Consider the following 57,671-nt stretch of genomic DNA (forward strand, 5'->3'; position numbering starts at 1 on the left):
CATCGACCACGGGCAGACGCTTTACGTTCTGCACCTCCATCAGCCGTGCCGCCTCCACCACGGTCCATTCCGGGTGAGCACAGACCGCCGGAGCGGACATGAGTTCGTCGGCGGTGCACCCCTCGGCCCGGGCCCGCTCCCACGCCTCGAGGTGGGGCAACGGTGTCCGGCCGGAGAGATCGGACCGGTCAGCCGCCTTCCGCAGCAAGTCGGCCTCCGAGACGATCCCGGCCGGCCTGCCGAGGCCGTCGAGAACCGGCACGGCACTCACCGCGTTGTCGGCCAGGATCTGCGCGATGTCCTTGAACGGCGTGTCGAGCTGCACACTCACGACCTGCCTCGTCATGAGCTCACCTATCGTGCGGTGCTCCATCTCCGGCTCCTTTCCCCGTGGCGGTCGACGCCTTGCCCCCACTTCTCCAGCGTGGCCGGAGCACGGACGCTCCCGGCATGAGCCACTCGGCCCCATCGGCCGGCCGGCAGGCCCGAAGGATCCGAGTGGCCTGCGGCAAGGGACCTATGGCCCCTGACGCGATCGCAGCGGCCCCACCACTCTGAAGAAGCCCGCCGATCCACCGTCCGCGCCGTACGGGAGGCCCCGGTGTTCATCCAGACCCTCGACGACACGCTGGTGAAGACCCTCGTCGCCGACGCCATCACCGCGCCGTCCATGCACAATGCCCAGCCCTGGTACTTCGGCTACGCCCGCCACAGCCGTACGTTCACCCTTTCCGCCGACCTCGAGCGCGCCATGCCGCACGCCGACCCCACGACCCGTGGCCTGCACCTGGGCTGCGGAGCCGCGCTGCTGAACCTGCGAGTGGCCGCGTCCCACGCCGGCCATCGCACCTCGACGACCCTCCTTCCGGACCCGCATGTCCCAGCGCTCCTGGCCGCCGTGCGGCTGGACGACCCTCACGCGCACACGGACGAGTCCCTCGCCGGCCTGCATGGCGCCCTTCGCAACCGCCACACCAGCCGCTCCCCCTTCACGGAACGCCAGATCCCGGGAAACATCCGCGCCGCGCTCTCCGATGCCGCGGCCCGAGAAGGGGCGCAGCTGAGCTTCCTGGCCACCCCGCACCGCGAGACCGTGCTGGATCTGATCATGCACGCCGAGGGCTACAACCGGATGGACGACGGCCGCGACGCCGAACAGCGCCGCTGGACCCACGACACCGCTGCCGAACCAGCCGTCGACGACGGCATCCCGGACTACGCCTTCGGGCCCCGCAAAAGCACCGGCTCGGCCCCCCTCAGGGACTTCGCCGGCCGGGGCATCGTCTCCGACCGCGCCTACGCCGACTTCGAGAAGAGCCCCCAACTGGCCTCGCTCAGCACCCTGGGCGACACCCCGGCCGACTGGCTACGCGCCGGCCAGGCACTGGAGCGTGTCCTTCTCCTGGCCACCCTCCAGGGACTCGCCGGCTCCTTCGCGACGCAGCCCGTCGAATGGCCGGACCTGCGCTGGATACTGCGCGACCCGCAGTCCGGCAGGGGCCATGTGCACATGATCCTGCGCCTGGGGTACGGCCCACAGGGGCCCAGGACCCCGCGACGTCCGCTGGACCAGGTGCTCACGATCAAGCCGTGAATGACGGCCGGATGAGGGAGCGAAGGTACGGAGGCCGACGACACCGCGCGACGACATCGCGCGGTGGACTGACCCGGCTTCCCGATGAGTCCAGCTCGTGGCCTGCCGTTACGCCTGGGGACCGTTACGCCTGGGGAACGGTCACCCGCTGCTGCCCTTCCCGTTCGGTGCCGTGCTGGGGAGTTTCTTGATGAGGTCGGCGGGCAGTGCGGTGGGCTCGGTTGCCTCGGCCGCGCTCTCTTCCCTGGCGAGGAAGGAGCCGAGCTCGCCGATGGTGCTCATGAGCGGCGAGGGGAAGACGACGGGCAACTGGATGTCCTTCGGCTCCACCAGGGTGACCTCGATGCCCCGCGCTTCTCGTGCCATGCGAGTCTTCCGTCCGGGTGCCCGGGTCCCAGAGGAAGTCCACCGGGGACTGGGGCGACTCGTAGCGACTGTCGAAGTGCACCCACGCGTTCTCCTGGCGGCTGCCTTCCGCAGTCCCGTGAAAGGCTCTGACCAGGATGTACTCAGAGGATCGCCATCCGAGCGAGGCTCGTGCGGGCCTTCTGCCGGCTCCAGCCCTACCGCCCCCTCGCGGTTCCACCTCATCGCGAGGACCCTTCGTGAGAGAGGCCCAGGAAAGAACCCTGCGTCACTGGTGGGTGGGCCCACAGCTGATTGACGAATCCGAGGACAACACCAAGCGCGCGTTCGAGACCTCCCTGAACAAGCTGGGCCTGGACCACCTCGACCTGTACCTGATGCACCAGCCCTTCGGCGACGTCTACGGCCAGTGGCGCGCCATGGAGGCGCTCGACCGCGAAGGGACGGCCAAGGCGATCGGCGTGGCCAACTTCTACCCCGACCGCCTGATCGACTTGATCGTCAACAACGAGATCCCCCCGGTGGTCGACCAGATCGAGACCCACCCCTTCTTTCAGCGCGCCGACTACCAGGGGCTCATGCGCGAACACGGCGTGCAGATCCAGTCCTGGGGCGGCTTCGCCGAAGGGATGAACAGCCTGTTCACCAACCCGCTGCTGGCCGAGATCGGCAAGGAGCACGGCAAGTCGGTGGCACAGGTCGTGCTGCGTTGGCTCACCCAGCGCGGCGTCATCGCCATCCCCAAGCCCGTGCGCGCCGAGCGCCATGGCCGAGAACATCGACGTCTTCGACTTCCAGCTCACCGACGAGCCGATGGCCCAGATCGCCACCCTCGACACCGGCAGCTCCCTGTTCTTCGACCACCACGATCCCGAGATCGTCACCTGGCTCGCCAAGCGTCGTCTGGACGCCTGACCCGGACCCGCCACCCCAGGGGTGAGCAGTCGCATCGCCGGCCTCTCGCTCCTCCCGCTGCCAGATCCCTCGCGAAGGGCCTGTCCGTGCACCAGCAGGACCGCGCTTCAGCCCACCGCCGCACGATCCTGCGCGTCAGGCTGCTCACCGGAATCACCGCAGAGCGCCTTCTGTCCGACGAACGAGGTGGCGCCCGTGAGCATGCGGGCGTGAGGGCCAAGGCGGCCTTCGTCCTAGTAGCCCTGCTCGGACGCCGGCATCCGCTGCCAAGCGCTCCGCGACCCAGGCCGCGCGCCGAGCAGCACCACCTGCAACGGTGTACCGCCGGGCCTCTACAGCGGCCGGCGCACCGGACGTCCGGGGGCGTGAGCAGACCACCGATGAGGCGTTGGCTCTTCGCAGCGGCGCCGTCGGGCAGGAGGCCGTTGACCGGGGTGGCCGGCAGGCGGTCGCAGCGACCACCGCGTGACCCGTCGGGCGCGGGGCCGGCACACAGTCCGGGGCGGGGCGTCTCCCGGCGAAATCCTTCGGCCGGCGGCTACCACGGCCGCCAGGTGCGCGAGTCGGATGTGCAGTCGCGGTTCCCTCGGGTCGCGTCCCCGACAGGCGTGACTTGGTGGGCCCGGGTCCTCGTGTGGCCGCGCGAGGCTGTGCCGGGTGCATGGGGTGCAAACGCCGCGACGATGCCCTGCTGGAGGGTCCTCCGGACGGACCCTCCAGCAGGGCATCGACTGTCAGTCGTGCATACCGTCACCCAAGAGCGCAGGACTCCCGACCCTGCCCGTGCTGCCGGGAGCTCCCGGGCGGCCCAGGCCTTTGACACATCGCAACGGAGAGACGATGGCCGAGCGTAAGCCGATTGCTCGCAGGGCCGTGAGGCGAACGAGCCGCATCGCAGGGGCCTGCGCGCCGGCTGCGGGGTTCGCCGTCGCGAGCCATGCACCTCCCGCCGAGCCCAGTCCGCCGACGGGGCCTCGTGTGTACGCGACGGAGCCGGCTCCTCCAACCGGGAGCCCGGCCGCGCCGGAGCTGGTCACTTCGGGCAGCGGGGTGGGGAGCTTCGTCTCCGAGCCAGGACTCCACCCCGTGCGGGTCACCGTCACCACCTCGTGAAGGAGGTGTCGTATGGCCGACGCGGCGGAACCACGCGCCGATCCGGGGCGCCGGCCCCACTTGGGAATGCAGGTCGGCGAACTCGACGGCAAGTGGTACGCGAAGTACTGGAACCCGGTGATGGCGCCGCTGCCGCAGCACGTCAGGGAGGCCCTCGCACTCGGTCCGCAGGCGCCCCCGCTGTGCCTGGAATTCGACGCTGCCGGGACGCTGGGCGACGCCGGCCACCACGACCTCGAGAACGGCTACGGCCTCTTCGACGACGGTTCCATGCACACCGCCACGCTGACCCGTATGCCAGGCGTGTCCCCGGCCATGCTGGACTGGTGGTTCTGGTGGCACGCCACGGAGACCCAGCGGTACAAGCTGTGGAATCCGCGAGCCCATGTGTACGCCGCATGGTCAGGAGCCCCGGCGGACCGAGATGCCCCGTACCGCGAGAGATACATCGGCGGCACGTCGTTCGTCGACGAATACGTCGGCAGCGCCCTCGGCGAGCTCGCCATCCGCTTCGTCCGGCCCAGCAGGTTCGGATTCAGCGAGGACGGTCTCGATCCGGCCGAGGCGACCGCGGTCTGCGGTGTGGTCGGACTGTCCCGAGTTCCACTCGACTGGGGCTACTTGATCCATCACGTACGGCGGGTGAAGGACGGCAGCGAGATGCGCTCACGCTTCTGGATGGGCGGAAAATACGTCGCCCCCCGCGAAGGAGCCTCCCTGCCCGGGAAGCTCGAAGCGGCCGCGGAAGGCTTGCGGAAACTCGGAGCGGAGCAAGCCCGTGCCATGGTCGTGCATTGCTCCCAGGAGATGAACCACCTCGCTGCGTTTCTCCCGGGCATCTTCGATGAGTTCACCCGTCGTGCACGGCGCGACGAGCCGTAGAGAGCTGTTCTGCAGCGGGGACCACCGCACGGAGGATCCAAGAGGGAGAGGGCATGGCGCCTCGTATCGAGGGCAGGGTGTTGCGGCGAGGTGACTACCGCTACGAGAGCCTGCGTCGTGAAGCCTGCTGGCACGCAGGAGTGCCGGACCGGTATCCCGAAGTGATCGTGCTGGCGAACCACGAGGACGACGTCGTCGGAGCGGTCGAGCTCGCCAGGCGGGAGGGCCTGCGGATCGCGGTGCGCTCCGGCGGCCACAGCTGGTCCGCCTCGCACCTGCGTGACGGCACGGTGCTGATCGACCTCTCGAACCTGCGACACGTGACGGTCGACCCGGAGGCGATGGCCGGCACCGCGCAGCCCGGCATCAAAGGATCAGAGTTCAGCGCGATGCTCGCGGATCAGAACCTGTTCTTCCCCACGGGGCACTGCTCGGGCGTCTCCCTCGGCGGGTACCTGCTGCAGGGCGGGTTCGCCTGGGCCGGGCGGGACTACGGCCCGGCCTGTATGTCCGTCACCGGGATCGACGCGGTCACTGCCGCCGGCGAGCGGGTCCACGCCGACGAGACGGAGAACCCGGACCTCTTCTGGGCTTCCCGCGGAGCCGGCCCCGGCTTCTTCGCCGTCGTCACCAGGTTCCACGTCACGCTCTATCCGCGCAGGCGCGTCACGATGAACAGCGGCTACTTCTGGCCGGCCTCCGCCGCGTACGACGTCTACGGCTTCGTGCACGAGATCGGCCGCCGGACGCCGACGGAGATCAATCTTCTGTGCAGCCGCGATCCGATGACCGGCGGTGAGCCGCTCATCGCCCTCAACGCGACCGCCTTCACCGACACCGAGGAGGAGGCCAGGGAACAGCTGTCGGTCTACGAGTCCTGTCCCGCACGCGCGCACACGCTGACGACCCGGCTCAACGAGGTGACCGACACCGGAACCTTGAGCCGTTTCGGCACCGACCCGCACTACGACGAGACCAAGCGGTATCTGGCCGACAACATGTGGACCCACGCGCCGTTCGACGACCTGTGGCCCACCTTCCAGGAGATGCTGAAGACCTGGCCACCGGCACCGTCGCACCTGGTGTTGTTCAACTGGGCAGGCCACGAGGGGCAGCCCCCACGCCCGTCGATGGCCTACTCCGTGGAGGACGAGCTGTATTACGCCCTCTATGCGGCCTGGACCGACCCGGCCGACGACAGCACGTACACCCGGTGGGTGACCGACCACATGCGCGCGTGGGAGCCCTGCGCCAGTGGCATCCAGCTGGCCGACGAGAACCTGCTCCACCGCCCGTACCGCTTCGTGACCGACGAGAACCTCCGCCGGCTCGACGACCTCCGGGTCACCTGGGACCCGGACGGGATGTTCGTGTCCTGGCTCGGCCGGCCTGCTGGACGTTCTCCCGCAGCGGAGGGCACGGCCCTCTGACGGACACCTGTGCAGTTCAGGCGGCTACTGGTGGGGCGCGGGCGTTGCCCGGTCAGCTGCCGTGCGCTCTGCGCGTAGACGTTTCCCCTGCAGCGGGGGGCAGCCGGTTCGGCCCACGCCAGCAGGGCTTTCATGATCCTTCATGGGGCTCGTGATCGACGAGAAACCGGGTCTCGATCGTGCCAACGGCATCGGCGGGGGGTCGGGCCAGGCGGTCTGCACGACGACCAGGGAACGCATCGGCGGCCGCCACAGCCCGTACCCCCTCGCATCGGCTCCTGGTGCTCGTCGGCTCGGATACCGCGGTCGTCGTGCCACGGCCCATCACCTGGGTCTCGACGGTCAGCCCTGATTCTGCTTCGGCGACCCGGCCCCTGCGAAGTTCTGAGGGAAGTGGTATCGGTCCGGAGGACATTGCGCAGGTCAGGGCGCTCCGGCAAGGAATTCGAGTCCGCCCAACGGCGGTGGCGGGGGCGGGCGGTCAAGGCGGCTCACCTCGTTTCCCCCCTGCTCAGCTCCACGTTCCGGGCCACATGGTGTGCCAGTTCGTCCTCTCCCGCGACGTGCCCGGGTGGGGCTGCGTATTGGCCTGTTCGGGTGATAGTCGAGTCAAGAGGGTGGTGTTCCGTTGGCCATTTCGGGTTAATGGTGGTGACCGTTTTCCGGTGGGTTGCCCATCTCTCCGGGGAGAGATGGGCAACCCCTGTGGTGCGCGTGTGCGTGGTACATGGCGGCGTGCCCTCTTACTGTCCCGGTGTGCAAGCGGTGATCCGGTTCGCGTATTCCGGCGCCGTGCGACGCGGGCCCCGGTGGGAGTTCTCGGGCGGCCCTCTCAGCTGAGAGAGGTTTGTCATGGAACCGATTACGGGTTGGTGGGGAGCCCCGGCGGTAGCCGGCGGGGTTCGGCCGGTTGTACCGGCCGGTGGATCCGAGGTGGCCGCGGTACGGGGGCTTGCGGTCGCGCCCTTCAGTGCGGCGTTCTCCACGGTGACCATCCCGGCGGGCACGAGCCCGCTGGCGGTGGCGGTGGCGCCGAACGGCAACGTCTATGTCGGCAACGCCAATTCGAGCAACGTGACGGTGATCAGCAGCGCCACGAACACCGTCCTGGCCACCGTCCCCGCCGGCTCAAATCCGGCCATGATTGCGGTGGCACCGAACGGCAACGTCTACGTCACCAACCAAAGCTCGAGCAACGTGACGGTGATCAGCAGCGCCACGAACACGGTCCTGGCCACCGTCCCCGTCGGCGGGGGCCCGTTCGCACTGGCGGTGGCGCCGAACGGCAACGTCTACGTCGCCAACAGCACCTCGAACAACGTGACGGTGATCAGCAGCGTCACGAACACGGTCCTGGCCACCGTCCCTGTCGGCGCGGTCCCGGACGCGGTGGCGGTGGCGGCGAACGGCAACGTCTACGTCGCGAACCGGAACGCGAACACCGTGACGGTGATCAGCAGCGCCACGAACACGGTCCTGACCACCCTCCCCACCGGTGGTTTCCCGGGCGCGGCGGCGGTGGCGCAGAACGGCAACGTCTACATCGCCAACCAGACCTCGAACAACGTGACGGTCATCGACAGCGCCACGAATACCGTCCTCGCCACCGTCCCCGCCGGCACGGTCCCGGGAGTGATTGCGGTGGCGCCCAACGGCAACGTCTACGTCACCAACACCGTGTCGAACAACGTGACGGTGATCGACAGCGCCACGAACACGGTCCTGGCCACCGTCCCCACCGGCGGGGGCCCGTTCGGGGTGGCGGTGGCGCCCACCGGCAACGTCTACGTCGGCAACAGCAATTCCAACAACGTGACGGTGATCAGCAGCGCCACGAACACGGTCCTGGCCACCGTCCCCGTCGGCGCGTTCCCGTTCTCGGTGGCGGCGGCGCCGAACAGCAACGTCTACGTCACCAACGCCAATTCGGCGAACGTGACGGAGATTTCGCCGTTGACGGTGACGACCTCGCCGGCGTCGCCGGTGTGCGGGCAACCGGTGACGTTCACCATTTCCGGGGGGACTCCGAACGGGACAGCGGTGGTGGACTTCGGGGACGCCAGCCCCACGGTCACCGTCCCCCTGGACGCCACCGGGAGCGGGCAGACCACCCACACCTACACCGCCGGTGCGTTCACCGCGAGCGTGAACGGCAACCCCACCTCCGTCACCGTGAGCCCCAACCCCACAACGACGTCGTTGTCGGTGACGCCGAACCCCTCCACCTGCGGGCAGAGCGTGACCGCATGCGCGACCATCACCCCGGCACCAGCCACCACCTCCGTGCCGACCGGCACGGTCACCTTCACCCTCCCCAACGGCCAAACCCAGATGGTCCCCGTCAACGCCTCGGGGCAGGCCTGCTTCACCACCACCGCCCTGACCACCGGCACCCTCACCGCCGCCTACAGCGGTGACAGCTGCTTCACCGGCTCCTCCGCCGGCACCCCCGTCACGGTGAACCCCACCCCCACAAAGCTGACCGCGCAGCCAGGCACGATCCGGCTCCGGCTGACCCCGCTGCCCGAGTTCTACATCCCCAGCCTCAGCGCCACCCTGACGACCACCTCGGGGATGCCGGTGGCCGGTCAGCCGGTGACCTTCACCGCCACCACGCTCTTCGGCCCGGTCAACCTCGGCACCGCCGTCACCGACGCCAACGGCACCGCCACCATCCACAACGCCGTCGTCCCCGTCTTCGCCGTCGCCACCCCCTTCTACACCGCCACCTTCCCCGGCACCGCCTGCTACACCGCCGCCACCGACCACAACATCCTGCTGTTCATCCCCCTCCCGGGCTGACCTCACCGGCTCCGAAACCCCACGTCACCTGGTCTGCTGCGACGGGAGGAACACGCCGCGGCCCAACTGGACGAGCCGGCCGACCGGTCGAGGGGGTTGGCGGCACGCGTGGATTCCAGAGGCGGGGCTCCGGCCGCGAGGGCGGCTCGGCTCCAGCATCGGCACGGTGATCGGCAGACCACGGCGCAGGAAGGGCGGGAGAACAACCTGACTCGGCGTCGCGAGCTGCGCTTGGAGGGTGCCCCAGCGACGGTGATGACGGCAACGACGGCACACAGACGGCGATGACGGCTACGACGGCACACCTCGGCTGCCGAACGGCCACTCCGAGAAGGTGGTTTGACAGCTTTTGACCAGCCGAGGCTAACCGACCGTTTCCCCCAGCGGTCCCGGTGTCGGCAGGCGCACCCTGTCCGTCGTCTTCGGCTCCCCCGACGGGCAGGGCCTAACCCGCTCCATGCGTGCGCACCGTGGTCACCGCAGCGGTGAGTTGAGCCGGCGCGGAGACCGTGGCCTACGGCGTCCCCGATCAGTTCCTCGGTCGCCTCCGCGCCCTTGCGGGCGGCCTGGAGGCGGTCGGTGAGCGAGGTGTGCCCTGCGCGGGTCCCGGCGGCCTTCGCGTCCCGGCTGCAGGAGCCGGCCCTGCGCGCGCACCGGGCGTTGGGGTTCGACGGCGACTCCTACTCGCGCACCGACTTCCGCTGCGACACAGGTGGCGAGCCGATGTGTCTCGAAGTGAACGCACTTCCCGGCCTGACGGCAACGAGCCTGTTGCCGCTCGCGGCGACCGGGGCCGGCTGGACCTACCCCGACCTCATCCAGCGCCTCCTCGACCTCGCGACACGCTGACACGAACTCCGTACGCCCTGCGCACGTGCACCGGCCGCCGAGTGGGCGCCACCGGAAGGCCGAGCCGACGGAGTGCCTCAGAGCACTCGTGCACCCAAAACGCTCGAAGGCCCGTGCCCCTGCGCCTCTGCAGGAGCACGGGCCTTTGCCGTGTGAGGTTCGTGGATCAGACTGCCCAGCGTGGCTCAGGCGGGGACTTCGAACCCCAGCGCGCGCAGCCCGGCTTCTGCTGCCTGCCGGTCTTGCTCGGCACTGCCGCCGGAGACGACCAAACCGCCGGTGACCTCGCCGAGTTCGATGACTGGACAGCCGCCGCCGACGGCCATGAGCCGAGGATGATGGGCGAGAGGGGATGACGGCGTTCCGACACGAGATGGGCAGTCGCGCAGCCGCACGAACAGGTGATGTTCGCGAGAACGGGAGTCAGCTGCCGCAGTCCTCTCCCCTGGCGCATCCGTCTTTCCCGGTCCGGTTGGTGAGGGGGTGTTGAGAGGCGGTCGGTGGTGTGAACAGTGCCTGGACGGTACCGGTGGCCAGCTCTCGCAGCCAGGCGTGGGCGCGGTCATCGTCGTAGCGCTGGTGCCACAGCAGGTACAGGGGTACGTCGGGCAGCGGGAGTGGCGGCGGCATCGTGGTCAGGCCGAGTTGTTCCCGGGCCGTTCGGGTGACCGCGTCGGGGAGGGTGACGACCAGGTCGGTGTCGAGGGCGAGTTGCAGTGCGAAGGCGGCGGTGGGCCCGGCGGCGACGACGTGTCGTTCGAGGCCGCGTGTGGTCAGGGCGTCATCGATCGGGTCGCGCAGGTTTCCGCGCCGCGAAACGGTGACGTGTTCGGCAGCTGCGTAACGCTCAAGGCTCAGCGGGCCTGCGGTGAGCGGGTGGCCCGGGCGGACGGCGACGACCAGCCGGTCGCTGCCGACGAGGCGGTGGCGGATGTGGGGGAGCACCGGAGCGCTGGAGCTCGATTCGAGGTCGATCTCACCCCGGCGCAGCTCGGCGTCGTCTCTCCCGGGTTCGGCGGACAGACGCAGCCGGACGCCGGGGGCCTGCTGGTGGACGGCCGAGGTCAAGGCGGTGCCGCACGCGGCGGTCAGGGCGTCGTGCCAGCGCACGGTGAACACCCGGTCCAGAGCCGCCAGGTCGAGTTCCTGCTGCGCGGACAGAAGTTGGTGGGCCTGCTGCACGAGGGCGTGGACCTCGGCACGCATGGCGAGGGCGCGGGTGGTGGGGACCATGCTGCGGCCGGTGCGGACCAGGATCTGGTCACCGGTGGCTTTGCGGATGCGGCCCAGGGAGCGGCTCATCGCCGGTGAGGTGACGTGGAGGCGTGCTGCCGCGCCGGCGACGCTGCCCTCCTCCAGCAGTGCGTCCAGAGCCGTGAGCAGGTTCAGATCCAGTTGCATGGCAGTAACTCTACAAGTGACAAGCATGCACTTGTTGTTAATGACCAGGCGGCCTACCTTCGAAGTGCGGGGGCGAGACAACCGCCCCGCTTCTACCGATCCCAGGGAGCCCGCCCATGAGCACAGCCATGCCTTTCGCCGCCGGCACGACGCTCCTGTCCGATGTGACAGCTGCGGTGAAGACCGCCGGCGTCACGCTGCGCGACCGCCACACCCCGTACGCCCGGGGTGTGAGTCTGGACGAGGTCGTCGGCGAGATCCACGCCAACGACGAAGCGGTGCTGGACGTGTTGCGGGAATCGCTGCTGCGGGCCCGGCCGGGGGCGCAGTGGGCCGAGGACGAGCTGGCCGGTGGCGCGCTCCCGCCCGGCGAGTGGTGGGTCGTCGACCCTGCCGAGGGCAACATCAACCACGTCCACGGCATGGAGGACTGGGCCGTCACCGCCACCCTGGTCCGCGACAACCAGCCGGTACTCACCGTCGTACACCTGCCGCTGACCGGCGACACCTACACCGCGGTCGCCGGCGGCGGTGCCCGCCTCAACGACCGGCCCCTGACGGTGTCTGCCAAGACCGACCTGGGCGCCGCGCTCATCGGCACTGGTCAGGCCAAGCCCGGCGAGGACGAGCGCACCTTCCGGCGGATCGGTGACTCCGTCACCGCGATGCTCATCAACGGCCTGGTCGTGCGTGTGTCCGTTCCTGCCACGATGCAGCTCATCCACGTCGCCGCCGGACGCATGGACGCGTTCTGGCAGTTCTCCGACGTCCGCTCCGGCCTGGTCGCCGGCGCCCTGCTGGTCTCCGAGGCCGGAGGCACCGTCACCGACCTGGCGGGCGAGCCCTGGAACACCGGCAGCCGCGACTTCCTGGCCGCCGCCCCCGGCATTCACGACGCCGCCCTCAAGGTCCTCTCGCCGATCGCCTGACCGGGAACCTCCGCTCTTCCCCACCCCGATACCGCTAGGAGCAACACCGCATGACCAGCATCGGCATCCTGGGCGCCGGCCGCGTCGGCACCAACCTCGCCGGCCAGCTCTCCGCAGCAGGACACCAAGTCACCCTCGGTGGCCGGAGCCCCGAAGACACCGCCGCCCGCACCGCCGGGCTCGCCCCGCGGATCGCCTTCGCCGACCAGCGCACCACTGCCGGCACCGCGGACATCGTGATCAACGCGACGCCCGGCGACAGCTCCCTGGACCGCCTCACCGACCTGCGCACCGAACTCGCCGGGAAGATCCTCATCGACGTCTCCAACGCCACCCGCGACGACGGTGACGGCCTGCCCGGCGGCTTGTGCTACCCCGGCAGCAGCCTCGCCGAGAAGCTCCAGGCCGCGCTCCCCGACACCCATGTGGTCAAGACCCTCAACACGATGCTGTTCATGGTCATGACCGCCCCCGAAACCCTGACCACCCCACCGACCGCCTATCTCTCGGGCGACGACGAACACGCGAAGAGGACCGTCACCGGCCTGCTCGGCGACCTGGGCTGGCAGCCCGAACGGATCGAGGACCTCGGCGACATCACCACAGCCCGCGCCACCGAGGCCATGATCCTCGTCGTGCCCCACATCCTGCGCCGGCACGGCTTCAAGCCCTTCGCCGTCTCCCTCGCCCGCTGACCCACCAAGACCGCGTTCGGACCGAACCAGGTAGCGGGCTCGCGCGAGGCGGCTGGGTACTGGCAGGGACAGTGCCCAGTCCGCGAAGGGCCGCGCGGGCATCGGCGAGAGTGGCCTGGACGGCCAGCGGTGCCTGTTGCGCGATGAGGTGGGCGAGTGCCGTCGCACGGTCGAACTGTTCGCCTGGGCCGACGACTTCCTGGACGACGCCCATGCGCCACGCTTCTTGAGCGTCGAACCGGTCGCCGGTGAGCAGGTAGCGCATGGCGTTGCCCCAGCCGGCGCGGTGCGGCAGCCTGACCGTGGCACCGCCCAGGGCAACGATGCCGCGGGTGACCTCCTGCTGGCCGAAGAGGGTGTCGGCCGCGGCGACACACAGATCGGCGTTGAGCACGAGTTCCGGACCTGCCGTGAAACAGCGCCCGTGAACGGCGACCACGACGGGCTTCGTGGCCGGCTCCCCGTACATGCCCCAGGGGTCGCGGCCGGTGTCCGGGATGAGTCCCTCGCCGCCGGTCGCCAGACGTGGGGCGAGCGAGGCCAGATCGAGTCCGCCGGTGAAATGAGGGCCATTGCTGCGGCTCTCTATGAGAGTGCATCCTGGCGTGATCAGCATGCCGGATGGCAGGACATTCAATCCCCGCTCGCAGATGGGGAAAATTAGAATCTTTGCCGTTCGGGGATTTGTCACTGCGTAGCGCATTCGAAGCCCCGCCAGTCACGCCTGGCGGGGCTTCCGTATATGGCGTGACCCCTCCTCACCCCTCCTCCGGCTTCACGGTCTTCGGGTTCAGCTTCAGATTGACCACGAGCAACCGGTTCCGCGGCTGGACGCGCACCGTGGCGACATTCTTGAATCGCCGGTAGGCGATGTAGTGCAGCTGCGTCTCCTTCTGCGAAGAGCCGGGAGGAGCGGTGAGCGCCCCGACTCGTCATAAGATAAAAATACTCACCACGTATGCTTCATGACGTGTGAACTCACTCCTTCCTTCGCATGGACAGGTTCAGTTCAATCGATTGAGGCCGCTTCGTAATCGCTTGCGTTCCGCCTTCATCTGACGGCCTGTTGCCTCGCGATGCCGTCGCGGCCGGCTTCTCGGCGCAGGCCAGCTGACCTGCGCGCGAACTGATCGCCCACGAAGGAAAGAAGGCTGTGGCATGTCTGCCCTCATCAACGCGCTCCACCCGAGCACAGGACCAGCCGCCGGCGGCAATACCGTCGCCATCAGCGGCTGTGGGCTCGCCGCTACCAGCGATGTCACCTTCGGCGCTGTCTCGGCCGCTGGCTTCACCGTCACCTCCGACACCACGATCACGGCCGTCGCGCCGCCCGGAAGTGGAAGCGTTCCGGTGGCCGTTGTCACCGCCGACGGGGCCAGCAACAGCCTCACGTACTCCTACGGATCAGCGGGATTACCGGTCCTCGAGGCGATTGCCCCGCAGGCGGGCGATCCGGCCGGTGGCAGCGACATCATCGCCGTGGGCTCCGGGTTCACCGGTGCCACGGCGGTCGACTTCGGTGGTATCGCGGCGGCCGGTTTCACGGTCGCTTCCGACACCATCATCGGGATCACCACTCCGCCCGGGACCGGGACGGTGCCGGTGACGGTCACCACTCCCGGCGGTACCAGCAACGGGGTGTCGTTCACGTACAGCGCCTCGCTGCCGCCCAGGCTCGTGGCGGTGACGCCGAGGAGCGCCCGCCCTGGCCGCACCGTCGTCATCTTCGGCTGCAAGGTCAACCGCGCGACGAGGGTCGCTTTCGGTGGCCACCCGGCGGAAAGCTTCACCGTTCTGTCCGACAACGTCCTCCTCGCCGTCGTCCCGCCCGGAGACGGAACGGTGCCCGTGACCGTCACCACCCCCGCCGGCACCAGCAACCCCGTGCGCTTCACCTATGTCTCGGCACCGGTCATCAAGGCGATTGCCCCGCAGGCGGGCGATCCGGCCGGTGGCAGCGACATCATCGCCGTGGGCTCCGGGTTCACCGGTGCCACGGCGGTCGACTTCGGTGGTATCGCGGCGGCCGGTTTCACGGTCGCTTCCGACACCATCATCGGGATCACCACTCCGCCCGGGACCGGGACGGTGCCGGTGACGGTCACCACTCCCGGCGGTACCAGCAACGGGGTGTCGTTCACGTACAGCGCCTCGCTGCCGCCCAGGCTCGTGGCGGTGACGCCGCAGAGCGCCCGTCCCGGCGACACCGTCGTCATCTTCGGCTGCAAGGTCAACCGCGCGAGGACCGTCGCTTTCGGCGACCACCCGGCGGACGACTTCACCGTTCTGTCCGACAACGTCCTCCTCGCTGTCGTTCCGCCCGGGAACGGAACCGTGCGCGTCACCGTCACCACCCCCACCGGCACCAGCAACCCTGTGCGCTTCACCTACGCCTGACGGTGCCGTCCAAGGAGCCGTGTCCACGCCGGAGTTGGTGGTCACGTGGTGAGCGTGGGCTCGAAGGGGGCGCTGCGGCCAGTCGCGGCGTGACCCTTGGCAGGTGATCGTCTGCCACGCGACCGATTCCGGGTGCCGCGCAGCGGTGGCCTCCTCGTCTCCGGAGGAGGGGGCAGCCGCAGGAGGGAGCTACCCGCGGCGGATGTACTGGTGTGGGTGACGCGGCGGCGGGTGCCGCTGGCCGACCGCGGGGGCAGCTGCGAATGCAGCCTTCGCCGGTTGGACCCTGCGGCCCTGCACGGGCGTGTCGAGCAGCGTGCCGCGACGATCCGGTCCGAGCGAAACAGGCGGCCGTGGCCACGGTGGTCGGCGACCAGGCACCGCGTGCCGGCCTTGGCGACGAGCCCATAGGGCGACGAGGACGCGACGGCTGGTCAGCTCGGCGGCTTGGCGGTGCGATGCGGAGATCGAGAGTAGGCGGTCGGACTTCACCGGCCCAAAATGCCGTGCGCGAACGACGCGAAGAAACCTGACGGTAGGTGTCAGGTTATGGAGGGATGCTTCCTCCTGCACCGCACGACGTGCCTTTGAACTCTGCATGAACGGGAGCCAGCCCTCATGAACACTGCCCTCGACCCCCGGCTGCTGCTGGAGCGCGCGACCGGCCAGTTCGCCGCCCTGGTCGCGACCGTCGAGCCCAACCGGCTTGACGACCGCACGCCCTGCACGGAGTACAACATCCACTCGCTGATTGGCCATGTGCTGGGCAATACGCTTGCCTACGCGTACATCGCCGAAGGCGGCTCGGCCGCTGACGAGCCGGGAGACATCAAGGAAGTCCCGGACAACGACTGGGCGGCGGCGTACGAAGCATCCGGGGAGAGGCTGACCGCGGCGGGCCGGGAGCTGACTGACGGCGCGCTCGACAACATCGTGGATCTGGGTTTCGCCAAGATGCCGCTGCGCGCCGCGCTGAGCGCGATCGTCATGGAGATTGCCACGCACACCTGGGATCTGCGTGAGGCATTGGGCACATCCCCTGAACTCGACCAGGAACTGGCAGAGTTCTCGCTGGCATACGCCCATGACGCCCTGCCGCCGGCGAGGCGCGGCGCCCCCGTGCCCTTCGAACCGGTGCAGCCCGCTCCCGAGGGGGCGGACGCGTACGGACGGCTGGCTGCCTGGCTCGGACGGAAGGTGTCTGCTGGTGGCTCGTCACGCAGCCTTGGCCGGTAATCGACCTCCTGCCCGTCGGTGAGCAGACTGTCTCGTAGGCGTAGGCGTAGGCGTAGGCGTAGGCGTAGGCGTAGGCGTAGGCGTAGGCGAACGAGGCGAGGGCGCTGTTGCGCACCGTCCCGTCCGGCTCGACATCCTCGGGTGTGAAGGCGGCCAGGATCAGGGCGCCCGTCTCGTCCTGGTCCACCATCCACCGCTCGTCAGGTGAGTCGGTCGCCTCGGCTGCGCGGCGCCGGAGGAGCGCCGCGGCCTGCCGCACCAGTTGCGCCGTCATGCGTTCCTCCACCGCGCCGCGGTGATTCCCTTCTCGCCCCGGCCCCCGTCGGGTGACGGGACGGCGAAGACCCACCGCGGCCGCCCGACGGGACTGGTCCTCGCCTACGCGGCAGAGGGGTGCAGCACCACCGCGCCCAGGCCGAGCGGCAGGTGGGGGGAAGAAGGCTCCCCGTCCCGGGGAAGCACCGGCCAGGCTCCTTCTTGAGGAGCGGCGGCAGTCGTTCAGTGTCGTACCGCCCCCGTCACCAACCAGGCCTCGCCGCGGGTGCGCCAGGCGAGTGTCACCAGGCGGGCGAGCATCCACAGGCCGATCGCGAGCCACAGCGCCACCAGTCCGCCGCCGGTCAGGCGGACCGCGCCGGCCGCCGGCAGGAAGACCAGGGTCGTCAGGACGCCGGCCACGGCGAGGAAGCGCATGTCGCCGGCGCCGATCAGCACGCCGTCGAGCACGAACACAGGTCCTGCCACGACCTGGAGGACGGCCACCACCGCGAGCGTGCTCAGCAGGAGGGACCGCACGTGCGGCTCCACGCCGAACAGCGCGGGCAGCCAGGGGCGGACGGCCAGGAGCGCGAGTCCGACGCCCACGCCGGCGACGAGGCCCCACTGGGTCATCCGCCAGGTCGCTGCACGGGCCGCGGGCACGTCGCCGGCGCCCAGGCAGCGGCCGGTTATCGCTTGCCCGGCGATGGCGATGGCGTCGAGGGCCAGTGCGAGGAACCACCACACCTGGAAACCCACTTGGTAGGCGGCGATCTCGTCGTCACCCATCGCCGTGGCGACGACCGTGCCGGCGACCAGGACGACGCGCAGGGTGAGCGTACGGACGACGAGGTTCACCCCGGCCGTCGCGGCGGCACGGAGCCCTGCCAGGTCGGGGCGCAGCGGGATCCCGTGACGGTGTGCGGCGCGCAGCACCGTTGCCACGTAGACCGCGCCGCCGACGGTCTGGGCGACCACGGTTCCCCAGGCGGAGCCGGCGATGCCCCAGTGGAGGCCGTAGACGAAGGTCGCGTTGAGCGCGGCGTTGCCCGCGAAGGTGGCCACGGAGACGGCCAGCGGCGTGCGGGTGTCCTGGAGACCGCGCAATACGCCGGTGCTGGCCAGGGCCACGAGCATGCCGGGTACGCCGAAGAGGCTGATGCGCAGGTACGTCTCGGCGTGCGGGCTGACGGCCGCGGAGGCGCCGAAGGCGTCGACGATGGCGGGGGTCAGTGGCCAGCCCGCGAGGATGACGAGCAGGCCGATGCCGACGGCCAGCCAGATGCCGTCGAGCCCTTGGCGGATGGCCTGGCCGAGTCGGCCGGCGCCGACGAGTCGGGCGACGGCGGCGGTGGTGCCGTAGGCGAGGAAGATGCAGATGTTCACCAGGGTGCCGAGCGCCTGCCCGGCGACACCGAGGCCGCCGAGGGGCGCGGTGCCCAGGTGCCCGACGATGGCGGAGTCGGTGAGGAGGAAGAGGGGTTCGGCCACGAGCGCGCCGAACGCCGGCAGGGCAAGGCGCAGGATCTCCCGGTCGTGGGCGCGCGCGGAGCTCCGCCGGGTGGCGGGGGCTTGGTCGGGCGATGGGGTCATGAGGGCTCCGGGGTGTCGGGCCAGCCGGGGACCGTGCCGGGGCGGCGGTCCAGTTCCTCCGCGATGGTGCGCAGGAGGTCGGCGCGGGCCGACCGGTGCGCGAACGGGAAGAAGTGGCCGCCGGGTACGCGGTGGACGGTGAAGCGGCCGCGGGTGCAGGCACCCCAGGCCCGGACCGCTGCCCAGGGCACCACGGTGTCGTCCGCACCGGCGAAGGCGGTGACCGGGCAGTCGAGGACGTCTCCGGCGCGGTGCCGGTAGGTGTCGGTGAGGGCGAAGTCGGCCCGGAGGGCGGGCAGGAGGAGCTCGAACAGTTCCTCGTCGTCGAGGACGGGGGCCGGGGTGCCGCCGAGGCTGCGCAGCCGGGACCTGAGCTCCTCGTCGGTGGGCTGCTGCCCCGGTGCCGAGCCGGTCCGCCCGGCCGCTGCGCGGGCGGCCACGGGGAAGACATGACGGACGGGCGCGCCCTCGCGCTCCAGGCGGAGGGCGAGTTCGAAGGCGAGGACGGCGCCGAAACTGTGGCCCAGGAGTGCCAGGGGCCGCCCGGCGTGCGGCCGGACGGCGTCCATGAGGTCGGCGAGGAGGGCGTCCAGGTCGGTGAGGGGTTCCTCATCCGTGCGCAGGCCGTGCCCGGGTCGTTCGAAGGCGAAGGCTTCGACGGTGGCGGGCAGGTCCTCGTCCCAGCCGGCGAACAGGCGGGCCGAGGCGCCGGCACCCGGCAGGCAGAACAGCGCCGTCGCCCCGGGGCGCCGCGCGGCCGGCGCCGAGGGGGAAGGGAGGAACGTCACCACGGGGCGGGCACCTCACCGTGCCCGGTGGTGCCGTAGCGCTCCGCCAACTCGCGGGTGAGGCCGGGCAGCAGGGGCGCGGCCCATGTGGCGAGGGCCCGCAGGCCGTGCCGGGCGAGGGCGGGGTCGGTGGCGGCGCGGCCGGCCAGCAGGCCGAGCAGGTGGGCGGTGGTCTCGGCGGCCTGGCGGAGGCTGAAGGTCTCCGGGGCGTAGGCGCGCAGCATGCGGTCGCGATAGCGACCGACGATCGCGGTGGCCGTCGGGTCGGGTGGCGCGGGCCGGTCGTACCCGGCCAAGGCGGTGTGGAGCGTGGCGAGGGGCCGTCGCAGCCGTGTGTCGACGCCGGTGAGGAAGTCCTTCTCCGAGAAGTCGGCGGGTTGGTGTTCGGGGTTGGAGAGGGCGAGGTGGAAGCGTACGGCGTCGGCGCCGTGCTTGGTGACGAGGTCGCGGGCCCAGACGAGGTGGCCGCGGCTGGTGGAGAACTTGGCGCCCTCCAAGTGGAGGAACTCGTTGGTGATGAGGGCGGCCGGTTCGATGAGGCCGCCGTGGGCGAAGCCCAGGCCGAGGTGGGCGAAGGCGAAGTAGAAGGTGTTGTCGTAGCCGAGGAACTGCACCAGTTCGTATCCGGAGTCGCGGCCCCAGACGTCCGGTGCCGGCCTGGCCGGGTCGAGCCCGGCGCGGGCGGTGGCGGCCATGTGGACAAGGCCGGGCAGCATTTCGGCCCAGACGTTGAGGACCTGCCCGGGGAAGCCGTCGACGGGGACGGGAATGCCCCAGTCGGCGGGGTAGCTCACGGGGAAGTCGGGCAGCGGCCGGGCGAGCATCTCGTCGACGAAGCGCAGGACGTGCGGCCGCATCGTGGCCCGATGCCGGGTGTAGAAGGCCTCGAACCGGTCGCGGTAGTCCTCCAGGGGCAGTACGAGGACGTCGACCTCGCGAGGTTCGGTGGCGGCCTGCTCGGCGCCAGCGGGTGTCTGGTACAGCAGCGTGGCGGGCTCGTTGGGGTGCCCGCAGGTCTCGCAGATCGCGCCGCAGGTCTCGGCGAGGCATGCCGGGCAGTACCCGGCGGCGAACCCTTCGAGGAGGTGGCGCCCGGATGCCGGGTCGTAGGGAAAGGTCCAGGTGCGCCGAACGAGGCGGTCGGCACGGTGCAGACGGGCGAAGAAGTCGCGGACCCGGTCCCGGTAGGCCTCGTCCGGGGTGGTGAAGGCGTCGACGGCGATGTCGGCGAGGCGGAGGGTCTCACGGATGTCGCGGTTGCAGCGTGCGGCCAGGTCGGTGGGTTCGACGCCCAGTCGCCGCGCCGTGGTCACCACGTAGCTCTGGTGGTCGTCGCCGCCCGTGACGTAGTGGACGGTGTGGCCCAGTAGGCGCTGGGCCCGGCAGAAGACGTCCGCGGCGAGGTAGGGGCCCGAGAGGTGGCCGAGGTGCAGGTCGCCGTTGGTGGTCGGGGGAGTGGCGGTGACGAGGAAGGAGCGGGGGCGCTCCGCGCGGTCGGCGGTCACGGGGCCGCTCCGAAGGCACCCATGGACCACACGGACACCATCTCCAGTTCCTCCCGGGCGGAGGTGTTCTCGAAGTGGTGGCGCCTGTGGGAGTCGACGACGAAGGCGTCGCCGGGTCCGATGGCCGTGCTCTCACCGTCGAGGTGGAGCAGACCGGTGCCGCTCACGACGTAGAAGTGCTCGTGATCGGCATGGGAATGGGGCGTGGTGGTGGTGCCGGGGGCGACGGTGCACACGCCCATGCCGGTGTCGGACGGGCCCGTCGATCCCCAGGGCAGGATCCGACGGAAGTCGCAGCCGTACTCCTGTGTCGTCGGGGCGTCGGCTCGGCGCTGGAGGGGGGTGCTGCTCATGCGTCGGCTCCTTCCAAGGCGTCGGAGAGGGGAAGCCGTCCGCCCTCGCCCGGCTCCGGCTGGGGGCCGAAGACGGAGTCGAGGATGCGGGCGGCCCGGTGGGCGAGGACGGACAGCAGGGTGCTGCTCAGACCGTGGGAGTGCTCGGCGGCGCCGTGCAGGAAGATGCTGGGCCGGCATTCCACGGTCGTTTCCACGGAGTAGTCACGCCGGATGCGCAGGGTGCCGTCAGGGGCGCGCAGGAGCAGGGGTTCGAGGCCGGTCAGCAGGTCGCCGGCTTCCCGGAAGTCGTAGCCGGTGGCCAGGACGACGGCGTCGAAGCGGCTGGTGAGGGCCTGCCCGCCGGCGGGGGCGCGCAGGGTGACCAGGGCCGTCGGGCCGTCGGCCCGGCAGGCCGCGAGTTCGGTGAACCGGCACAGCCGCAGCCGTTCCTCGCCGTGGACGCGCTGGTCGTAGAGGAGCTCGGCGATGGCGTGGATGTCCTCGTCGTCGACGGCCGCGTAATTGGTGGTGCGCAGTTCGGTCAGGATGGTGTGGCGGCGGGTGGCGTCGGCGGCGTGGAAGAGGTCGACGGACGCGGGGTCGAAGATCTCGTTGGCCAGCGGGCTGCTGTTCGCGGGGGTGAGGGCGAATCCGCGGTGGGCGAGGGTGACGTCTGCGTAGGGGAACTCGCGGGCCAGGTAGCGGAAGACCTCGGCGGCGCTCTGGCCGGCTCCGACGACGAGGAAGCGGTGCGGCAGGTCGCGGCCGCGCTGGTGGAAGCGGTCGATGCTGGGCAGGAAAGTGCTGCTGTGGAAGACGACACCTCTGTCGAGGGCGTCGCGCTCGACTCCCGTCGGAACGACGGGACGGCCGCCGGGCGCCAGGGACACGTGGTCGGCGGTGACGGTGTGCTTGTCCCCGGTGATGTCGCGGTAGTCGACTGTCAGGTGGGTGACGCTCCCGTCAGTAGCGGTGGCCGGCCGGACGCGTTCCACGAGGTAGCCATAGGAGACGTGGTGGTTGAGACGGTCGGCCGCCCAGCCGAAGTAGTCGGCGTATTCGCGCCGTGTGGGGTGCAGGGTGCCGAGGTTGAGGAACTGTTCGAGTCGCCCCTTGCTGACCAGGTAGTTGGTGAAGGAGAACGGGCTGGTCGGGTCCTGGGGACTGACGAGGTCCTTGAGGAAGGCGATCTGCATCCGGGTGCCGTCCAGGAGCATGTCGGGATGCCAGCTGAAGGCGGGCCGGGCTTCCAGGCAGTGCAGGCGGGCCCGTACGGAAGGCTCACGGGTGGAGTCGCACACGGCGGCGAGCGACAGGTGGGACGGGCCGAAGCCGACGCCGAGCAGCCCGTAGTGCGGGTACCGCCGTAACGAGGTGACCGTCACGCTGATCGCCCCTCCTGGTCGGCGCGGGAGGCGGCGAGGTGGTGGACCGTGCCCTTGCGGGAGAACAGGTCGCGAAGCGCGAAGGAGAACCCGCGCGCGCGGGCGAGCGAGGCGACCTTGAGCGCCGCCAAGGAGCTGCCGCCCAGTTCCAGGAACGGGGTGTGTATGTCCACCGCGTTGCTGCTGGTGCGCAGCACGGTGGCCCAGATGTCGGCCAGGGTGGCCTCGTTCGGGGTGCCTGGCGGGACGATGGGCCCGCCGGGAGTGGTCCGGGAGACGGTGACCGCGGGTGCCGCTTCCTGTGCAGGGCGGGGTGGCAGGGTGCCGGCGACACGGTCGAGGAGTTTGCCGAGGGGCTCGCCGCCGCCGTCGGCGATGGCTTTCAAGACGTCACGGAACGCGCTCATGACGGTGTCGACGGTGTCCTGGTCGAAGTGGGCGAGGTCGTACTCGGCCTGGAAGGTCAACTCGTCCTCGGCCATCACCCCGATCGTGAGGGGGTAGTTCGTCCAGCCGAGGTTCCGTTCGTGCCGGACGGTGATGCCGTCGCCGCCGGCCCAGCCGATGCCGTGGGGGATGTTCTCGAAGATCAGCAGGGACTCGAAGAGGGGGCTGCCGCTGCGGACGTCGGGGCGCTCCTGGATCAGTGGCAGGGGGTAGTGCTCGTGGGCCCGGGCGGTGACCTGGGTGTGCTGGACGTCGTGGAGCCAGCCGGCCATGGGCCGCGCGGGGTCCAGGGCGACCCGCATCGGCAGGATGTTGACGAAGATGCCGGCCATGTCCTCGATGTGGGACAGACCGACGGGCCGGTGGGTGATGGTCATGCCGAAGCACACATCGTGCCGTCCGCTGAGCCCGGCGATCACCGTCGCCCAGGCGCCCTGGATGAGGGAGTTGAGGGTGAGCCGGTGGGCCCGTCCGTAGGCCGTGAGCCTGCCAGTCAGGTCCGCGCCGACGGGGTAGGCCGCGCCCGCGTGCATCTCCTGGGGGCTCGCGGACAGGCTGGGCTGCGCCGTTCGGCCGATCGTGGTCGGCCCGTCGAAGCCCGCGAGGTGCCCGCTCCAGTAGTCCCGTGAGGCATGGCGGTCTTGGGCGCCGACGAACGCGACGTAGTCGCGGAAGGGGCGGGTGGCCGGCAGCCGGGGCGGGGTGCCGCGGCGGTGGGCGTGGTAGATCTCCAGGGAGTCGCGCAGGAGCAGGAAGAGCGACCAGACGTCCAGAATGAGGTGGTGGTAGCTCATGACGAGCCGGTGCCGACGGGCGCCGGTGCGGATGACGGCCAGCCTGAACAGCGGGGCCTGTTCGTAGACGAAGCCGCGGCGCCGGTCCTCGGCGAGGTGGGCGTCCAGCAGGGTCCGTTGCCGCTCCTCGGGCGTGTTCGACCAGTCGAGGACCGTCCACTCCAGCGCGGCCTGCCGCTGGACCACCTGCAGCGGTTCTGCCAGGCCCTGCACGGCGATCCACGACCGCAGGATCTCGTGCCGGCCGACGACCTCCTGCCAGGCCCGGTGGTAGGCGTCGAGGTCGAGCTCGCCTTCGAGGGTGTAGAGGAACTGCTCGACGTAGACGCCGGAGTCGGGGTCGAGCAGGGAGTGGAAGAGCATGCCCTTCTGCATCTCGGTGACCGGGTGCACGGTGGCGAGGCCTTCGGGGTCGGCGGCGGTCCGCCGTACGACCTCGAGGTCCTCGCCGTTCACGGTGAAGGGCCCGGCGACGAATTCGCCGTCGATGTCGCCGCGGCCACGGTGCTGTTCCTCGACGGCGGCGGCGGTCTCCGCGATGGTGGGCGTGCTGAAGAACTGGGTGGAGCTCAGCCCCAGGCCCTTGGTGTTGGCCTTCGCGCTGATGAGGAAGCCTTGAATGGAGTCGCCGCCGAGCGCGAGGAAGTCGTCGTGGATGCCGACCCGCGGCAGGGAGAGCATCTCCTCCCACAGCTCGCACAGGTACAGCTCGAGCTCATTGCGCGGCGGGTGGTACTCCTCCGACAGCTCCAGTCGCATGCCGTCCCGGTCGGCCAGCGCCCGGCGGTCCACCTTGCCGTTGTGCGTGAGCGGGATGGCGTCGACGACCGTGAACGCGGCAGGGATCATGTAGTCGGGCAGCGCTCCGGCGAGGCGGGCCCGGATGTCGGCTGCGGTCGGCGGTGTGCCGTCGCAGGTGAGGTAGGCGACGAGACGCTGGTGGCCGCCCGCGCCTCGGCGACCCACCGCGACCGCTGCGGTGACACCCGGTACCTGGCGTAATCGGGCCTCCACTTCGCCCAGTTCCACCCGGTAGCCGGCGATCTTGACCTGGTCGTCGAGGCGGCCGAGGAGCTCCAGACGACCGTCGGCCGCCAGCCGGCCCAGGTCGCCGGTGCGAAACAGCCGGCCGTGCGGGCTGCCGGTGAACTTCGCCTCGGTCAGGTCGGGCAACCGGTCGTAGCCCTCGGCCATGCCGGCGCCTGTCAGGCACAGTTCTCCGCTCTCGCCGGCGGGAACCGCGCGCAGGTCCTCGTCCAGGATCAGGGGCGTGAGCTCGGCCGGCCTCCCGACCGGCACGAAACCGTCGTACGTGGCGCCGGGCAGGCATTCCCAATAGCCGGCGTACAGCGCTTCCGTGAGGCCGTAGACGTTGAACAGCCGGGCCGGCAAGCCGGCGGAGAAGAAGGCCTCAGGGAGCGAGCCGGGCATCGCGTCACTGCTGCAGAAGACGTACTTCAGTGAGGTGAGGGAGGCGAAGCGGGGGTTCTCCAGCATGCCAGAGAGCAGGGCCGGCACGACCATCAATGTCGTCACGCGGCCGGTGTCGAGCCATTCGACGAGTCGGTCTGGATCCTTGTGCTCGCCGGGCGGGACGACCACGGCGGTGCCGCCGGCGAGCACGGGCCAGAAGACCTCGCGCACCAGGTTGGTGATGCTGAGGGTGGTCCGCAGCAGTTGCCGGTCACCGCGCTCCAGGGGGAACGTCCGCTGCAGCCACTGCTGTCCGCTGAGCAGCGCGCGGTGGGTGAGCATGACGCCCTTGGGCACGCCGGTGGAGCCGGAGGTGTAAAAGACGAACGCGAGGGCGTCATCGGCCAGGTGCACGGGCGAGGCGAACGGGGCGGCGGCCTCGTGGAGCAGGTCCTCGACGGCGACGGCACGCACACCGGGCGGGCAGGGCGTCTCGGCGAGGGCGCGTTCGGTGAGCACGACCCGGGCGCGGGAGAATTCCAGGACTGTTCGACGGCGTTCGGCCGGATCCTCGGGGTCGGCGGGCACGCAGATGGCGCCGGCGCGCAGCAGGCCAAAGAGGGCCGGCCACAAGCGGAGGGATCGCGTCAGGTGCAGGCCCACCCGGTCCCCGGGCCGCACACCCAGGGACACCAGTCCGGCCGCGACCCGGTCGGCACCGGTCTCGGCCTGCTCGAAGGTCAGGGTGGCCTCGCCGTGGAGCGCGGCGATGCCGTTCGGATCCGTCTGTGCCTGGGTGGTGAGCAGATCGTGCAGAAACAGCATGGAGAAACCCCGATCTCCGCCAGTCGCGGAAAGTCTGTGAGGACTGTGCTGCACACGTAAGGGTGTGGGAACGGGCGTCACGGTCTCGTGCCACAGGCATGTTTAATTGACCCTCAAGGAACGCGATAGGTCAGGAACCGGACGTCCCCTGGCCGCGGACCTCGCGCAGCGACCGCCTGAGACGGGGTGGACTCCGTGAGCTTGGACTCAAGGGCCAGGCCAGCGGTGCGGGAGTCGGCGCCGCGCTCGAGCTTCTCCACGTCCGCAGCCGGACGGTGACGAAGCAGGCGGCGCGATGGGCTCATGATGCGCAAGAGAATCCAGTGCTCGGCCGGAAAACCATAGAAAGCGTCGGCAGCTGCGCCAGCAATGGAAGCTGCGGGGCGCGGGTACCGTCCATGATCGGGCGAAGCCGATGGTCTTTGGCCTTGGAGCCCAGCAAGCATCCGGCCTGCCGCCAATGGCCGCGTGCGCCAAGGGCCCCCGCGCTCGCACTGCCTGACAGGGCCACGGCCAGTCCCTCCGGGGCGATGAGCCGCCCTCGGTCAGGGCGACCCACGAACTGGCCGTGCTCTCCGACCGGTTGCCCCGGGCAGGGGGCAAGGCGGTCGGCGGCTGGTGGAAGCGGCAGTTCGGCCCGGAGTTCAACCTGGTCGGCGAGGACCGCGCACCGGTGGCTCGCGAGGCCCGATGCATCGGCTCCGTCAAGTGGCTGGGCACCCCCTCCGATGCCCACGGCCTGTCCGCATTCTCACGCCGCGCCGTCCAGGCTTCGATCCCAACAATCCGACCTGGGATTCTTGGGCTGAGTACCCGCCCGTACGGCGCCGACAACCTGCGCGAGTGGTCACTCAGTTACGGCGACGGCTGTGTTTTGGCCAGCGGAGATCCACCACTGTCCTTCCCTCTTCACCAGCACCCACGTCCCTACATTGGCGCGCATATGTTCTGACACGACGATGGGCTGCCGGAAGAAGACCACGGCGACGTCCGAGGTCGGGAAGGTGATGCGCTCGATTTCGTACCAGGTGTTAATTCCCTCTGCATGCCCGGTCAGGCGCTCGTTGTGATATGCGTGAATCTCCTCCCACCCAAAGAACCGTGTGCCGTTCACCGCGGTGAAAACGATATCCGCGGTGAACCGCTCGTCGAACTTCGCGGCGTCATGCTCAGCGAAAGCTGATCCCAAATCGGAGAAAATTTCCGCAATGAGGCGCGCATCATCATTATTGGTCTGAACCCCCTGAGTATCCGGGCGATCGGTCACTCTTCGCTCCCTGGTTGAGACGGGTGCGGCCACCGTTGATCCTCGTGAGTTGTGTGGACTGACGAAGAGACGGTGGCCGCAGCTCACAGCATAGATCCGGGCCGTTGGCGGATGGCGTTCGAGGTGGCCGTGGGCCGTATCGCGGGCGTCGCCGAGGTCGTCACCTTCGGCGGCACCACGCTGACCGCCGCCGGACCGGGCGCCTACATCGCCAAGGCCACCGCCGCGGGCGACTTCCCCCACCTCCTCGCAGGTGTCGCGGTGATGAGCCGGTACGTCGTCGGCGTCAACCGCCTCTTCTGGCGCCTCCTGTACCGCCTCGCCGACACCCGCTACGCCCTCTGAACTTCTCTACGCAAATACCGGAGCCCGCCATGGTGCTGAACACCCTGCGCAACCCGCGCGCTGCCCGACACCCCCTCCCCGTCAAGACCTCCCGCGCCGCCGACGGCGACATCCTGCTGGAGACGTTCGCCTGACCAGGACCTACACGGGCGCCGACAGCGAACTGCCCGTCCCGGGCGGTCTCGACCTCAAGGTCCGCGCCGGCGAGGTCGTCGCTCTGCTCGGCAAGTCCGTCTCCGGCAAGTCCACCCTGCTGCGCTGCCTGGCCGGCCTCGTACCGCCCAGCTCCGGCACCGTTTCCTACCGCGACACCCCCTTGACCGGCGCCAACCCCGGCACCGCCATGGACTTCCAGACCTTTGCCCTGCTGCCGTGGCTCACCGTGCAGCAGAACGTCGAGCTCGGGCTTGAAACCCGGGGTGTGCCGGCCGACGGCCGCGCGGATGCCGCCCGGCAGGCCATCGACCTGATCGGTCTCGGCGACTTCGAGTCCGCCTACCCCAAGGAGCTCTCCGGCGGCATGCGCCAGCGTGTCGGCTTCGCCCGCGTCATCGTGCTGGTCACCCACAACATCGAGGAGGCCGTACTGATGGCGGACCGGATCGTCGTCCTGGGCTCCCGCCCGTACGGCACCATCCGCGAGACCATCGAGGCCGGCCTCGACCGCGTCTACCGGATCATGACCGGTCGCGCCAAGGAAACCCGCATTCCCGGCCGCCCCCAAGGCGCCGACCTCGACAAGCGCACCCCGGCCAACACCCCGCTGCCGACCGCAAGCGTCGACGGCCTGTCCGGCCTCGCCGAGATGGTCGCCCACCGCGGCGGCCGCTGGACCTCGCCGACCTCGCCGACGACCTCGGCCTGGAAGTCGACGACGTACTACCCTGGTCGACACCTTGGACCTGCTCGGCTTCGCCGAGATCAGCGACGACGATCTGGTCCACACTGACCGCGGCACCACCTTCGCCGGCGCCGGATCATGTCGACTCTCATGTCGGTGTCCGGCGTCCATGAGCGGCCGAGTTCGTCCCCCATCACCCCCGTCCCAGCCGAGAGCCTTCTCGATGTGGGTGACGAGCCGGTGCTCCATGGGTGCCCCTTACTCCTTCGGGAGGTTCAGGTCGCGGTTGTCGCCGTCATCGTCCGCACTGTTCTGCGAGCTGGTGACGTCGGACCGCTCGGACTTGTTGCGGTCGTGAGCGGTCGCCGGCTCCTCCACTGCGATCAGAAGCGCAGGGGCTGGTCCCCGCTTGTGGTGCTATCGCTGATTCGGGTGATTGCGTCGGCCTGGTGAATGAGGTGTCGAGCGCTGCGGTGCAGGGGGAGGTAGGTGTGGGTGGGCACTTATCGGTCAGGCGCTTGGGGGAGTGACCGAATCGAACCCTTGGTTCCCAAGTGGGCACTTTGCAATGATCGCCTCCCCATTGCTTCTCGGAGGCATCCATGCCTGATCACGTTCCCAGTTCTGTGGCCGACCGTTCGGCTCTACTGCGCGGCCAGTTGTCCGGCGCCCGTTCTGAAACCCGGTCAGGTCGGCGTCTCGCGCAGAGCCAGGCGGCGAATGTTCTGGTGGCTGCCGCCCTGCATGCGGCCGCGCGGCGTGAGCGGGGCATGGAGCTGACCGGGTTGGAGCAGCGGCTCACCGATCAGCTGGCGGCCCTGTTCGGTGAGGAGCAGGTGGCGGAGTTCGGGCGGATCTACCAGGAGCCGGCGTCCTGCGTCGGTATCACTTCCCTGTTCCCGGACGTCGTGGCCGAGCGCTCCCTGGAACAGGGGCTTGATGCCGAGGACGTAGCCGCGTGGCTTCCGTCGGTGCAGGCGGAGATTGCCGCGCTGTCGAATGTGCGGCAGGTGTCGGTCGAGGAGCTGGACCAAGGGGTGCTGACCGGTGAGGAAGAGGTCGTGGTGGTCACCGCACCGCCGACCGCGGGCACCGAGTTCGACATCGACGCGATCAACGAGGTGCGGGTGCGGTTCGTGAAGTTCCGCTGTGACCGCAGGTCAACCGAGCTGGGCAGCGACGAGATCTACTGGGGGACCGGGGCAGCCAGCGAACTCCAGCCCCAGATCGTCATGCTCACCCCCGAGTATCGCTCCATCAGCACCGGCACAGTGAAACACTTCTCCCCCAACGCCTGGTTCTTCAAAGGCCCGGCCGAGTCGTACATCGCCGGGCACATCCAGTGCTGGGAGGCCGACCCCGGCGGGAACAACTTCAACAAGGTGCGCCAAGTCCTCGCCGACGCGGCTCGGCAGTGTGCCATCTGGGCAGTCGAGTTCGGCATCAGCTATGAGGCGGCCCTGGCAGGGCTGACCGCTGCTACGGCGGCCCTGGTCAACTGGATTCTCGGCTTCAACAAGGACGACCTGGTCAAAGAGATGACCGTGGCCTGGAGCCGCGATGCCCTGGTGCGCATGTCGCAGACGAACGGTGGCCAATCGGAGCTGGTCTTCGACGGCGGCAGCGGAGGCAAGCACACCTTGACCATCGAGGTCACCTTCGGACCCGTCATCGCCACCGCCCTGCGCCACTCTCTCTACTACGCCGGCGACTGGTCGAAGCAGGTGGAGATCCCCCAGCTCATCAGCGGCTCCACGCGTCCTTCCATGGCCGTGGGCCCCAACGCTCGGGGCGTCGACGCCCTGTACGCGGTGTACCGCCAGGCAGGCGGCAAAGTCACCATGGGTGTCTACGACAGCGAAAGCTGGAGCCTGCCCCGCCCGATCACGGACCCCAACGGCAACCCCATCTACTCAGAATTCGACCCGTCCATTGTCAGCTATGACGGAAAGTCCATGGTGCTCTGGGTTCTCCGTGATTCTCAAAACGGCGGGAGGCATCACACCCGGTCACAGTTCATTGACCTGGCCACAGGCAAACTCTATGGCCCCATGGCAAGCATCCAAGATTCACCCATCGCTGCTGTGACTCCCATCGTGCACAAAGGCTCGCTATGGCGGATCGGCCCCAGAAGAAGCAACGGCGTCGAGGGTGAGAACGTCTCGGTCCAGCACTACGACAGCAGCACAAACGCATGGACGTGGGAAGCGGCGCTGCTCAAAATTCCCACGTACCTGCCCGTGGCAGCAGCATCCTTCCAGGATCGGCTCTGGATTTTCTACCGGGAAAATAATGGAGCGAACCAAGGGTTCCGTGCGATGTCCAGCCCGGACGGCCAGACCTGGCGCACCGAGACCCTGCCGACGCTCATGGGCAGGAATTCCGCCGTCCTGCCGCCGTCCGCGGCCGTCGCTACCCAGGGCGTGTACAGCAATCCGCAGCCACGGCTGTTCGTCGCCTACGCATCGACTGCCCTGCCGCACCGTATGACCGCCTGGAGCTTCGACGGGAGTACGTGGACCCAGTCCGACTCCGTGACCCATTCCGACGGACTCGGCCCCTGGTCCCCCTTCCTTCACGAGCACGCAGGAAATCTGCACATGCTCTTCAACATGAATGATGAGTTCCACTACCGTCAGACACTTATGATGCATTCTGACGGTACGGTGCGGGGCATCTCGCACGTACCCCATGACGGGCGGCAGATTTTCCGCCTTATCTCGCTGAGTGACGGCTCTCCGGCCATCCGTGCGGAGCAGAGCAATCTCCTGCTGACGATGAATTCCGACGGCACGGTTCGCGGCCTTCCGCATGAGCCCTATAATTACGGCCAGATCATCGAAGTTATCACCCTGACGGACGGCAAAAAGGCATTCCGTGCGAGCCATGGAAGCGATCTTCTGCTGACGATGAACGCTGATGGAACGGTACGCGGAGTGCCGTATCAACCTAACAATTTTGGGCAGGGATTCGACCTCGTCCCCCAACCTGATGGCAGCCACGTATTTTTCAACGGGTACGGGCGTTAAGGACGTTCGTCGAGCTCATGTGGTGGACGGGTGACCTTGCCGGTCACCGTTCAAAACCGACGCCGCGATGTGCCGTCAGTCGGCCGTCGTCTGCCTCTTCAAGCTGCCTGTGCTGACGAAGTTTCGCCGCGTTTTGCGGTGCGGAACGACAAGGTCCTTATTGATGTACGCGCCGTCGCCGAGCAACTGTCACACCCGCGGTGTGCTCGGCGAGGCCGAACTCCCGCCACACACGGGCATCGGCCCTGTTGCCGGGACGGGCCCCGAGCGGCGGCGATCACCAGTCTCGTGTCCGCATCGATGATGACCTGCACGTTCGCCGAGAACCTGTAGTTGCGGGAGGAGGCACCGACGCTTCGGTCCCGGACCGGGATCAATGTGCCGTCCACGATCCACAGCCGTTGTGTCGCGTCGGCGGGACGTGTTGCCGGCTCGAGGGCAAGGAGAGGGCTCAGCCGCTGGATGACTCGGCACACGGTTGCCGAGGAACAGCCGAACAGCGGCGCGAGCTGCCGCATCGTGAGGTTCCTTCGGTAGTACACGGCCACCAACAGCACCCTGTCCGCAAGCGGCAGACACCAGGGCCGACCGCCACCAGGACCGTTTCCGCCCCGTTCCCGCACCACCTTCAGCAACCGCTCGAACTGCCGCAGCCGCAGACCCGTGAACGTCTCCACCCACCACGACTCAGCCCTCAACACCCCACCCCTACAGGGGAAATGCCCGGATCACGGGGAGAGCAGGCCCGTGTACGGCCCGGACCTTGGTCTCAACCGCTGCCGTGACTTGCCGGCGGAAGATGGCCGGCCTGGGCGTTCAACCCCACACGCGCGGGGATCACTTGCCTTCCAACGTGGTGACGCGGCAGGCGACGACGGGAACAGCCCACACGTGCGGGATTCCTTGTTTGCGGGCGGACCAAAGGACGGGCAGCGTCCGGCCGGCCCGGCTGAGAGGACTCGTTCGGCCGGTGCGGGCCCGCGCCGGAACGACGGGACGGGCTCAGGCGTCTTCGGCCATGACATCGTCCAGCCAGTCGTACACACGGGCGAAAGCCAGGCGTTGGGCGCCGGCCTGGCAGTGCGCGTCCGCGCCCAGTGCGCCGGTGAATTCCAGCAGGGTCTTCGGGCAGGTCAGGTGCTTGTGGAGCAGTTCGGGCTGGCCCTCGAAGAACACGTCGTCCGAGGCCGAGCAGACCAGGGTGGGGCAGGTGATCTGCTGGGCGATGCCGTCGCGCAGGTGGTATTCGAGGAAGGTGCTGAAGACCCCGCGCGGGGTCTCGGCGCCCATGACGTACCTGCCCTGGTCGACGAGCCAGCGCATCTTGGGGCTGGCGGCGATGGCCGCCTCCACGGCGGCGTCGAGCTCGGGATCGTGGTCGGCGCGCAGCCTCCATTCGGCCTCGGCGCGGTCGAGGGACAGGGCGTCGGCGGCCATGTCGCCCAGGTCGTAGACGCCGTCGAGGGCGATGACGGCGGCGAGTCGGTGGTCGAAGGCCGCGGCACGCGGTGCGAGCAGGCCGCCCATGCTGTTGCCCAGTAGGGCTATCCGGGCGGGATCGACCTCGGGACGGGTGAGGGCGTGGTCGAGGACGGGGCCGACCACGTTCTCCCAGTCGGGGCGGAACACCAGGCCGTGGTGGTGGCGGGTCCCCGGCTGGCCGGGGCCGTCGAAGGACAGGACGTTGTAGCCGCGCTCGACGGCCGCAGCGGCGCCGGCGAAGTGCATTTCCTCGGCCGTACCGTCGAATCCGTTGAACATGACTACGGTCGGCCGGGCGGCGCCCGAGTCGTCGGCGCGGTACAGGTACCCCGGCAGCGTGGTGTCCTCGTAAGGGATCTCCACCGGCTCGACGACCGGGGTGAACAGTGCGGCTGCCTGGCGGAAACACCTCACCGACGCGTCGTATGCGTGCAGGATGCGCGGGTCCGTGGCGTCGCCGTGCAGGAAGAACTCGGCGCTTCGGTAGTAGTTCGACGCTCGCAGGAAGGCGTCGCGGGCGCTGACGCGGTGCCCGCCGGCCAGGGCCGTACGTCCCTCGTCGGCCACCCGGTCGGCGGTGGCGAGCCACTCGTCGTGCCAGCTGTCGTAGTCGTCGACGGTGATCCGTTCGGTGGTCACCACGACCTCGCCGAAGTCGGCGCCGCCGTAGGCGATGTGGCCGAAGGACCGCAGTGTCTCGAACCAGAACGAAGGGTTGTGCGGGAAGAACGGGGACTTCATCGACACTCCTAAAGCAGTTAGCGACTGCGTTAACGAGACTGTAGGAGCGCCGAGACGAAAAACGCAAGTGGCGACTGCGTTAAGGTGGGGGCATGGAGAAGGAAAGGGAGCCGGTCCGCCGGCCCGGTGGCCGTGCGGCCCGGGTCCGCGCGACGGTGCATCAGGCAGTCGCGGACCTGGTCGGCGACCGGGGCTACGGGAACTTCACGGTCGGCGATGTCGCCGCCCGCGCGGGCGTGGCCGACTCCAGCATCTACCGTCGCTGGGGAAACCTGGAAGCCCTTCTCTCGGACGTGGCCGCCAGCCGGCTCGCCGCCACTTCCCCCGTCCCCGACACCGGTAGCCTGGAGGGCGACCTACGCGCCTACGCGGCCACCGCCGCCCGCGACGTCGCCGGACCGGACGGGACGGCGATACTGCGCCTGGCCATCTCCTTGTCCAACTCGGGACAGCCGGGCCTGGAGGCCCGCGACGCGTTCCTCGCCGAACGCACCCGTCAACTGCAGGTCATGCTCGACCGGGGCCGCGACCGAGGCGAACACCCGCCAGATGTCCTCCAGGTGCTCGACCTCATCCTGTCCCCGATGTACCTCCGCATCCTGTTCGGAACGGGCCCACTCACCCCCGCCTACGTCGACGAACTGGTCGATCGCCTGCTCCTCCTCCGCACCGCCACCGGAGGATGAGACCCCGACGCAAACCACCGGTCGGCTCGCACCCCCGGTGCACCGCCGGGAACCGCCCGACCAGCCGCCGCGGCACTCGCCCCGGCCCTCCCCGGCCGCCGCCGCGCCGGCCCGTACTCGCGGGCCCCGTTCCCCTGCAAACCAACAAGTCCGGCCCCGGCCCAGCGGTCCGAGACCACACCGCCAACGTCTTCAGCGAACTTCTGACCCTCACCGACCTCGCCCCGAAGTACGGCGACGACTGGATCGCCGGGGCCACCCACGCCGCTCTGCACCGGATCGTGCAGACTCGCCCGCGTTGCGACCGTGCACCCAAGACCGCTACGAACGCTGCATCAAGGACGGCAAATCCCGACGCGACATCGCCGGTTGCCTCAGTCTGTATTCGCCGCAGTGCACGAAACCCAGATGTCCTCCCGAGCGTGACCGACGACTGGGGCACACATCCCCGGGCCAGGGAAAGCAATCGGCGTAGAAGGCCCGGTGCCAAGGATTCCGACGGTCTACCACTCATCCGTGCAACTCTGCTGCACTGCCGAGGTGATCGATTCCCCGCAGGTTGAACTCGACGTGCTCCGCAACCGGATACGGCGCATCGAACCGGACAGCGAGCTCGCCGACCCTTCCGTACGCAGCCACCGGCTGCGGGAAATCCGCGCACTGCGCCTGACGATCAGCGAGGTCGCCGGAGAGTGCAAGTTCGAGGGCAACGTGGACGAGGCACCGCACGGCAGTAGCCACCCGGTTGCTCGTCCGCCCGCGCCGCCGCCAGCTCGGCCAGCATCTCCGGCAGCGCCGGATCGTCGATCGCGGCGACGGGGAAGAGAGGCGGCTTCGCGCCCCCGGGCATACTGCGGTGCCCCTGCGCGTCCGCTTCCCAAGATCTGTGCCAGAGCCCGCTCGAACCGTGCGAGCGTCACGAACGATGCCCCCGGGGTCGCCACCGGGTCCCGTGGGGGCATCTTTCAGCTGAGTCCTCGGCTCGGCCGGGCCGAGGCTGCGGCTTCACCCCGCGGGCTCCCCGACCGCAGCAGCAGTGCGGCCAGAGGGCGTCGAGTAGCTCGCGGCCGTCTCGTCGAACAGTCATGCCCGGTGCGCCGCTTCGGCTTCGTGGTGCGGACGCCGCCGTTCCTCTTCGCCGCTCCCGGGCGGCGACCAAGCCCTGGCGTGCGGACCGGCCTGCTTGGATACTGATCACCATGCGCCCCATGGCCGGCACGGACAAGCAGTCGGCGGAGGGGGTGGCAACCTGACGTCTGTCGAAGGTAGGCAGAGCACCTACGTCGCGTTCTCCGAGCTCCACTGTGAGAGTGGGACGGACAGGACAGTTCCAGCGTGAGAGGGCGCGGCGGTCCCGCTCAAGGCAGTCCACCGCTTCAGTCGGGCAGCTGGGTCCTCACGCTGGTTGCCTCTCCTGAGAGGACCGGGGGTCGAGGACATGTACACCTGAATGCCCCTGGTGGAGCGGCCCCAGCCCCTCGTTTCCTTGCAGTTGCGAGCTCGCTGCCGGTCTCGTCAACGCTAAGGAGGTGCAGTCAGCGCAGCGGGTCCCGACTGCCGCCCGCGGGTAGGGCTGCGCTGCCGGAGCCGCGTCACGCCGGCTCGTACACCAGGTCCCGCAGCAGCCCGCTGGCCCCCGCGGCGATCGGGCCGGCCGTGGCGTCTCGGTACCGCTCGATCACATTGCGGTTCTTGCAGGTCCACCGGATCGAACTTCGTGCGGCGGTGATCGGCCCACGACCTGCCACGACGACCGGTACTGGAGGGCGGCAGAGGCCGGCTGCGGTCCCACTGCCGGTCGGTCGGCCAGGCGTGACGAGGCATCAGGATCAGGCCGCAGAGTGCTGTGCACCCGGGATCAGGCCGGGCACGGAGTGGGCGGCGTTCTACCAGGCGCTGTCCGAGGCCTTCGGCCCGAGCATCGACGCGCTCGGCCCCAACTTCGGTGACGAGGCCCTGAGGGCGCGCCGGCCGACTCGGCCTCGCTGGCCACCCTCGTCGGCAGCGGGGACCGGTACCTGTGGCCCCAGACCCATGACCTACGGCGCATCCCGTTGCACGACCCGACCCCGGTCCACCCGCACGTGCTGCTGTTCCGCAGCGGAGACCAGCACCCCGTGCTGACCGCGCTACGCGTCCATCTGCGCACCGCAGGCCCGCGAACCCCGCACGACGTGTGGGCGCCCGGCTGGGTAGACCGCTGACCAGACGCCCGCATCAACAGACCCTAGCCGCCGGATGTTTCAAGGAGTTCGTGCAGCAGGTGGGCGGCGGTGATCACGCCGAGTAGGTGCGTGCCGTCCTCGGCTTGCTCGACGACGGCGATCAGCGGGCTACGCACGCGGGCCATGAGCGCCGCCACTTCCAGCGCGGTGTCGTCGGGGTCCGCGAGGGGAGGCGGGGGTGCGTCGGCAGGCAGGCAGTCGCCGACGCTGCGTCCGGTCAGGACCTGGCAGAGCTGGTCGGCGTGCTTCTCGTCGACGACCGGGGCGAGGGCGGGATCTTCAATGACGTACTCCGGCACCAGGATCTTGATCATCTGCGAGGCGGGGAGGATCGCCCTGGGGCGGTCGTGTTCGTCGAGCACCAGAAGGCCGGGGAGTTGGTGCTCGGCCATCAGCCGCGCCGCCACCAGGGCATCGCTGTCGACGCTCACTGCTTCGTAGTCAACGGCCAGATCTCGTGCGCGCACGGCCTGCTCCTCGTCTGCTGGGAGTGTCCCTGGTCCCAGCCTTGCTCATCGCCGAGCTCCCGGCGATGACGTTGACGCGATGCTTACGCCGCAGGCCGGGCTCCGGCGATGCCTGCTGCGGTCCTCCCGTTGCGCGCTGGGCCGTTGTGCTGCCCCGGCGTGCGGCAGTGCGAGCCCGGTCACGCCCGCTCGCCGTCGTCGGCTCTGTTCTCCCGAAGCTACGGCGAAGAACGCGAACAGCAGCCTCCCCGGCCCGGTGGGGGCGTAGATGCCGGGCAGCGGCCCGGCGAGCATATCCAGGACCAGGCCGTGGGCGGTGAGGTGGTCGGCGAGCGCGGTGAGTTCGGCGGCGTCGCGGCCGAGCCGCTTCATCTCGTACACGGTGAAGATGACCCGGCAGCGCGGGGCGTGTGACTTGACCTCTCGCGCGGTCCGCAGGGCTTCCTCGAATTCGGGCCGTACGCGGACGCGGGTGCTGATCTTCTCGCTGAAGATCTTGTCCCTGGGGATGGGGTGCCATGGCCGGCCTGGGCCGCGGTAGGCGGGGGTGGGAACCCGCAGCGCCTTCTTCAGCCGGGGCACCATCGTGAAGCGGCGGGTGTGGTAGGCGGAGGCGACCGCGCCGCCCCGCGAGCGGCACGGTGATCCGGGCTGCGCGTCACACTTCGGTCAGGCGTGCTGTTCGACGTCGTCGGCGTCCGACCGGCCGGTTGGCGAGGGCTGCTGAGGGTCCGTCACGGGCCCGGATTTTCGCGCCATGCAAGTCTCAGAAGGGGGGGCCGTCCCGCTTCGGGTGAGAACGGGTTCTGAGAACCGCTCGGGGTTCGGGAGAGGCTTGGCGGCCAGTTGTTGATCTTGCTCGCGCACAGGAACCCCCCGTTTATGAGAGTCCAGGTGTTCGGTCGCGGCCCTGGGGGCTCTTGGGCGTGGCTGGCTACCGGCCTACGATGATCGGCATGTCGCCCGATGCCTCCTCATCCTCCGTCTGGCCGGTCCTGCACTACGACGACACGAGGGCGGCGATGCGCTTCCTGGTCGACGTGCTGGGGTTCGAGCAGGTGGTCGCTGCGCCGGATGAGCATGGCGGGATCGGGCACGCGGAGCTGCGCTGGCCCGGCGGCGGTGCGCTGGTGTTCGGTTCGACCCGGCACACGGACAGCGTGCACGGGCGGATGCGGGCGGGGACGAGCGCGGTCTACGTGGTGAGCGACGACGTCGACGCTGTGTATCGGCGGGTGGCCGACGCCGGTGGCGAGGTCCTCGAAGCGCCGCATGAGGCCCGGTTCGGGTCGGGCGCCGCGGCGTACGTGTGCACGGTGCAGGACCCGGAGGGCAACCTGTGGACCTTCGGCACCTACCGCGGCCCTTCACCGGAGTAGAGCGCAGGGACGAGACGGGAGGACCCCGCCCTGTGGGGCCGGGGTCCTCTGCTGTGAGTGTGCGGCGCGGGGATCAGTGGCTGCCGGTGAGTTCGCCGGTGAGCTTGCCGTGGAGGTCGGCGCTGGGGTCGTTCAGGCCGGTGATCTCCACGCTCTTGCCGCGCTGGGCGTACTTGGTCTCGATGGCGTCCAGGGCCGCGACGGAGGAGGCGTCCCAGACGTGGGCGGCCGACAGGTCGATGACGACCCTGTCGGGGTCGCCGGCGTAGTCGAACTGGCCGACGAGGTCGTTGGAGGAGGCGAAGAACAGTTCACCCGTGACCCGGTAGACCACCGTGTGACCGTCGGGGTCGGTGACGGTGGTGACCTCGGCGAGGTGGGCGACGCGCTTGGCGAAGATGACCATGGCGGTGATGGTGCCGACGGCGACGCCGATCGCGAGGTTCGAGGTGGCGACCACGACGATCACGGTGATGACCATGACCACGATCTCCCCGGCGGGCATCCGCTTGAGCGTCTTCGGGGCGATGGAGTGCCAGTCGAAGGTGCCGAAGGCGACCATGACCATGACCGCGACCAGCGCGGCCATGGGGATGTCGGAGACGACCGGGCCGAAGGCGATGCACAGCACCATCAGGAACGAGCCCGCCAGGAACGTGGACAGGCGGGTACGGGCGCCGGACACCTTCACGTTGATCATTGTCTGGCCGATCATGGCGCAGCCGCCCATGCCGCCGAAGAAGCCGGTGACGATGTTGGCGATGCCCTGGCCGATGGACTCGCGGGTCTTGGAGGAGTGGGTGTCGGTGATGTCGTCGACCAGCTTGGCCGTCATCAGTGACTCCATCAGGCCGACCAGCGCCATGGCGAGCGCGTAGGGGGCGATGGTGGTCAGGGTGTCCATCGTGAACGGCACGTCCGGCAGGCCGGGGACGGGCAGGGAGGACGGCAGGGCGCCCTTGTCGCCGACGGTGGGCACCGCGATGCCGGCCGCGACCGTGATCACGGTCAGGATGATGATGGAGACCAGTGGGGCCGGGATCACCTTGGTGACCTTCGGGAAGAACACCATCAGCGCGAGCCCGCCGATGATCAGCGGATACACCGCCCACGGGACATCGTGCATCTCCGGCACCTGCGCCATGAAGATCATGATGGCGAGCGCGTTGACGAAGCCCGTCATCACCGACCGGGGTACGAACCGCATGAGCTTGGCCACGCCGACCGCACCGAGGATCACCTGGAAGACGCCGGCCAGGATGACAGTGGCGACCAGGTAGCCCAGCCCGTGTTCGCGGTTCATGGGGGCGATGACGAGGGCGACGGCACCCGTGGCGGCGGAGATCATCGCCCGTCGGCCGCCGACGATGGAGACCGTGACGGCCATGGTGAACGAGGCAAACAGGCCGATCGCGGGGTCGACCCCGGCGATGATCGAGAACGAGATCGCCTCGGGGATCAGCGCGAGGGCGACGACCAGGCCGGCCAGGACCTCGGTGCGCCAGACCTTCGGATCGTTCAGCCAGTCGGGCTTGAGGCCGCGCAGGCGCGCGGCGGGAGTCGCTGCAGCAGAAGACAAGGGAGATGCGCACCTGTCGTGCTCGGGCACACCCCACAGGCGGGCTGGCCGGGGCGTGCGGGAAGGACGCGCAGGGGCCGGGCCGGCACCCCGCGGACGACCCGCAGGGCGGGCCGGAAGTCGCAGAGGGGAGGGACGCAAGGCGGGGCGGCGCGCACGGGCGGCCGCCGGCTCACCTCCAGGGGCGAAGCCTCACGGCGGGCAGGCGGCGGCGATCGGCGTCATGGGCTCACGCACGCTCTCTCCTGCAACAATCGGATCTTCGCTGGGGGCGCCATCGGCCCCGGAACGGCAACGGCGGGACGGCCGGGCCGCCCTCACCACCCGCAACTCTACCCTAACGTTAGAGTAGAGGTCGGAGGGTCGTACGGGACGCGGCTCGCTACGACGGGAAGGGCCAGGACAGCGGCGTGGACGGCAAGCACATGCAGATCGGTGAGGTCGCCGCGCGGACGGAGCTGTCCCTGCGCACCATCCGGCACTACGAGGAGACCGGCCTGGTGATCCCGTCCGCCCGCTCCCAGGGCGGGTTCCGCCTCTACACCGAGACCGACGTCGCCCGGCTCATGGTCATCCGCCGGATGAAGCCGCTGGGCTTCACTCTGGAGCAGATGCGCGACCTGTTGGACGCCACCGACTGCCTGGACAGCGGCGACGCGCTCGACGCCGCCGAGCGCGAGGAGTTGCTGGAGCGGGTGCGGGCCTACCGGCAGGCCGCCGCCGAGCAGGTGGAGAAACTGCGCATCCAGCTGGCCCGCGCCGAGGACTTCGCCGACACGCTGGGCGCCCGCCTGGAGCAGAGCGCTCCGGTCGCCCCCGTCTAGCACCGCAGCCTCATCTCCCGGCCGGTGCCGCCTCGTCCTGCCCGCTGCGCGGCCCCGGCACGGCCGTGGCTGCCGCGGTGAGATCCAGCTGAAGGCGGCTGTTCACGTCCAGCTCGAACCGGCCGTAGGGGTTCACGTGGGTCCAGAACAGCGGGGACAGGGCCCGCCGGTCGGCGTCGGTGAGCCGCTTCTGCCGCTTTTCCTCGCTCAGGATGTCCTGGAGCAGCAAGGTGTTGACGTGCACCAACGCGGACCGGAGCAGGTGCAGCGCCAGCATCGAGACCTCCTGGGACTCCTTGTCGGAGCCGGTCAGGTCACCGTCCTTACCGTCTCCACGTCCGTGCAGTGCCGCAGCACGCCCTCGATCATCGCGGCGACCTCGGAGGCCGAGCAGGACTTGAACCGCCCGTACACGCATAGCGATTTTTTCTCGACGTGCCAGTAGGCCATCACGCCGGGCCGCGGTACCGCTGGTGCCACTCGGTCATGAAGTTCGACGACCAGGAGACGAACTTCTTGGAGTCTCTCGCGCAGGCGGTGCCCTCGCCCCACCATGCGGCGTCGCGGGCGGCGAAGGTGGCGTCGACCAGCCGCACCAGTTGCCGCGGACCCGCTTGAGCTCCTTGTTGAGCTCGTGCCCCCGCCGCCCGCGCTGTCCGCGTCCGCGTCCGCGCCGGCGTCCTCGGCGAACAGGTCGTCCAGCCGGGAACGGGTCGCCGCCGACAGCCGCCCACGGTGGCCGCGCAGAATCGCCACTCGAAGGTGCTGACCGCCTTGCCCACCAGCCGGGCGATCTGCCCTGGGGCCGGTGGCTCCAACCGGTCCTTGCGGCAGCGGGCCACCACCGCCTCCGCCAACCGGCCCCGGTTCAGCTCCACCCCGCACGACTCGACCGCCGGCCACGGGATCTCCCCAGCGTCCTCCGGGAACCGGGCCGCCACCTCGAAGAACTTCAGCAACAGCGCGAACCCCAAACGGTTCGTCCCCGACGTGTTCCGCAGCCGCTCCTGGTCCTCCTCCAACAGCGGCCAGACTTCGATCAGGCCCTCCGGCTCCCACTCCTGCCGCACCGCACCCCGGTCTCCCGCCCCGGTCGTCATGACCGGACCAACCTCGCAGAGCACGGCCCCCCAGTGAGCCCAGAAGACCAAAGACTTCGAAAGCCCACCCCTGATCCGCTACAGAGAGCTCCTTGTCGCTTCGCCGTAGCTTCGGGGGAACAGGGCCTCGTCCTCAGCCTCGCTCCCGTTCGTTCCCGTCCTGGCCGGCCGACGTATCTCTCCGAGTGCGGTGCGGATGAGGAGCGCCGCCACGACGGCACCGCATCCGAGTGCTGCCTGTGCCCAGTGGGTCATCGGTCAGGCCAGGGCGAAGTAGCGCAGCCATACGTATGCGGCCGAGATGGCCACGGTGACGACGGTGACGACGAGGCCGTACTTGGTGAATTGCCAGAAGGAGATGGGGGTGCGGTTGCGTTCGGCGATGCCGAGGACGACGACGTTGGCGCTGGCGCCGATGGCGGTGGCGTTACCGCCGAGGTCCGCGCCGATGGCGAGGGCCCACCACAGGACGTGGTCGCCGGAGCCGCCCACCGCCGTGACGAGATCGCTGGTGATGGGCGCCATGGTGGCGACGTAGGGGATGTTGTCGATGACGCCCGACAGCACGCCCGAGCCGCCGAGCAGGACCATCGCCCCGCCCAGTTCGTCGCCGCCGATCGCCTGCCCGAGAGTCTTGGAAACCTCGCCGATCACGCCGGTCTCGATGAGTCCGCCGATCATGATGAACAGCCCGGCGAAGAAGGCGAGCGTGGGCCACTCGACCTCGCTGAGCACGTCGCGGGTTTCCGCGGCGGACACGGCGACCAGCAGCCCGGCCCCGAGGAGGGCGACGATGCTGGGCTCGTAGTGCAGTACCGGATGCAGGACGAAGCCGACGACGACCAGAGCGAGGACGGTCAGGCCCTGGACGAGGAGCCGGGGGTCGCGGATCGCCTCGCGTTCCTCCAGCTCCATCACCTCGGCAGCGCGGTCCTCGTCGTACCGGAAGGAGGTGCGGAACAGCACCCGGCACAGCGCGATGAGGGCCAGTATCAGCAGGGCGGACAGCGGAGCGAGGTGGACGAGGAAGTCGTTGAAGGTCAGTCCCGCCCGGCTGGCGATGATGATGTTCGGCGGGTCGCCGACGAGGGTGGCGGTGCCGCCGATGTTGGAGGCGAGGACCTCGGCGATCAGGAACGGTGCGACGGGGAGGGCCAGGCGTTCGCAGACCAGCAGGGTGACGGGGGCGATGAGCAGCACGGTGGTGACGTTGTCGAGCAGCGCCGAGGCCACGGCTGTGATCACTATCAGCATGACCATCACGCGGAAGGGTCTGGCATTCGCTCTCTTCACGGACCAGATGGCCAGGTACTCGAACAAGCCGGTCTTCTTCAGCACGCCGACGATCATCATCATGCCCATCAGCAGGAAGATGACGTTCCAGTCGATGCCGCTGTGCTCGGAGTAGAAGGCCGATGTGTCGTCGGTCGCCCCGATCGCCAGCATCAGGCCGGCGCCGCCGAGGGCCGCCGCCACCCGGTGGATCTTTTCGGTGATGATCAGGGCGTATGCGCCGACGAAGACGACGATCGCGGCCCAGCTCTGCCAGTCGTTCATTGTTCTCCGATGAGTCGTTCCGTCGAGCGGCCATGAGCGTTGCCGCCTGCGGGGGTTCCGCGTTGGGCCGCGCTGGCGTTGCCCGCGGTCGAGGCGGCGGGGCAGGGAGCGGAGAGGTCATGCGGGGACATGGCCGGTCTCCTTGCTGTGGGGCGTTGCTGCTTCGTCCTGGTCGCGCTCGGCCGGGATGCCGGTGAGGTCCTCGACGTGGAAGAGGCGGGCGATCGGGACGTCCGTGCTGCTGTGGGCCATGATCGAGGCCGCGATGCAGACCGCAATGAGGGTGTACGCCTCGTGGCCCTGCGGGATGCCGGACTGCAGCACCAGCAGGCCGTAGACGACGGACGCGAAGCCCTTCGGCCCGAACCAGGCGGCGACCAGCTTCTCCCGGCGGTCGAATCGCGTCCCGATGAGCGACAGCAGCAGCGAGGCAGGCCGGATGAGGACGATCGCCAGGACGACGGCGACGTAGCCGCCGAGGGACAGGTCGCCGAAGAGCTGTGGGGTGAGCAGGGCGCCGAAGACCAGCAGTGCGGCGAATTTGGCCAGTTCGGCCAGCACTTCGCCGAGCGGCTCGAACGCCGACTTCGCTGCAGGCGACGCCGCGGTGAGAGCGGCACCGGCGGAGAAGGCTGCGAGGTAGGGGTTGGCGTGGGTGAGGTGGCACAGCCCGTACAGGACGATCCCGATGGCCAGCGGCAGCAGTGGTTGCAGCTTCGGCTCGGAGCCGAGCAGCCGGAAACGCACGAGGCGGGTGACGAACAGAGGCAGCAGGACGCCGAGGGCCAGCCCGAGGCACAGCTCCAGCCCGATGGTCGCGAGCGACGCGTCCGCGTGGCCGGCCGTGGGACCGGCCGCCGCGATCAGGACGAGGACGAGGGGCAGGGCGAGGCCGTCGTTGATGCCGCTTTCCACATTCAGCAACTGCCGGAGCCTGACGGGGACTTCCTTGCGCCCGACGATCGCCGAGGCGAACACCGGGTCGGTGGGCGCGAGCACCGCTCCGACCAGGAATGACATCATCCAGTCCAGGCCCACCAGGCAGTGCGTGACCAGGGCCGTGCCGAGGAAGGCGAGCGGCATGCCGAGGCCCAGCGCCCGGGCCGGGTTCTTCCAGTTCTCGCGCAGCTTCGGGAAGGAGACGTGCATCCCGTCGGTGAACAGCACGGCGAACAGGGCGAGGTCCGCGGTGACCGAGACGATCTCGCTGTCCGGGGTGATGTGGATCAGGCCGAGGAAGCCGTCGCTGACCAGTGCGCCGCTGACGAGGAAGAGCAACGAGGTGGACAGGACCGTACGGGCGGCGAGCCCGGAGAGCAGCACCGCGACGAGCAGCGCGACTCCGAAAACGGCAACGAGCACCATGGGTGTCCCCGATCGGTAAGAGAGCTCTCTCCAACTCGCCGACCAGACTTCCCGGCACACCGCGAGGAACCATACCTGCTCTTTACGCGATATTGACAGGTCTCTAGCGCGCATCCGTGGCGCGACATTGTTGCCGGAGCCCGGCACCCGTCGTTGACCGTCGAGGTGCTGCTCTTCGCCATCTCGACGGTGCTGACCTGGGGCTACTACGGCCTCAATGCATGGTCGTACCTCTTCGGCCGCAGCAAGGCCGGCCAGCTCACCTACAAGGTCGTCTACACCCTGTTCGCCGTCGCAGGCTCGCTGCTGACCCTCCAGACACTCATCGACATGGCCGACGCCGTGCTCTTCATGCTGGCTGTCATCAACATCATCGGCCTCTACCTCCTCGCCCCGGTCGACAAGCGCGAGCTGAACTCCTTCCTGGAGTACGTCCGCGCCCGCAAGGCCGGTGAAACCGACGGGGCCGACGAAGACCAGGAGCCGGTGAAGACCACCGTCTGACCGCCCTTGCGGCCCGGCTCCTCAAGTGGGGTCCGTATACGCTCGCGCCTTGCGTGTACGGGCCCCGCCCACTTGTGTATCGGCAGGTGCATGTGCACATAGGGGCCCTCGCCGGTCACGGCGCCGTGCACGCGGTGGCCGTCCCGTCTACAGCTCCTTCGCCGGCCAGTCGAGCAGGCGTGCGCCGATGACCGCGGTGTGAAGGGTATAGCGGTGCACGGGGTCGGCCGGGTTGGAGCCGGTGAGCTGGTGAATGCGGCCCAGGCGGTAGGTCAGTGCCCGGACGCTCAAAGACAGGCGCCTGGCAGCTTCCGCCGATACGCATCCCGAGTCGAAGTACGCGGTCAGCGTCTCCAGGAGCGGTTCGGCGCCGCCGCGGGCCTGTCGGAGCGGGCCGAGGGCGCTGCGTACGAGGTCCGCCATGGCCTCGCGGTCCCGGGTGAGAACGGGGTAGACGAGGAGGTCCGCGGCGTGGAGGACCGGATCGTCGAGGTCCATGCGCTCCGCCAGTCCGAGGGCGTTCAGGGCCTCTTGGTAGGACTGGACGACGCCGCTGGCGCCGGGGTGGGTACGGCCCACCGCGACCCGGCCTCCGTCCGTGGCAGCGTGGGCCTGCTTGGCGAAGGAGGTCAGGACGTCCGTCTGGTCCCCGGGCGCGATGCAGATCAGACGGCCGTCCTTGGTGGTGAGCAGTATCCGGCGGTCGCCGAAGCGCCCCAGGAGGGCGAGCTCCACGCGCCGTGCGACGGGGTCGGTCTCGGAGTAGGCGGCAGTGCCCTCGGCCACGGCGACGGCGTGGGCATGGGAGAAGCGCAGGCCGAAGCGCTCGGCCCGTTCGGCCAGACGCCCCAGATCGGCGCTTCCGTGGAGCAGGTCGTCGATGAATTCGCGGCGTTCGGCCTCTTCTTGGCGTACGGCGAGATGCTGGGCGCGCTCAAAGCCTTCGGAGAGGGCATCGACGACCTGTGCGACGGCGGCGAGGGCACTGTCGGCGTGAGCAGACGCATGGCGTGGCCAGGCGGCGCGGGTTACCGTGAGGTGGCTGTTGATCAGGGAGCGCAAGCTGTGGCCCGTCTCGGCCGCCTGCTCCCCAGCCGTACGCCGCGAGGCGAGTTCGTCACGGTTCAGGAGGCGCCCGGTCCGTGCCACTTCGTCGAGGATCCGGTCGTATCCGTCCAGGAAATCCTCGGGTATCTCCCGCCGTTCCACTTGTCCCACCCCTTGGCGTATTGCTTGCGCTTTCTTAGCACACAGGCCGGAGAGGCTCAGCGCCGATGCGGAGCCCTTTACGAGGACAGGCAGGTGCCCGCCGACGGCAAGCTGTCGGCGGGCACCTGCCTTCCCCTGTTGGATGGTTAGTCGGTGATCGGGATCTTCCCGTTGGCAGCGGCCCGCTCGGGGACGGATGCCTGGGGCTTCGCGGCTGTGCCACGCTGAGCGATGCCCTTGAGCATCTCGGCGAGGTCGACGCCCGTGGTGGAGCTGAGCAGTTCCATGCCCTGGGCGACGTTGTCGGCGACCGTACGGGACAGCTGGCTCGCGCCGTCCGTGGAGATCACGGTCATCTTGTCCACGGCGCTGAGCGGTTCGGACGCCTTGGCGACGACCTGCGGCAGCGCCTCGACCAGCATCTGGAGCATGGCCGCGTCGCCGTACTGCGCGAATGCGTCGGCCTTCTTCTGCATCGCTTCGGCCTCCGCCGAGCCCTTCGCCGCGATCGCTGCCGCGTCGGCCTCGCCCTCGATCCGTACCGCCTCGGCGAGCGCCGCACGGTGCAGCTTCTCACCTTCACCGGTCAGCCGGGCGCGCTGGGCCTCCGCCTCTGCCTCCTTGACCCGGGCGACGCGCCGGGCCTCGGCCTCCTGTTCGGCCTGGTAGCGGGCGGCGTCGGCGGGCTTGCGGACCTTGGTGTCCAGCTCCCGGTCGGTCAGTGCTGCCTGCCGCTCGGCGACCTTCTCCTGCTCGGAGAGGATCTCCTGCTGACGTGCTGCCTCGGCGAGCGGGCCCGCCGCATTGGCCTGAGCCGCGGCGGCTTCGGTCTCGACCCGGATCTCGGCCTGCTTCAGATTGAACGTCCGCTCGGCGATGGCGATCTCCTCGGCCGCCTTGAGCCGGGCCTGCTCCGAGGCGCGCTTCGCGTTGGCCTCGGCGATGTCGGCCTCCTGGCGGGCCCGGGCGGCCTCGGGCCGGCCCAGGTCCTCCAGGTAGGAGCCCTCGGTGGTGATGTCCTGGATCTGGAAGGCATCCAGAATCAGCCCCTGCCCGGACAGGCTTGCCTCGGCCTCCTCCGCGACCTGCCCGGCGAAGGCGGCCCGATCGCGGATGATGTCCTCGACGGACATCCGGCCGACGATGGCGCGCAGCGCGCCGGAGAGCACTTCCTGGGTGAAGCCGACGATGCCGTCCTGTTGCTGCAGGAAGCGCTGGGCCGCAGCCCGGATCGCGTCCTCGCTGCCGCCGACCTTCACGATCGCGACGCCTTCGAGGTTGGCCTTCACCCCGCGCAGGGTGACGGCACCCCGGACGGCGACCGGGATGTGCCGGCTGGACAGGTCGAGGGAGAACTTCTGCTGGACGAACGGGACCACGAAGACCCCGCCACCGACCACGACCTTCTGGCCGCTGTTGTCGATGCTGACCTGCCCGGTCTCCGGGTCGATGGATTTCTTGCCGCGCCGTCCGGTGATGATGAACGCCTCGTTGGGCCCCGCCACCTTGTAGCGGGTGATGACGACGAGGGCGAGCAGGACGAGGAGTACGACGACTCCGACGACGGCGGCGATGACTGGACTCATATCGGATCCCCCCTGCCTTCCCAGGGGTCGGCAGATCGAGTGGTGGTCTGTTTTCGGTGGCCGGTGATGGCTCCGGTCACCTGTTGAGGAGGTGGGGTGAGAGGCGGTGCCGGTCAGCGCTCGACGGGCCGGACGGCCACCGAGGTGGACGAGAGCGGCGCCTCCACCCAGATCTCGGCACCGCGGGCCACGGGAACCGCGCTCTTGGCTGCCAGCTTCACGGGATGGCCCCCGAGACGAAGCAGCACTTCGCCGTAGCCGTCGAGCGGAATGGCGGTCACCACCGATCCCGCCGTGCCGGTCAGGTCCTCTTGGCGCGGAGTGGCATCGGTCTGATCGCGCATCAGCATCCGGCTGAACGTCCACGCGAGCCAGCCCGCGGCGGCACCGGCGAGCACGCCGATTCCCGCCGCGGCACCGGCATCGAGGCCGGTGCCGCCCAGCAAGATCGCGCTGCTGAAACCGAACATCGACAGGAAACCTGCAATCACCGGAAGTGACAGCAGACCGTCGAAGAGCCCGTCCAGGGCTCCCCCGAAGGCCCCTTCGAGGAAACCGTCAAAGACCAGCGAGAGCACGAGCAGCACGATGCCTGCTATGCCGAGACCAAGAAACCAGGTCACCTTGGACACCCTCCCCGTTCTCCCGAATCGCTTGGACAGGAAGGAGCGTCGCACGTATGGCCGAGTGGATACATTGCCGGTTTCCGGCAATCTTTACGCGTCCTTAATGCCGCCTCGCATCACCCGGGTTCGGCACGCACGGTCGTCCGGCGTGCCCGCGCGGTCCGGCACGGCACGTTGACGGCTAACCTTTGCATGAGGCAACGGGCTGGATTGAGGCAACGATGCTCAAAACCAGCCGACAGGCGGGGCTCGTGGGCTAGCACCCCGTCCCTCTCGCCGCCTCCTGACCCTCTTATTCCGGGGGGAATTCCCCGGCCGGAGGTTCGGGACTTCTGGAAGCTGGGTTCCGTGGCGGCTGAGCAGGACTCCCCGGCGAGCACCGCACCGCGGAGCGGTCGAAGCCGGAGTGCTCCCGCTGGAGTGCGGTCCGTGTGTCGATTGGCAAGGTGAGGCCGGGAGCGCAGCCTTCGACGAAGGCTGCGACCTTGCCGTCGTGGTCGCCCGCCGTCCGAGTGTGCCGATGAGGCCGGCAGTTGCGTCAGGTGGAGACGGGCGCGTGGAGCGCACGCAGGGCGCTTTGGTGGGTGAGCCAGCCGACCAGCCGGTCCTCTCCGGGGGCGAGAACGGGCAGGCCGGTCCCGGGTGCGGTGACGAGGGCGTGCAGGGCTGTGGCCAGCGCCATGTCGGTGGTGAGGGGAGCGGTCGGTTCGGCGAGGTCGGCCGCGAGGGCCGGCGGTTCACAGTCGCCGCCGGGCCGTTCGGCGAGCGCTTCGGCCACGGACCGGGCGGTGAGTGTGCCCAGGTAGCGCCCTTCGGTGTCCATAACCGGCAGTGCTCCGTGATCGGACCGGACCAACAGATCTCCCGCTTCTGCGAGTTCGGCGGTTGCCGACAAGGGTTCGGGGAGGGGCTCCATGACTTCCTCCACGGTCTGCGAGCCGATCGCGGCTCCCGGGGCGGGGGCGTTCAGGTCGATGCCCCGGCGGCGCAGCTTGAGGGTGTAGACGGTGTCGCGGGAGAGCAGCCGGCTGGTGAGGGTGGCCAGGACGATGGCGAGCATCAGCGGCAGGATGATCGAGTACTGGCCGGTGAGCTCGAAGAGGATCACGACGGCGGTGATGGGCGCGCGGGAGGCGCCGGCGAAGACGGCTCCCATGCCGACCAGGGCATAGGCGCCGACGGCGCCTGCGGTGGACGGGAGCAGCTGGTGGGTGGTGGCGCCGTACGCGGCGCCGAGCATGGCGCCGATGAAGAGGCTGGGGGCGAAGACGCCACCGGAACCGCCGATGCCGATGGTCAGGCTGGTGGCGAGGATCTTGCCGACGAGCAGGAGCAGCAAGAAGCCGGCCAGGTACCCGCCATGGGCAGCCTTCTCAAGCACGGGATAGCCCACGCCGTACATCTCCGGCAGCACCAGCAGCACCACGCCCAGCAGCAGCCCGCCCACGGCCGGGCGGAGCCATTCGGGGCCGCGCCAGGCCCAGTCACAGGCGTCCTCGATCCAGTACAGGATCCGGGTGAAGCCGACGCCCACGGCACCCGCGAGCACACCGAGCACGGCGAACAGGCCGTACTGGCCGAGGTGTTCGACATGGAACGCCGGCAGCGTGAGGAACGCGGTGTCGCCGAAGGCGGCCCGGCCGATGATGCTCGCGGTGACGCTGGACAGGACGGTGGCACCGAACGCCTCGACGCTGAAGGCGCCGAGTATCAGCTCCATCGAGAAGAAGACGCCGGCGAGAGGGGCGTTGAAGGTGGCGGCTATGCCGCCGGCCGCGCCGCAGGCGACCAGCAGCCGCATCCGGTCCTCGGAAATCTTGACCACCCGGCCCAGAGTGGAGCCGAGGGCGGAGCCTATCTGGACGATGGGGCCCTCACGGCCGACCGAACCGCCCGAACCGATGCACAGCGCCGAGGCGAGCGCCTTGACGACAGAGACCTGCGGGTTGATCCGGCCGCCGCGCTGGGCGACCGCCAGCATCACCTCCGGCACCCCGTGCCCACGCGCTTCTTTGGCGAACCGGTCGACCAACGGCCCGTACAGCAGGCCCCCGACCACTGGCGCCAGCACGACGAAGAACGGCCCCAGCCCCGGAACGTGCGGATTCGCCTCCCGGCCCGCGCCCGCGTAGTCGGCGTGACCGGAGAAGAGGTGGGTGAAGGTCACGATCAGCCAGCGGAAGGCGATGGAGCCGAGACCGGCCCCCGCACCTACCGTCACCGCGAGCGCCAGAAGGCCCCACGGAGCATTGCGCACGCGCGCCGCGGGTGACGGGGGTCGCGTTTCCACGACGGTGCCCCGAGTGCTGGTGCTGACGGCATCCGTGGTGCCTGTCCCGCTCATGTCGTCCTCTCGTCCTGGCCTATGGTCTCTTTGCATTATGCAAAAGTTGTCAAGGCGTTCTTTTGGCGAGCGGAGGCGGGGGGAGCGGGGTTATGGATGTCCGGGTGTGGGGATGCGCGCCCGCCCCCGGGGGGCTGGTTCGGTTGCGGGGTGATGTTCGGTGGTCGCCTCGAGCCGGACGAACGGAATGCGCCGCCCTGCCTGGCGGTATCCGGCTTCGCTGCCGTCCACCTCGAACCCCATGAAGGAACACAGCCGGCGGGCCAGCCGCGGGTGCTCCGGGGCATAACGGGCCATGATGGCGCCGCCCTCCTCGGGAGGGAGGAAGTGGGCCGTGGTGGCGTAGCGGCGGTTGCCGCACTGGATCGTGGTCCTGGGGGAGTGGCGCAGGTTCTGGTACCAGGCCGCAGCCGGGCCGAAGCCGGAGGCGATGGTCCAGGTCAGTTTGTCGCCGTCCCGCTCGTGGGCGACCACCTCCAGGACCACCTGGCGGCGGAGTCCGGTGAGGCGGCCGGTGTGCTGGAGGAGCAGCATCCGCTTGCCGAGCAGCGGGCCGAGTCCTGCCCGGTAGAGACGGATGGGGAGGCGGGCCGCGAAGCGTCGCCACCCGGTGGGCAGCGGTGGACGTTCGCGGGTTGAGAAGTCGTGCGCCATGGGTTTCCTTCCGAGCGGCGGCCGCCGGCCCGTGCGTGGGCGAGGCGTCGGGAACGGAATTTCGTCAGTGCAACAGTTGCATAGTCTAAAATAGCCTTCTGGGCGCAAGAGGCACGAGCCCCCGGAGTGTCGTGGCGTCGTCACGGAGCGATGCGACGGCCCGGGGCCAGGCACTTCAGGCCCGTGGCCGGCCGGCCTGGCGAGGAGACGTGCGGCCCGCTCGGGGTCGGCGCAACGACCGGGCGAGGCAGCCTGGGGGCGCCTCTGTGCGCCGGGGCGGCAGGGGCCGGATGCGCGCGCCCGTCACCCCGCCGGGAATGCCATGGATCGGGCGGCGGCATCGCACTCGGTGGTCGCGTGCACTGTGGGTGTCCCGACGGGACGACCGCCGCTGCCGGGCGGTAGAAATGGGGGATGGGCGAGAGCGGAGCCCCCACGAGGGGTGTAGATGATGTGGATGCGGTGACCCGAGCGGTCCTCACGGCGTCAAGACTGCTGGTCGCGGTGTCCGCGCGGTCACTCGGCGAGGTCGAGGAGCGGGTGACGCTCCCTCAGTTCCGGATGCTGGTGGTGCTCTCCACACGCGGGGCCACCAAACTGGTCGTGCTCGCCGAACTGCTCCAGGTCGCTCCCTCGACCGCCATGCGGATGGTGGACCGGCTCATCGCTGCCGGTTTGGCGAACCGCCAGGCCAATCCGGACAACCGACGTGAGACCTTGCTCCAGCTCACCGACGAGGGTCGGCGCACGGTCGAGGACGTCACCGCCCGCCGTCGCGCGGAGATCAGCGCCATCGTCGAACGTCTCGCCCCCGAGCAGCGCTCCGCCCTCATCGGAGCGCTCACCGCATTCAACGACGCGGGCGGCGAACCGCCCGTGGACGCTCCGGAATTGCATCCCCTGGGGTGGGCCGACACCCTTCCGGACCGCCGTAACTGAGTCTGTCCGCTCCCACGGCGCATGCGTGTCGGCCGCGGCCGGAGTGGGTGGTGGTGGAGTGGGTGTCGTGCCGGGCGGAAACGGGGCGGGCCCCGCGGACCGCGGGGCCCGCCGGTGCTCACCGTCGGCGGAACTGGGGTCCGTAGGTGCCTGTGCGGTCGGGAAGGTCGATCTCCATCAGTTCCATGGCGGGGTGCTCCAGCCCGCGCATGGCGTGGACGGCCAGCTGCAAGGTGTGGTGATCGCCTTCGTCCCATGCCCGGTCGAGGGTGTTGAGCACGGCGTTGTAGGCGGTATCGAAATGATCAAGAAACCGACGTGCCTGGGCAGAAGGGTGCGGCCAGCCACCACGGGGGACCCCGGCCATGGGGCGAGCTTCGGGGAAGGGGACGGGTGCGCCGGTGAACTCCCAGCCGTCGTCGGTCTCGCGCAGCCGCCGCCCGTGATAGATCTCGCCGAAAGCGTAGTAGTGCGCCGGGTGGTCGTCGCTGAAGGAATCGGCAGGTGAGCTGGTGGTTCCCTCTCCCTGCTCCTTGATGATCTCGATGCATCGCTCGACGTCCTCAAGGCTGCCAACGGGCTTGAGCACGTCGGAGCCGATGTGCTCGGACAGCTGCCCCCGTCGTGACAGCTCGGGTTTCGTGGCCCGGAATGTCTTGAGCAGGCCACTGTAGAAGGCTCCGACGCTGGGCGCCTGGTTGGTGCTCTGGGCAAGCGGACCTTCGGGAGCCTCGATGGCCATCATCACGTCACGGACAAGGGACTTGGTCAAGCCCGACAGGTACACGTTCAGGCCGGGGTGCACCCCGCCGGGCAGCGGTCCGGGGTAGACGGGCGCAGCGTCCCTGATCCGCGGCCGGCCGCCCACGGCAACCAGCAGGTTGCAGACCACGCCCAGGTGGTACATCTCGTCACCGACGACGCGACGGATCAGCCGTGCGGCTTCGGTACGCCGGTCGATGATCGACCACCAGCCGCACAGGTAGGGCGGGATGGTGGAGAGTTCGAGTTCCACGGCGACCTGGAGGGCTTCCTTGAGCCAGTCGAGGCCACGACCGGGCTCCGGCACGGCAAGCAGACGCGCCACCGATCCGCCGCCGACCTCGGCCCCAGGCCGGCGCACCGGCAGGCCGGCCGTCGCCGTTCCGGCTTCCCGCTCGGCTGCGACCGCCGTTCCGGTCACCGCGGTCGGTGCTCCGGCCGCCAAGGCGGCCGACGCCAGAAAACTCCTGCGGTTGATAGGGGGGACCGCCGGCCCGTCCGGGTCTTCGCTGGTGCCACTCACCGTTGCCTCCCGTCATACTGCTCACGGAGCCTCAGGCCGAAGCATCGTGAGGCCGCTGAAGGCTCGCGAAGCTAGCAGCGATCACAGTCGCTCCCCGGATGCACAGGCCGCAGCATGCTCCCTCCACCCTCTTGGACCAGCCAGGGCCCGACCAACTCGTTGATCTTGGGAATGGGCATGTGCCGACCCGGCCCGCCCTGGTCGGCACATGCCGGCCGGACACGAACGTCATGCCACGCTCCGGGTCGAACCGAGGAATCCCCGCCCGGAACGGCCTTGTTCGAGAGGGTGTGCAGCCCGGGCGCACGGCTACCCCGCGGGGTGCGCGACGCCGGAAGGCCTCGCTCCGCTTGGCGAGCCCCCTTCGAAGGATTCGTCAGGACAACGTCGCCAGTCATGCAGACAGGTGAGCCGGCCCGTGGCTCTGGCGTTCACCTTGAACGCCAGAGCCGCCAGGGGGCCCGCCGGTTCCGTTGCCCGCTCCTGCGCCGTGCCGGCCTGGGTGCCGCGCACCGGGGGCACCTCCGGTGGCGAGGGCAGGTACGCCACGGCCGTGTCCAGCAGCGGCTCGATCCCGCGGTGGTGGTAGGTCGAGCCGCACCGCACCACCACGCCGTCGCCGGTACGGGGCAGGTCGCGCAGGGCGCAGGCCAGGGTCCGCGCACTGAGCCCGGACTCGGCGCAGAACTCCTCCAGCGCCAAGGGGCGGAGTTCCGACACGGCCCCCTCCAGCAGCCTGCGGCGCGCCGCAGGCTGCTGCGTCGCGCAAGGCACTCGGCACCGGGCCTTCCTCGGTCGAGTCGCAGGCGTCGGCCCGGACCAGCGACCGTATGCGCGGTAGATCCACGACACCGGTGAACCCGTCCTCCGTGCCGATCGGCATCTGGACGACCAGCGGCGCCGGGTCGAGCTGCTGCCGGATCGGCTCGACCGTCGTGTCGGAGGTCGGTGCCCGCGCGGTCCATCTTGTTGACGAAGGCGATCCGCGGCCCCCCCGTACCGGTCGGCGTGCCGCCGTACCGACTCGCTCTGCGGCTCGAAGCCCGCGACCGCGTCGACCACGGCGATGGAGCCATCCGGCACGCGCAGCGAACGCTCGACCTCGTCGACGAAGCCGACGTGGCGCGGAGTGCTGATCAGGTTGATCCGGTGCTCGTCCCGGATACACCGGGCGGGCGCGGCGAAGAGGGTGCCACGGTCGTGTTCCTGCGGGTCGGAGTCGGTGACGGTCGTGCCGTCTTGGACCTCGCCACGTTCGTGAGTGGTCCCGGTGACTTGCCGGCTTGCCTACCTGGCCGCGGGCTCCGCGGGCAAGTTGAAGACGTGGCCCGGCGTGACGATCTTCGTGATCTCCTCGCCGAAAAGCGTGGTGGGCTCCTGGCTGTCATGGTCGATGTCGGTGTTCAGCAGGACGACGAGGGTCGCCCGTGCCGACGGCAGATAGACCACCAGGGATTCGTAGCCCGGCAGCGAACCGTTGTGCCCGATCCACCCCTGGACGCTGAAGATGCCGAGGCCGTACCCGATGCCCGGGATGGGGGTCGGGGGTGTGGTGATCCGCTGCTTCTGCAGGTCGGGACTGATCAGGTCGCCGCCGCCGGGCAGTTTGCCCGTGGCCACCGTACGCGCCCAGACGCGAAGGTCCTGCAGATTGGAGATCATCGCGCCGGCCGCCCAGGCCCATGAAGGGTTCCAGTCGGCCGCGTCCTGGACGTCGCCGTTCGCGGTCTGGGTCGTGTATCCCTGCGCGTGCGGGGTCGGGAACGTGGCGTCGACCGGCAGGAGCGTGTGGTCCAGGCCGGTCGGTTCGAGGACGTCCTTCTTGATGTAGTCGTCCAGTTGCTGACCGGTGACCTTCTCGATGACGAGGCCGAGCAGGATGAGGTTGGTATTGGAGTACTCGAACTTCTTTCCCGGCGGGAACAGCACAGGGTGCTGGAAGGCGTAGTCGAGCAGCTCCTGCGGGGCGAACGGCTGGTGTGGATCGTTCGTCAACGCCTCGTAGAACGCCTCGTCCTTGGAGTAGTTGAACAGGCCGCTGCGCATCCCGGCCAGCTCGCGCAGGGTGATCTTGCTTCCGTTGGGTACGCCTTCGACGTACTTCCCGATCGGATCGTCCAGGTTCACCTTGTGCCGGTCGACCAACTGCAGCAGCGCCGTCACGGTGAACGTCTTGGTCACGCTCCCGATCCGCATGTACAGATCCGGCGACATGGCCTGGCCGTTGCTCTGGTCGGCGAGCCCGAAGGACCGCACATAGTTGCCGTCGGGCGTCCACAGTCCCACGGTCACACCCGGGATGTTCGCCTCCCGCATGATCCGCTGGACGACGGTGTCGAGTTGCCGTGTCACGCCAGGGGTGATGTCACGGACCTCGTCCGGGGACGCCGATGGGGAAGCGGAAGGCGTCGGTTTCGCCGACACGGCGGGGCCACCGCATCCGGCCACGCCCGCGATCGGCAGTGCGAACACACCTGCCGCGGCCGCCGTCGCGGCCGCCCGACGCAAACGTATTCGGAAATGCGTCATGGAGTGACTCCCCACCATGCGAGGCCACGTTCCGCAACTCCGAGCGCGAGCGTGTGTGCACACCCGTGCGAGCACGAGCGCGGGATGAACATGTGCCCGCCTACGGCGCGACTGCACAGAAGACGCAGGTCACGGCAGTGCCATGGGACACGGGCCGCAAGGTCCTGAACCTCCAGCATAGGAGCGCCCGGGCCCTGCCGCGCGTCGGCGCCCGGCGCAATCCGGTCGGCGCCGTTCGAGTGATCCTCTCAGCCTTGGGCCCTCAGCCCGGAGCCCTGGGACCCTGCTCGGCGCTCGGCCGCTGTGGCGGACCGTGCACCCGGCCACCACCGGTCGGCTGTGGTGAGAGCGGCGAGGCCGGGATCACTCTCTCCGGTGACCACTCCATATTGGTGAATGGAACCGATGGCAATACTGCCGTTCTTCGCCTGGACCGTGGCAAGCCGGAGATCAGACTTCCGCGACATGAAGCCGCCGGAGCTCGGCTCCTTGGCAGCGTCTTGCGGCGAGGGTGGGCCGCCAGTTCCCGTTCCGTTCAGCCCTGGGTCGGAACCGGGTGGGAAGGGGGGCTGACGTTCGCGTCTCCGTTCAGAATCCCTGCGGCGATCGAACCTCGGTCGGATCGAATATGGATGTTGCCGCCCGCCGTGACACCGCGTGGGGCGGGCGGTACACCCCTGCCTGTTGGGCGTTCGCGAAGCAGGGCTCGCAACTGGTCGCCAGCGACTTCGCGTTCGGCGCCCTCCAGGCTTTCGATCAACGTCGCGAAGCGTGTTTCCCAGGCGATCGCGTGTCAGATGCGGAGGGTTTCCAGCTCTACGGGTTAGCTTCACGACGTCTCGTACACCAGGTCGCGTAGCAGCTCGCTTGCTCCCGCGGCGATGGGGCCGGCCATGGCGTCACGGTACAGCCGGGCCGCTGCCGCGCCAGCCGCGTACCCTCGTGCGCCGTGGAACTGCAGACACGCCTGAGCGGCCGTCACGGCCAGTTCGGTTGCCCGGAGTTTGAGGACGGAAGCGGTGTGAGTGTCGAGCCTTCCTTGTGAGTGCAGCCAGGCAGCGCGGTAGCCGTAGTGGCGGACCAGGTCGTAGGAGCTTTCCAGGTCCGCAATCCGGTGGCGCACGGCCTGATACGTGCCAAGGGGCGCACCCTTGAC

At 69.4% G+C, this 57,671-nt stretch carries 45 protein-coding genes and 7 pseudogenes (2 of these 52 cut by a window edge); 19 read left to right on the plus strand and 33 right to left on the minus strand.

Annotated elements, in window-relative coordinates; genetic code table 11:
- Nucleotides 1–373, minus strand: the 5' portion of a protein-coding gene (locus tag AB0411_RS15810) for a CBS domain-containing protein (RefSeq protein WP_366417867.1). It extends 308 nt beyond the left edge of the window; 373 of the gene's 681 nt are visible here — the first part of the coding sequence; it begins with the start codon at nucleotides 371–373; the stop codon falls past the left edge of the window.
- Nucleotides 374–601: 228 nt separating this feature from the next.
- On the opposite strand from AB0411_RS15810, the gene AB0411_RS15815 reads away from it, so the two are divergent.
- Complete coding sequence (locus AB0411_RS15815; protein WP_437042198.1) at nucleotides 602–1,594, plus strand: Acg family FMN-binding oxidoreductase; 993 nt, start codon at nucleotides 602–604, stop codon at nucleotides 1,592–1,594.
- Nucleotides 1,595–1,735: 141 nt separating this feature from the next.
- Here the strand turns inward: AB0411_RS15815 and AB0411_RS15820 are convergent, their stop codons facing one another.
- On the minus strand, nucleotides 1,736–1,960 hold the full coding sequence (locus tag AB0411_RS15820) for a hypothetical protein (RefSeq protein WP_366417868.1): 225 nt from the start codon (nucleotides 1,958–1,960) through the stop codon (nucleotides 1,736–1,738).
- 302 nt (nucleotides 1,961–2,262) lie between these two features.
- Here AB0411_RS15820 and AB0411_RS15825 point away from each other — a divergent pair.
- The 5 genes and pseudogenes from AB0411_RS15825 to AB0411_RS15845 form a co-directional block, all read left to right on the plus strand.
- Nucleotides 2,263–2,875, plus strand: a pseudogene (locus tag AB0411_RS15825) (aldo/keto reductase); the annotation flags it as partial.
- A gap of 1,125 nt (nucleotides 2,876–4,000) precedes the next feature.
- Nucleotides 4,001–4,870 (plus strand): DAPG hydrolase family protein, encoded by an 870-nt coding sequence (locus AB0411_RS15830; RefSeq protein ID WP_366417869.1) that lies wholly within the window; start codon nucleotides 4,001–4,003, stop codon nucleotides 4,868–4,870.
- A 53-nt stretch (nucleotides 4,871–4,923) separates the two neighbouring features.
- Nucleotides 4,924–6,300: an FAD-binding oxidoreductase gene (locus AB0411_RS15835; RefSeq protein WP_366417870.1), complete on the plus strand. Its 1,377-nt coding sequence runs from the start codon at nucleotides 4,924–4,926 to the stop codon at nucleotides 6,298–6,300.
- A 933-nt stretch (nucleotides 6,301–7,233) separates the two neighbouring features.
- A complete protein-coding gene (locus tag AB0411_RS15840; RefSeq protein WP_366417871.1) occupies nucleotides 7,234–9,102 on the plus strand; it encodes a virginiamycin B lyase family protein in 1,869 nt (622 codons plus the stop codon).
- 579 nt (nucleotides 9,103–9,681) lie between these two features.
- Nucleotides 9,682–9,951, plus strand: coding sequence for a hypothetical protein (locus tag AB0411_RS15845; RefSeq protein WP_366417872.1), 270 nt, complete (start codon nucleotides 9,682–9,684; stop codon nucleotides 9,949–9,951).
- Nucleotides 9,952–10,136: 185 nt separating this feature from the next.
- Here the strand turns inward: AB0411_RS15845 and AB0411_RS15850 are convergent, their stop codons facing one another.
- Both AB0411_RS15850 and AB0411_RS15855 read right to left on the minus strand, forming a co-directional pair.
- Nucleotides 10,137–10,346, minus strand: coding sequence for a heme-binding protein (locus AB0411_RS15850; RefSeq protein ID WP_366417873.1), 210 nt, complete (start codon nucleotides 10,344–10,346; stop codon nucleotides 10,137–10,139).
- A gap of 28 nt (nucleotides 10,347–10,374) precedes the next feature.
- Nucleotides 10,375–11,352 carry a LysR family transcriptional regulator gene (locus tag AB0411_RS15855; RefSeq protein ID WP_366417874.1) on the minus strand — a complete coding sequence of 326 codons (978 nt, stop codon included), beginning with the start codon at nucleotides 11,350–11,352 and terminating at the stop codon, nucleotides 10,375–10,377.
- A gap of 116 nt (nucleotides 11,353–11,468) precedes the next feature.
- On the opposite strand from AB0411_RS15855, the gene AB0411_RS15860 reads away from it, so the two are divergent.
- Complete coding sequence (locus AB0411_RS15860) at nucleotides 11,469–12,281, plus strand: inositol monophosphatase family protein (protein WP_366417875.1); 813 nt, start codon at nucleotides 11,469–11,471, stop codon at nucleotides 12,279–12,281.
- 50 nt (nucleotides 12,282–12,331) lie between these two features.
- Nucleotides 12,332–12,976 (plus strand): NADPH-dependent F420 reductase, encoded by a 645-nt coding sequence (locus AB0411_RS15865; RefSeq protein ID WP_366417876.1) that lies wholly within the window; start codon nucleotides 12,332–12,334, stop codon nucleotides 12,974–12,976.
- Here AB0411_RS15865 and AB0411_RS15870 read toward each other — a convergent pair.
- Nucleotides 12,945–13,679, minus strand: a complete 735-nt coding sequence (locus AB0411_RS15870) for an enoyl-CoA hydratase-related protein (RefSeq protein ID WP_366417877.1) — start codon at nucleotides 13,677–13,679, stop codon at nucleotides 12,945–12,947. The two genes, AB0411_RS15865 and AB0411_RS15870, sit on opposite strands and share 32 nt — an antisense overlap.
- 455 nt (nucleotides 13,680–14,134) lie before the next feature.
- Between AB0411_RS15870 and AB0411_RS15875 the strand changes: the two genes are divergently transcribed.
- Together AB0411_RS15875 and AB0411_RS15885 are read left to right on the plus strand one after the other, a co-directional pair.
- Complete coding sequence (locus AB0411_RS15875; RefSeq protein ID WP_366417878.1) at nucleotides 14,135–15,373, plus strand: IPT/TIG domain-containing protein; 1,239 nt, start codon at nucleotides 14,135–14,137, stop codon at nucleotides 15,371–15,373.
- A gap of 618 nt (nucleotides 15,374–15,991) precedes the next feature.
- Nucleotides 15,992–16,609 (plus strand): TIGR03086 family metal-binding protein, encoded by a 618-nt coding sequence (locus tag AB0411_RS15885; RefSeq protein WP_366417879.1) that lies wholly within the window; start codon nucleotides 15,992–15,994, stop codon nucleotides 16,607–16,609.
- A 498-nt stretch (nucleotides 16,610–17,107) separates the two neighbouring features.
- Here the strand turns inward: AB0411_RS15885 and AB0411_RS15890 are convergent, their stop codons facing one another.
- From AB0411_RS15890 to AB0411_RS15920, 7 genes are all read right to left on the minus strand, one after another.
- A complete protein-coding gene (locus tag AB0411_RS15890; protein ID WP_366417880.1) occupies nucleotides 17,108–18,460 on the minus strand; it encodes an MATE family efflux transporter in 1,353 nt (450 codons plus the stop codon).
- Nucleotides 18,457–19,251 (minus strand): thioesterase II family protein, encoded by a 795-nt coding sequence (locus AB0411_RS15895; RefSeq protein ID WP_366417881.1) that lies wholly within the window; start codon nucleotides 19,249–19,251, stop codon nucleotides 18,457–18,459. Before AB0411_RS15895 ends, AB0411_RS15890 begins: the two co-directional genes overlap by 4 nt.
- The gene (locus tag AB0411_RS15900) at nucleotides 19,245–20,753 is read right to left on the minus strand and encodes a class I tRNA ligase family protein (protein WP_366417882.1); all 1,509 of its coding nucleotides are present in this window, start codon (nucleotides 20,751–20,753) and stop codon (nucleotides 19,245–19,247) included. Before AB0411_RS15900 ends, AB0411_RS15895 begins: the two co-directional genes overlap by 7 nt.
- Nucleotides 20,750–21,106, minus strand: coding sequence for a cupin domain-containing protein (locus AB0411_RS15905; protein ID WP_366417883.1), 357 nt, complete (start codon nucleotides 21,104–21,106; stop codon nucleotides 20,750–20,752). The genes AB0411_RS15900 and AB0411_RS15905 overlap by 4 nt, the downstream gene beginning before the upstream one ends.
- Entirely contained in the window at nucleotides 21,103–22,473 is a 1,371-nt protein-coding gene (locus AB0411_RS15910) for a lysine N(6)-hydroxylase/L-ornithine N(5)-oxygenase family protein (protein ID WP_366417884.1), read from the minus strand. Before AB0411_RS15910 ends, AB0411_RS15905 begins: the two co-directional genes overlap by 4 nt.
- Nucleotides 22,470–25,952, minus strand: a complete 3,483-nt coding sequence (locus AB0411_RS15915) for an amino acid adenylation domain-containing protein (RefSeq protein WP_366417885.1) — start codon at nucleotides 25,950–25,952, stop codon at nucleotides 22,470–22,472. Before AB0411_RS15915 ends, AB0411_RS15910 begins: the two co-directional genes overlap by 4 nt.
- Before the next feature lie 847 nt (nucleotides 25,953–26,799).
- Nucleotides 26,800–27,219 carry an SgcJ/EcaC family oxidoreductase gene (locus AB0411_RS15920; protein ID WP_366417886.1) on the minus strand — a complete coding sequence of 140 codons (420 nt, stop codon included), beginning with the start codon at nucleotides 27,217–27,219 and terminating at the stop codon, nucleotides 26,800–26,802.
- 111 nt (nucleotides 27,220–27,330) lie between these two features.
- Here AB0411_RS15920 and AB0411_RS15925 point away from each other — a divergent pair, with 111 nt between their 5' ends.
- The 3 genes from AB0411_RS15925 to AB0411_RS15935 all read left to right on the plus strand — a co-directional run bounded on the left by AB0411_RS15925 (nucleotide 27,331) and on the right by AB0411_RS15935 (nucleotide 31,434).
- Nucleotides 27,331–27,564, plus strand: coding sequence for a hypothetical protein (locus tag AB0411_RS15925; RefSeq protein ID WP_366417887.1), 234 nt, complete (start codon nucleotides 27,331–27,333; stop codon nucleotides 27,562–27,564).
- A 217-nt stretch (nucleotides 27,565–27,781) separates the two neighbouring features.
- Nucleotides 27,782–28,513, plus strand: a complete 732-nt coding sequence (locus tag AB0411_RS15930; RefSeq protein ID WP_366418230.1) for an ABC transporter ATP-binding protein — start codon at nucleotides 27,782–27,784, stop codon at nucleotides 28,511–28,513.
- A 494-nt stretch (nucleotides 28,514–29,007) separates the two neighbouring features.
- Nucleotides 29,008–31,434 (plus strand): hypothetical protein, encoded by a 2,427-nt coding sequence (locus AB0411_RS15935; protein ID WP_366417888.1) that lies wholly within the window; start codon nucleotides 29,008–29,010, stop codon nucleotides 31,432–31,434.
- 132 nt (nucleotides 31,435–31,566) lie between these two features.
- Here AB0411_RS15935 and AB0411_RS15940 read toward each other — a convergent pair.
- Nucleotides 31,567–32,135: pseudogene (locus AB0411_RS15940) on the minus strand (transposase family protein); the annotation flags it as partial.
- A 301-nt stretch (nucleotides 32,136–32,436) separates the two neighbouring features.
- On the minus strand, nucleotides 32,437–33,657 hold the full coding sequence (locus AB0411_RS15945) for an alpha/beta hydrolase family protein (protein WP_366417889.1): 1,221 nt from the start codon (nucleotides 33,655–33,657) through the stop codon (nucleotides 32,437–32,439).
- Nucleotides 33,658–33,749: 92 nt separating this feature from the next.
- On the opposite strand from AB0411_RS15945, the gene AB0411_RS15950 reads away from it, so the two are divergent.
- The gene (locus AB0411_RS15950; RefSeq protein WP_366417890.1) at nucleotides 33,750–34,343 is read left to right on the plus strand and encodes a TetR/AcrR family transcriptional regulator; all 594 of its coding nucleotides are present in this window, start codon (nucleotides 33,750–33,752) and stop codon (nucleotides 34,341–34,343) included.
- A 510-nt stretch (nucleotides 34,344–34,853) separates the two neighbouring features.
- On the opposite strand, the gene AB0411_RS15955 is transcribed toward AB0411_RS15950, so the two are convergent.
- Together AB0411_RS15955 and AB0411_RS15960 are read right to left on the minus strand one after the other, a co-directional pair.
- Nucleotides 34,854–35,084, minus strand: a complete 231-nt coding sequence (locus tag AB0411_RS15955) for a hypothetical protein (RefSeq protein ID WP_366417891.1) — start codon at nucleotides 35,082–35,084, stop codon at nucleotides 34,854–34,856.
- 851 nt (nucleotides 35,085–35,935) lie between these two features.
- Complete coding sequence (locus AB0411_RS15960; protein WP_366417892.1) at nucleotides 35,936–36,091, minus strand: hypothetical protein; 156 nt, start codon at nucleotides 36,089–36,091, stop codon at nucleotides 35,936–35,938.
- A gap of 103 nt (nucleotides 36,092–36,194) precedes the next feature.
- Here AB0411_RS15960 and AB0411_RS15965 point away from each other — a divergent pair.
- Nucleotides 36,195–36,547 (plus strand): annotated as a pseudogene (locus AB0411_RS15965) (LysR family transcriptional regulator); the annotation flags it as partial.
- Between the two features lie 23 nt (nucleotides 36,548–36,570).
- On the opposite strand, the gene AB0411_RS15970 reads toward AB0411_RS15965, so the two are convergent.
- The 3 genes and pseudogenes from AB0411_RS15970 to AB0411_RS38115 form a co-directional block, all read right to left on the minus strand.
- On the minus strand, nucleotides 36,571–37,035 hold the full coding sequence (locus tag AB0411_RS15970; protein WP_366417893.1) for a CBS domain-containing protein: 465 nt from the start codon (nucleotides 37,033–37,035) through the stop codon (nucleotides 36,571–36,573).
- 45 nt (nucleotides 37,036–37,080) lie between these two features.
- Nucleotides 37,081–37,617, minus strand: coding sequence for a recombinase family protein (locus tag AB0411_RS15975; protein ID WP_437042392.1), 537 nt, complete (start codon nucleotides 37,615–37,617; stop codon nucleotides 37,081–37,083).
- Nucleotides 37,591–37,692: pseudogene (locus tag AB0411_RS38115) on the minus strand (zinc finger domain-containing protein); the annotation flags it as partial. The pseudogene AB0411_RS38115 and the gene AB0411_RS15975, both read right to left, overlap by 27 nt.
- A gap of 299 nt (nucleotides 37,693–37,991) precedes the next feature.
- Here AB0411_RS38115 and AB0411_RS15980 point away from each other — a divergent pair.
- Nucleotides 37,992–38,414 (plus strand): VOC family protein, encoded by a 423-nt coding sequence (locus AB0411_RS15980; protein ID WP_366417896.1) that lies wholly within the window; start codon nucleotides 37,992–37,994, stop codon nucleotides 38,412–38,414.
- Nucleotides 38,415–38,487: 73 nt separating this feature from the next.
- Here AB0411_RS15980 and AB0411_RS15985 read toward each other — a convergent pair whose 3' ends face one another.
- On the minus strand, nucleotides 38,488–39,993 hold the full coding sequence (locus AB0411_RS15985) for a SulP family inorganic anion transporter (protein ID WP_366417897.1): 1,506 nt from the start codon (nucleotides 39,991–39,993) through the stop codon (nucleotides 38,488–38,490).
- A 410-nt stretch (nucleotides 39,994–40,403) separates the two neighbouring features.
- Here AB0411_RS15985 and AB0411_RS15990 point away from each other — a divergent pair, with 410 nt between their 5' ends.
- Entirely contained in the window at nucleotides 40,404–40,817 is a 414-nt protein-coding gene (locus tag AB0411_RS15990; protein ID WP_366417898.1) for a MerR family transcriptional regulator, read from the plus strand.
- Between the two features lie 10 nt (nucleotides 40,818–40,827).
- Here AB0411_RS15990 and AB0411_RS15995 read toward each other — a convergent pair whose 3' ends face one another.
- The 4 genes and pseudogenes from AB0411_RS15995 to AB0411_RS16010 all read right to left on the minus strand — a co-directional run bounded on the left by AB0411_RS15995 (nucleotide 40,828) and on the right by AB0411_RS16010 (nucleotide 44,839).
- Nucleotides 40,828–41,094, minus strand: a complete 267-nt coding sequence (locus AB0411_RS15995; protein WP_366417900.1) for a Tn3 family transposase — start codon at nucleotides 41,092–41,094, stop codon at nucleotides 40,828–40,830.
- A 32-nt stretch (nucleotides 41,095–41,126) separates the two neighbouring features.
- Nucleotides 41,127–41,917: pseudogene (locus tag AB0411_RS16000) on the minus strand (Tn3 family transposase).
- A 258-nt stretch (nucleotides 41,918–42,175) separates the two neighbouring features.
- A complete protein-coding gene (locus tag AB0411_RS16005; protein ID WP_366417902.1) occupies nucleotides 42,176–43,474 on the minus strand; it encodes an ArsB/NhaD family transporter in 1,299 nt (432 codons plus the stop codon).
- Nucleotides 43,475–43,591: 117 nt separating this feature from the next.
- The gene (locus tag AB0411_RS16010; protein ID WP_366417903.1) at nucleotides 43,592–44,839 is read right to left on the minus strand and encodes a cation:proton antiporter; all 1,248 of its coding nucleotides are present in this window, start codon (nucleotides 44,837–44,839) and stop codon (nucleotides 43,592–43,594) included.
- A gap of 153 nt (nucleotides 44,840–44,992) precedes the next feature.
- Here AB0411_RS16010 and AB0411_RS16015 point away from each other — a divergent pair.
- A pseudogene (locus AB0411_RS16015) lies at nucleotides 44,993–45,343 on the plus strand (alanine:cation symporter family protein); the annotation flags it as partial.
- Between the two features lie 147 nt (nucleotides 45,344–45,490).
- Here the strand turns inward: AB0411_RS16015 and AB0411_RS16020 are convergent.
- The 5 genes from AB0411_RS16020 to AB0411_RS16040 all read right to left on the minus strand — a co-directional run bounded on the left by AB0411_RS16020 (nucleotide 45,491) and on the right by AB0411_RS16040 (nucleotide 51,762).
- On the minus strand, nucleotides 45,491–46,552 hold the full coding sequence (locus tag AB0411_RS16020; protein ID WP_366417904.1) for a PucR family transcriptional regulator: 1,062 nt from the start codon (nucleotides 46,550–46,552) through the stop codon (nucleotides 45,491–45,493).
- Between the two features lie 146 nt (nucleotides 46,553–46,698).
- Nucleotides 46,699–48,138: a flotillin family protein gene (locus AB0411_RS16025; protein WP_366417905.1), complete on the minus strand. Its 1,440-nt coding sequence runs from the start codon at nucleotides 48,136–48,138 to the stop codon at nucleotides 46,699–46,701.
- Nucleotides 48,139–48,251: 113 nt separating this feature from the next.
- Nucleotides 48,252–48,761, minus strand: a complete 510-nt coding sequence (locus AB0411_RS16030) for a hypothetical protein (RefSeq protein WP_366418231.1) — start codon at nucleotides 48,759–48,761, stop codon at nucleotides 48,252–48,254.
- A 541-nt stretch (nucleotides 48,762–49,302) separates the two neighbouring features.
- A complete protein-coding gene (locus tag AB0411_RS16035) occupies nucleotides 49,303–50,997 on the minus strand; it encodes a chloride channel protein (RefSeq protein ID WP_366418232.1) in 1,695 nt (564 codons plus the stop codon).
- A 201-nt stretch (nucleotides 50,998–51,198) separates the two neighbouring features.
- A complete protein-coding gene (locus tag AB0411_RS16040; protein ID WP_366417906.1) occupies nucleotides 51,199–51,762 on the minus strand; it encodes a nitroreductase family deazaflavin-dependent oxidoreductase in 564 nt (187 codons plus the stop codon).
- A gap of 414 nt (nucleotides 51,763–52,176) precedes the next feature.
- Here AB0411_RS16040 and AB0411_RS16045 point away from each other — a divergent pair, with 414 nt between their 5' ends.
- Nucleotides 52,177–52,701 (plus strand): MarR family winged helix-turn-helix transcriptional regulator, encoded by a 525-nt coding sequence (locus AB0411_RS16045; RefSeq protein ID WP_366417907.1) that lies wholly within the window; start codon nucleotides 52,177–52,179, stop codon nucleotides 52,699–52,701.
- A gap of 118 nt (nucleotides 52,702–52,819) precedes the next feature.
- Here AB0411_RS16045 and AB0411_RS16050 read toward each other — a convergent pair whose 3' ends face one another.
- From AB0411_RS16050 to AB0411_RS16065, 4 genes and pseudogenes are all read right to left on the minus strand, one after another.
- Nucleotides 52,820–53,986, minus strand: coding sequence for a ferritin-like domain-containing protein (locus AB0411_RS16050; protein WP_366417908.1), 1,167 nt, complete (start codon nucleotides 53,984–53,986; stop codon nucleotides 52,820–52,822).
- A 399-nt stretch (nucleotides 53,987–54,385) separates the two neighbouring features.
- Nucleotides 54,386–55,258: pseudogene (locus AB0411_RS16055) on the minus strand (GTP-binding protein); the annotation flags it as partial.
- A 15-nt stretch (nucleotides 55,259–55,273) separates the two neighbouring features.
- The gene (locus tag AB0411_RS16060) at nucleotides 55,274–56,515 is read right to left on the minus strand and encodes a serine hydrolase domain-containing protein (RefSeq protein ID WP_366417909.1); all 1,242 of its coding nucleotides are present in this window, start codon (nucleotides 56,513–56,515) and stop codon (nucleotides 55,274–55,276) included.
- 829 nt (nucleotides 56,516–57,344) lie between these two features.
- A protein-coding gene (locus AB0411_RS16065; RefSeq protein WP_366417910.1) for an acyl-CoA dehydrogenase family protein crosses the window boundary here: on the minus strand, nucleotides 57,345–57,671 show its final stretch. 825 nt of this gene lie beyond the right edge of the window; only the last 327 of its 1,152 coding nucleotides appear in the window; its start codon lies beyond the right edge, outside the window; it ends in the stop codon at nucleotides 57,345–57,347.

Source organism: Streptomyces angustmyceticus, from assembly GCF_040701845.1.
GTDB lineage: Bacteria > Actinomycetota > Actinomycetes > Streptomycetales > Streptomycetaceae > Streptomyces > Streptomyces angustmyceticus_A.

Excerpts from the sequence above, each read along its gene's own strand:
- AB0411_RS15820 (WP_366417868.1), bottom strand. The coding sequence starts at position 1,960 with ATGGCACGAGAAGCGCGGGGCATCGAGGTCACCCTGGTGGAGCCGAAG.
- AB0411_RS15830 (WP_366417869.1), top strand. The coding sequence starts at position 4,001 with ATGGCCGACGCGGCGGAACCACGCGCCGATCCGGGGCGCCGGCCCCAC.
- AB0411_RS15835 (WP_366417870.1), top strand. The coding sequence starts at position 4,924 with ATGGCGCCTCGTATCGAGGGCAGGGTGTTGCGGCGAGGTGACTACCGC.
- AB0411_RS15855 (WP_366417874.1), bottom strand. The coding sequence starts at position 11,352 with ATGCAACTGGATCTGAACCTGCTCACGGCTCTGGACGCACTGCTGGAG.
- AB0411_RS15860 (WP_366417875.1), top strand. The coding sequence starts at position 11,469 with ATGAGCACAGCCATGCCTTTCGCCGCCGGCACGACGCTCCTGTCCGAT.
- AB0411_RS15865 (WP_366417876.1), top strand. The coding sequence starts at position 12,332 with ATGACCAGCATCGGCATCCTGGGCGCCGGCCGCGTCGGCACCAACCTC.
- AB0411_RS15870 (WP_366417877.1), bottom strand. The coding sequence starts at position 13,679 with ATGCGCTACGCAGTGACAAATCCCCGAACGGCAAAGATTCTAATTTTC.
- AB0411_RS15875 (WP_366417878.1), top strand. The coding sequence starts at position 14,135 with ATGTCTGCCCTCATCAACGCGCTCCACCCGAGCACAGGACCAGCCGCC.
- AB0411_RS15885 (WP_366417879.1), top strand. The coding sequence starts at position 15,992 with ATGAACACTGCCCTCGACCCCCGGCTGCTGCTGGAGCGCGCGACCGGC.
- AB0411_RS15890 (WP_366417880.1), bottom strand. The coding sequence starts at position 18,460 with ATGACCCCATCGCCCGACCAAGCCCCCGCCACCCGGCGGAGCTCCGCG.
- AB0411_RS15905 (WP_366417883.1), bottom strand. The coding sequence starts at position 21,106 with ATGAGCAGCACCCCCCTCCAGCGCCGAGCCGACGCCCCGACGACACAG.
- AB0411_RS15915 (WP_366417885.1), bottom strand. The coding sequence starts at position 25,952 with ATGCTGTTTCTGCACGATCTGCTCACCACCCAGGCACAGACGGATCCG.
- AB0411_RS15925 (WP_366417887.1), top strand. The coding sequence starts at position 27,331 with ATGGCGTTCGAGGTGGCCGTGGGCCGTATCGCGGGCGTCGCCGAGGTC.
- AB0411_RS15935 (WP_366417888.1), top strand. The coding sequence starts at position 29,008 with ATGCCTGATCACGTTCCCAGTTCTGTGGCCGACCGTTCGGCTCTACTG.
- AB0411_RS15945 (WP_366417889.1), bottom strand. The coding sequence starts at position 33,657 with ATGAAGTCCCCGTTCTTCCCGCACAACCCTTCGTTCTGGTTCGAGACA.
- AB0411_RS15950 (WP_366417890.1), top strand. The coding sequence starts at position 33,750 with ATGGAGAAGGAAAGGGAGCCGGTCCGCCGGCCCGGTGGCCGTGCGGCC.
- AB0411_RS15980 (WP_366417896.1), top strand. The coding sequence starts at position 37,992 with ATGTCGCCCGATGCCTCCTCATCCTCCGTCTGGCCGGTCCTGCACTAC.
- AB0411_RS15995 (WP_366417900.1), bottom strand. The coding sequence starts at position 41,094 with ATGCTGGCGCTGCACCTGCTCCGGTCCGCGTTGGTGCACGTCAACACC.
- AB0411_RS16005 (WP_366417902.1), bottom strand. The coding sequence starts at position 43,474 with ATGAACGACTGGCAGAGCTGGGCCGCGATCGTCGTCTTCGTCGGCGCA.
- AB0411_RS16010 (WP_366417903.1), bottom strand. The coding sequence starts at position 44,839 with ATGGTGCTCGTTGCCGTTTTCGGAGTCGCGCTGCTCGTCGCGGTGCTG.
- AB0411_RS16025 (WP_366417905.1), bottom strand. The coding sequence starts at position 48,138 with ATGAGTCCAGTCATCGCCGCCGTCGTCGGAGTCGTCGTACTCCTCGTC.
- AB0411_RS16040 (WP_366417906.1), bottom strand. The coding sequence starts at position 51,762 with ATGGCGCACGACTTCTCAACCCGCGAACGTCCACCGCTGCCCACCGGG.
- AB0411_RS16045 (WP_366417907.1), top strand. The coding sequence starts at position 52,177 with ATGGGCGAGAGCGGAGCCCCCACGAGGGGTGTAGATGATGTGGATGCG.
- AB0411_RS16060 (WP_366417909.1), bottom strand. The coding sequence starts at position 56,515 with ATGACGCATTTCCGAATACGTTTGCGTCGGGCGGCCGCGACGGCGGCC.